Below are 57,671 nucleotides of genomic sequence, written 5' to 3' on the forward strand. Positions count from 1 at the left end.
TGTATTAGCTGCTAAGTTATTAACTAGATGACTTTCATCACTTCCTTTAATTAAAGACTTATTAAAATCTACATGTATGGTTTTATAACCTAATGTTTCTCCAACTACTGATAAATCACTACTTGCATTAATACTATTTGGAGCTTTCCTAGAAAAATCACCTAGCTTAGAATTATTGGGTAAAACTTTTGTTGGCAATAGCAACCCTGTTAATATTCCAGAGAAATTCTCTAACGCTTGTTGATCCCCTTCATAAGCTTGCTTCGCAACTGCTTTTATACCTTCCCAATATTCTCCTGTCATCAAAGCATTTAATGTATTTGATACTGCTTGGTTCTTTCCTGCTAGATCAATCTTTGCCTGATTACAATAACTATCGCCGACAGCACAAGTAGTTAACAGAGCAAATGTATCAAATACTGTATCTCCAACGAATAAAGCTGAATCAGCACCTTCCTCAACAACATCAATTACACCATTAATAAACTGTGATGCAGTATTATTGCCAATTTTTTCTCTGACTTTTAGTTTCCACTGTTCAGCATCTGCTTTTTTATTTTCTCTCAACCTATCAACTACAAGAGAATTATTCTCCACCGCCCGTTTGCCAATATCCGCTCCAACCGCTGCCGACTGTGTACTATCCCCTATCAAGCCTGAAGCCAATCCTCCCGCAAGTTGGCTTAAGAACACGACATTTTGCTTTTCAGCTTCCGTCAGTTGCTCTGTAGTTTTCCCTTTGTATAAGGTTTCGGTAATGACCTTCGCTGCCGCTTCGCTCCCTGCACCCGCCGCAGCCCCTGCCAGTACATTGTTCCCTGTCACAGCTGCTTCCACCGCACCTAGCAATGCGTGGGCAATCAAGTTAGCTTGGGTATCGCCTTCGGTGTACTTTTTGATTTCTGCATTTAAGTATGGCGAGGCTAAACCCACTGCCGCTTGTCCCACGTCTTTCGCCGCTAACCCTTGCAAGGCGGCTGTGACTGCATCCACCGCTCGTTTGGTTTTACTGCCCGTGCCGTAGGCATTGTCAAAAGTCTGCTGTTTATCATTTAAATCCTGCTTTAATGCCTTGTATTCAGGATGTTGAGCGATTTCTTCTTTCGTTTTACCCTCATTTCTCAAACGGGTTTCCACTTTGCCCAACGCCAGCTTCGCTTCCGTCACTTTTTCACGCTCACTATGCGTGTAAATCTGATAAGCCTTTTCCGCAATCTCACCTATGCCCTGATGGTGTGAGCGTTCTCGCTCATACCAAACAAGCGGTTAATTTACCGCTAAAATTTACAAAATATTCAACATGAATTAACCGCTTGTAAATTACATAAAATAGTCTTATCAGGAGGATTCCTCATCCTCCAATTCTTGATTGTTCAATACTAAATTCAGCTCATAAAGAAATTCAACCTTTTCTTCTTCCTCAAGATCTTTCACTAAATCCTCAATAGAATTTTCAGAGAGTATTTTTTTTATAAAATCTAAATTTATAATATGTGGTTTATGACACCGTCCTGCATAACAAATAATTTCAACCACAGCCAACATTAATTTTTCAATATCTAACTCATAAGAATTTTCCCAATCATAACTAGCTCCTGACCATTCTATGGTTGGTTCAATTTTTCCATTCACTTTTCCATTGTTAAACTTTCTTTTACACCAATTATAACCACTTTCTAAGTAATACAATTTGATGTTTCTATAGCTTTCTCTACACATATTATTTACCCCTCTGATTTGGATTTAATATCTTTTCATTCTCATTACTAATAACATTTATTTTAATGTTAGGATAACGTTCCTTAAATTGTGTAATTACACCAAGACAACTTTGACAAGCTCTTCGCTCTGTAAATATAGTTATCTCACCTTTGGAATCAAAATTATTACCTAAATTATCAGCCAAATTGGATAATATTTTATATTCAGAATCAGTATTTCTAGGTATTGGACGACCTCCTCCTTTAGGTTCTATATGTAAATACTCAAATTCTACTTTACCATCTCCGACAAATCCTTTCATAGTAGAACTAATGCCACTATGAGCTGCTAATTGCTTAATACCTAATCCTTCTACATCTATTTTTGCTACAGCAACATTTCCAGATCTTTTCAATGATGACGGTAATTCAGAGCGTAAATCATAAATTTTATCTTGATATTCTTTAATTCTTTCTCTATAGAAAGATTGAATTTCTCCTAATTCTTTATTAGATATTTTATCATTCAACTCCTTATTAAATTTAGCACTATTCACACCCAAATTATTTACATCAGACTTATAATCCACTTGAGGAGATTTCTTCAACAATCTCACTACTTTTTCTGCTACTCCACCGGTCAAAATCACCGTTGGAGCTTGTATTGCTTTCCCTTGAGATTGTAAATATCCCATCAATTCACCAGCCTCTGCCGGATTAGTCTCTAATGCTGAATTGATACGGGCATTTAACTCTTCGAGAGAAATCACTACTTTTTGAACAGTTTCTTTTGGATTACCCAATGCTTCGGCAATCGTTACTATTGTTTCATCAAAGTGTTGAACTGCCTCTACCGTACCTTCGATACTTTCAATTAAGGCTTTCGCTTCACCTTGTTTCAGTCCGTCATAATAAGCTTCGGCTTTTTCTTCATCACCATTAAATAGAGCTTTCGCTATCACCGATATCGTTTGTTTTCGGTCTTCAGAAGGGTGAAGGTCATCAAAGAAATTATTCTCCACTGCCCTTTTCCCAATATCCGCCCCAACGGCTGCCGATTGTGTACTATCCCCTATCAAACCTGAAGCCAGTCCGCTTGCAAGCTGGCTTAGCAACGCCACATTCTGTTTCTCGGCTTCGGTTAAGTCTTTCGTAGATTTGCCCTTGTAGAGGGTTTTAACTATAAAGTCTGCTGCCGCTTCGCTCCCTGCACCCGCCGCAGCCCCTGCGAGTACATTGTTCCCTGTCACAGCTGCTTCCACCGCACCCAGTAAGGCGTGGGCAATCAAGTTAGCTTGGGTATCGCCTTCGGTGTACTTTTTGATTTCTGCATTTAAGTATGGCGAGGCTAAACCCACTGCCGCTTGTCCCACGTCTTTCGCCGCTAACCCTTGCAAGGCGGCTGTGACTGCATCCACCGCTCGTTTGGTTTTACTGCCCGTGCCGTAGGCATTGTCAAAAGTCTGCTGTTTATCATTTAAATCCTGCTTTAATGCCTTGTATTCAGGATGTTGAGCGATTTCTTCTTTCGTTTTACCCTCATTTCTCAAACGGGTTTCCACTTTGCCCAACGCCAGCTTCGCTTCCGTCACTTTTTCACGCTCACTATGCGTGTAAATTTGGAATGCTTTGTCCGCAATCTCGCCTATGCCTTTCACTAACTCTTGCGTTTCTTTCACCTCACTGATATCGTGTTTCGTCACTTTTTGATTGGCGTTTTGCGTATCTCGGTTGAGATGATTAAGCGTAGTTTCCGCATTTGGGTCTTCGGTGAGGGTGATAGCGATATTTTCTCCAATCGCTGCCTTTGTTGTGCTTCGCTCGCTTTCGTTTTTATTGCCCAGTAAGCTCAGTGCCGACATCGGGTTCACCCCACTTGTCCCTCCGCTAATCACGACACTTCGGGTTTTCAATTCACTGTGGTTTTCAATATCACCGGTGGTCAGCGTGCCGGCTTGGAAGCGGTTTTTTTCTTTCTCCGCTTGGCTAGTCATTACCACTCCCTCAAAATGGGCGTTCTTTTTCACTTTAACGTCCATTCCACCCTTGCCTATGTCGATTGCAGTTTGGTTTTCCACCTGAGCAGTGTTCAACTTCGCTCCATTATATGCCACATGACCATTTACTCCTGTTGTCCCTACCGCCAATGTGCCATGTACGCTGCCTTCTGTGTATTCGCTTTTATATTTGCTTATATCTTGTCGACTTCTTGCCTCAAAATCTTGTACTTCGCCTTCCCAGCGATTGGCTTTGACATTGGTGGCATCCAGCAAGAGTTTGCCGTTTGCAGAATTGGTGACGAATTTACCCGCTTGTAATTGGTTATTCTGCCACGTTTGGCTTTGCAAATGTAATTCTGAATTACTAAATATATTGTCAAACAGCAACGAAAAAGACCCATCAACCTTTGCTTTTGGCAAGGTTGATGATTTTCCCGAAGATTTTGCTAACTCAGAAACCACCACAAATTGTTGTTGAGATTGACTGAAAATGACTTTGTGAAATCTGTTGTTCATTTTTAATTTTCATATATCAGGCAAATGTTTATCACCCGTCTGGAGACGGGCGCTATCGGGGGATTTTATATTTATAAATGGAAAAAATCTTTTAAATCTTTCTAAAACTTCTCTATTTGAAGCTAGTACCATAATAGCCTTATCCTTACCAATTGGACACTCATAAATAGGATTGTTTCTTAAATATGCAATTCCATATATACTATATTCTTCTGATTCAGATAAATCATTAATAATATCAAATCCAATAAGCTTTGAAATATGATATAGCTCCCCATCAAAATCAAGTAAGTCGTATATATACATTGGTATATCTTCTGATTTTAAGTTTAAAACAAGCATTTCTATCCAAGATTTAAATTCATCCATGTTTATTGCATCACAATATAAACATCCAATAGCGAAATTAAGATCTGAATGATCCTCTTTATAAATACTCCACATATTATTTTCCTTTTTGAATATAATCTCCACCAATATGACCTGTTTTAGAGTGTTGCCATTCAGGAACTAGTTGCATCCTCCCTGTATCTTGATGATGATGCCATGTAAATCCAGGTATTTTTTTGTCTCCATTCTTAATTGCGTTTATTTGCTTTTGATTGAATAGTTTTTTTAAACCATCTTCTCCAAGATCTTTATATAATTGCTTAGTTGCCATTTCCATTTGCTCAGGATAAGTAGCACTTCTAAAAGACTTAATATCCAATCTTGTATCATATTTAGCTATGTCATCAAAAATTGGATAACCTTTGCTATCAAATGGTACACCTGTCTTAGGATGCTTTTTCCCCGCTAAATTAGTATTTCTTATTCCACTGGCAGCAATGGTTGTGGAAACCACATTTTCCTTACCAAACTCTTTCTCTAATTTTTCCCTTGTTTTCTTGGAATCATAAAGCGATTGCTTAGTTTTTGGCGTGTTTATGTCCACTTCTTTCGCAAGCAATCGAGAAGCATCCATTGCTAACTCAATGCCTTTCTCTAAGCCGGTTTGTTTCTCTTTCAGTGCTTCAATAGTCTTCTGGTTTTCACTCTCAACCAGCTGATAGAATTTACCTTGTTCTTCAAAAGGCAAGCCTTGAAGCCAACTATTCAATGCACCTGATAAATCATCTGCTAAATTTACTGCCCCTAATAAGGTTTGTGGCACTGTCATTCGGCAATCAATATCACAATCAGCTAACAATTCATCACGTTGTTTTTCGCTTAACGCTTTGAAATGCTTATGTACTTCTTCAACGCTTTCTCCGTTTTCAATCGCTTTTTTAAGCGCTTTTTGATAAGCATACACATCAGGATGGAATAAGTAATTATTCTCCACCGCCCGTTTGCCAATATCCACTCCAACCGCTGCCGATTGTGTACTATCTCCGATTATCCCCGAAGCTAATCCACCTGCAAGTTGGCTTAAGAATGTGACTGTCTGTTTTTCTGATTCACTTAGGTCTTTCGTAGATTTGCCCTTGTGGAGGGTTTTAACTATAAAGTCTGCTGCCGCTTCGCTCCCTGCACCTGCCGCAGCCCCTGCCAGTACATTGTTCCCTGTCGCAGCTGCTTCCACCGCACCTAGCAATGCGTGAGCAATCAAGTTAGCTTGGGTATCGCCTTCGGTGTACTTTTTGATTTCTGCATTTAAGTATGGTGAGGCTAAACCTACTGCCGCTTGTCCCACGTCTTTCGCCGCTAAACCTTGCAAGGCTGCCGTCACCGCTTCCACCGCTCGTTTGGTTTTACTGCCCGTGCCGTAGTTTTTATCAAACTCTTTTTGCAAGCGGTCTAAATTGGCTTCTAATTTACCAATCTCTTCCTTGCTCGCTTTTTGAGCTTGTGCTTTGCCCAATTCCAGCTTCGCTTCCGTCACTTTTTCACGCTCACTATGCGTGTAAATCTGATAAGCCTTTTCTGCAATCTCACCTATGCCTTTCACTAACTCTTGCGTTTCTCTCGCTTCACTGATGTCGTGTTTAGTCACTTTTTGATTCGCATTTTGCGTATCTCGATTAAGCTGATTGAGTGTGCTTTCCGCATTGGGGTCTTGGGTGAGGGCGATAGCGATATTTTCCCCAATCGCTGCCTTTGTTGTGCTTCGCTCGCTTTCGTTTTTATTGCCCAGCAAACTCAGTGCCGACATCGGGTTCACCCCACTTGTCCCTCCGCTAATCGCGACACTTCGGGTTTTCAATTCACTGTGGTTTTCAATATCGCCGGTGGTCAGCGTGCCGGCTTGGAAGCGGTTGTTTTCTTGCTCCGCTTGGCTGGTCATTACCGCACCGTCAAAATGGGCGTTCTTTTTCACTTTAACGTCCATTCCACCCTTGCCTATGTCGATGGATGTTTGGTTTTCCACCTGAGCAGTGTTCAACTTGGCTCCATTATATGCCACATGACCATTTACTCCTGTTGTCCCTACCGCCAATGTGCCATGTACGCTGCCTTCTGTGTATTCGCTTTTATATTTGCTTATATCTTGTCGACTTCTTGCCTCAAAATCTTGTACCTCACCTTCCCAATGATTTGCTTTGACATTGGTTGCATCCAGCATGAGTTTACCATTTGCAGAATTTGTAACAATTTTACCCGCTTGCAGTTGGTTGTTCTGCCACGTTTCAGTTTCGATATTCTCCTTGCCTTTACCTCCACTCACTCCTGCCTCAAAACCAATACCAAAACTATCTCTATCTAAACCGATAAATACGCCCACACTCGCACTGTGATTCTTATTCTTAGTGTTGTTTTGATAAGTATCCGCAACACCTTTGGATTCAATACCCAGCTTACCGTCAAGCAGCAGGGTGTCTTTCACTCGGGTATCCACCCCTTCCAGCGCAACTTTGCCCGCTCCCGAAATCAAGGCAATATTGCCGCCGTTCAGGGTGCTTTTGCTGTGGGTCACGCTTTGACTACGGCTTTCTCTTTGCTGTTTTTGCGTGCCGAGACTGACTGAAATCTTCACCGCCGGATTTTCTGCCGCAGCATGGTTTTCTGTGAGTGCATTGCCAAGATTGCCCAACGTTTCTGCCACTTTCTGAGCATTTTGTGCTGCAATCACGGCATCCTCCGCCGCTTTCATCGCATACACGCCTTTGAGTTTCTCGTTTTGTGTTGCCTTCGCTTTTTGCACCGATTGCCGTGCCGATTGCACCGCATCCGTTACCGGTGTACTCAACGCTATGCTTAAGCCCGACTGGCTAAATTCAAATTTATCTGTGCGGTTGATAACATCTTTTCCAGCTTCAACACGCACACCATTTTTGCCTGAAATCACGGCGGTTTTTTCGTTGGAAATCAGCACATCTACATTGCTCACGTTCGCTTTATTCCCTGCTTGAATACGGATATTGCCGCTTTCACTCGCAAGGGTATTGCGAGCCGTGCTTTGGATTGCCCCCTCTAACGTGCTTTCTTGACGTGTTTTTTGGCTACCAATCGTAAAGCCAAGTTCGCCACCGTTAAGCAAGCCGCTACGTTTGGTTTCATTGATATGTTGTTCCGAAAGTAGGTTTGTCGCAGAATTAATCGTGACGTTATTCCCAGCAATAAAATCAATATCACCTGTGCGTGACACCGCAAGCAGGCTTTCGCCTTGAATATCTTTGCCTGCTTTCACTTCAATTGTATCGCCTGTCAGCTCTGTGCCTTTGTGGAGTGTTTCATTCACTTGGTCAAACGTCGTTTGCGTTTTCTTCGCCACCGCACTGCCACTTTTCGTCTTATGATACTCCTCATAAGCCGTTTGGCGTGTTGCACTTCCCAACACAATATCATTTTCCGCTAACGCCACTAATCTGGATTTGGCTTCTAGCTCTGCCCCTTCGCTATAAATATCTTTCGCCGAAAGCACTACATCACCCTTGCCTTGCACTCGGCTGATTTCAACCCCTTGCACGGCTTCATTACGATAGTGGTTACCACCGCCCATTTTCTCATCAAAACCGACCTGTAAAGCGGTCAGATTGAGCTGATTTTTTGCAGATAAATATGTCTGACCTTGACCGTCATTAATAATATCCGCCCCTGCAAGATTGATGTTATTCGCTTGGATTTGTAACGACCCCTTCTCACCTTTAACGTGCAGTAAGCCTTTGCGACCCACAGTCGTGTCGGTGCGTTGGTAGCCTCGCTCATTCACCGATGTCGTGTGCGTTTGACTTGTGTGCTTAAAGTTACCAGCTACGTTAAGTAATATCGCTCGGTCGGCTTCAATCGTCCCGCCAAGATTCTCCATATCTCCTTGCACATTACCCACTATCGCACCACCACTGATATTACCGCTGTTACGAATGCTATCACTGTCAAACTGCACCAATTCACGACCTGCAACCGTGCCGCTGTTGATAAACTCGCCGCCTTTGTGAATCACCTTGTTACCCGAAAGCAACGCACCATTGCCTGTAATGTCGCCTTTTTTGGCTAAGGCATACACTTTCGGCACTAGCACGTTTTCTACCTTGCCATTCGGTAAAGTCACGGTTTCTGTTTCTAACCATACAATATCGGTTGTTAGCTGTGCCACTTGGCTTGGTGAAAGGCTAATTCCAGGGCGTAAATTGAATTTTTGGGCAAATGTTACTCCTGCTTCCATTAAGCCACGGTATTGAGAGTCAAAGTCTGTGTAGTTGCCCACGAATTGTCTACCGGTTAAGCGGTTAATCTGCTCACGGATTAAACGTTGCTCGTAAAAACCATCACCTAACCGTTTTTGGGTTTGGTTTGGCTCATAGCGAAGGGCCTTAAACATATAATCAGAACTTAACCACCGTTTTTGATTAGTGAAATCAGGGTCGGTTTCCACCAACACGGTACTGTTTGGCGTGCTATTTAGGCGGTAAATACGGTTATTCGGCAGCTGTAAATTAGGCGTGATTGCCCGCACTTCTTGGTGGTCGTTTAGGTTGATAGGTTCTTTATTTCCAAATAGATTTTCAAATAACAATGAAAAAAGATCATCAATCTTTGCTTTGGGTGCCGTTGATGATTTTCCTGATGATTTGGCTAATTCAGAAACTACAACGAATTGTTGAGAATTTCTATTGAAGATAACTTTGTAGACATTATTCATATACTACTATTCTAATTCTCTATTATTGAAAACTAAATTCAAATCATAAAGAAATTCCTGCTTTTCTTCTTCTAATATAGAAATAAGATTATCAAGATCATTGTCTGATAAAATCTTATCTATATCATTCATCACTAAAGTGTGGCTATAGGTATGTCTTGCTCCATTTAATATAATATAAATGACACTTAGCATTAAATTCTCTATTGGCAAATCGAAATTCCCATCAAAGCTATCTAAAGCCCCTCCCCATTCAGAGAAATCTTTATTCCATTTTGTAATTTTTCCATTTTCAAATTTTCTCTGACACCACAGATAGGCATCTTCAAAAAACTACTGCTTTAATGTTTTATAATTCACTCGACTCATAAATGTTTCTCCTTTAAGGCTTAATCAAATTCCCATTATTATCAAAGATATTCACTTTGATATTGGGATAACCTTTATTGAATTGTTCTGCTACACCCAAGCAACTCGGACAAGCTGGTCTTTCCGTAAAAATAATTACTTGCCCTTTTGCCTGAGTGTTAGAACCTAATTGATCAGCTAAATTGCATTATCTATCATCAATTATATTAAATTCATAAAATAACTTTTCAAATTCATCTAAACTATAACCAGTTCTAGTTTCACAATCATCTATATCTAATATATTAGATATTTCTCCCAAAGCACTTGTAACTAAGTGAATATCTTTTTGGGACAATTGTATTACAGTAACATCATTATTTTTTTCTATTGCCTTCATAAAAAATCCTATTTTAATTTTTCATCGAAATACTTCCGGCCATCTTTAGGTTGAAATGCTGTTCCTCCCGATGGCGCGAGTGTCTCACTCGTGCCAAAACAAGCGGTTGATTTACTGCTAAAATTTGCAAAATGCTCAATATAATTAACCGCTTTAAGCAGATAAGTATTGGCGCTCGTCGGAGACGAGCACCATCGGGGAAAGTAACCCAAGTATTACCTGTCGCCAAGCCTTGCAGTGCTGCGGTTGCTGCACGAATGCCCATTTGCAGGTTGCTACTCAAGCCATATTGCACTTCAATCGCCTTGGCTTCGGTTTTTAGTTGCACTGCTAGGTGGGTTGGAGTTTTCAAGCTTTTCCGCTTCTTGGCGTTTCGAGCAACTTCATTAGATATTGCATCTGTTACTTTTAGAGTACATTCTAATTATCTACCTCTTATAAAGAAGTTTATAGCACTAATCAAGGCTAATTTTGGAAAAATATCTATAAAAACATCTAGAAAATCAGCTTTGAATCCTATATATATTCCAGTCATGAGATAAAACCCTATAGAGCCCAATATACAGAAGGCTGCATAAATAATGATTTTTTGCATACTATTTTTCCTTTGTATTATTGCTTTTATATTTTTCGAAAATTGCTTTTATCTCATCTGTTAATATAGAGTTAGTTAATCCAGATGCAGGTTCCTCAATATACCCTCTAAATCCAGTGAGTGACGAAACACCAGAGGAAATGATACTTTCCTTAAATGCTTCATTACCACTTTGATTTTTTAGAGTTATACCAGATACCGTATTAACCCCTAAAGCCTGTAATGTATTCATATTAGCTGTGACCCCGCCCGTTAATCCCGACTTCAAAATATTATTTGTTGTTCCAATTAAATTTGTTGGAGTTAAATCTTTTTTACCTTCTGAATAGGAGCGGCTTTCCACTGCAAGCTCTCCAGCACCACCACCTAAAACGCCTAATCCAAATTTCTTAGTGCCTGTATTTTCTATTTTATTATTTAAATTTCTAGTAATAGTAGCTCCTGTATTTAGTCCTTGCTCTGTAATATCTCTTGCTGTATTGATAGAGTGAACATACCCTGTTTGAGCTGAATTATTAATATAACCTGCTCCTACCTTCACATCCTTTCCTAACTCTCCAGCAACATATTTAACATCCCTTCCGATACGAGCGACTTCATTAGCCACTACACCTATTGATTTAGTAACACCCATTACTATCGGTTTTGCTCCAAATACTGCCGATGGAGCACCATAAATCAAATCTGCAGTGTCTTGAGATATCCCAGTAAGGTCTGCGAATGCTTGAGAGCCTATCGGAGAATGATATTTGCCTGTGTAAACGGCTTTTATACCTGAAGCAGCTAAATCACTACCATAAGCAGCACCAATAGCACCTATCGGAACTGCAACAATACACCCAGCTCCAACTGTACCTGTACAAGCTCCTATTGTGCCTAATGTTGAACCTGTCGCAATAGTTGCCCCACCCGCTGTTTGAACCGCTCCAACTACTCGAGTAGTGACTCCATATTTCGTATCAGTCTGATTTAAACTATCTATTCCTCTATTAACATACTTATCATATTGGAATAGTTTTTTACGATAACCTGATACTCCATCAGAAATATCATAATCAGCTAACTGCCTTGAAAGTAATTCTCTTTCACTTGCAAATTCAGCCTGATTTCCCAAATCTTCCAATGCCTTCGCTTGAGCGTAAACTTCTGCATACTCTGGATCATCACTTGGAATTTGAGCCGAACAATGTACCAACGCACAAGCCGCAGCAGTTAAGCGTGCTTCTTTTTCCTTATCGCCATTCGCAAGATCTTTAATTCTTTGTTTCTCGTCAGGGTGAAGCTGCCTGTTAAACTTCTCCGTCCTTAACGCCATTTGTGCCGATTGTGTAACTTCGTTTGAATCACCTCCCAAACTCGCACCAATCAAAGCCCCCAATCCTGCTGCACTCGCTTGCTGAATGGCATTGCGTTCATCCGCCGTTAAAGCGGTGTTTTCTTGCAAATAATTTGCAATTTCTGTGTTGATATATTCACTGCCCATTGCCGAAAGGGTACTAGCAGCCGTATTATCTCCACCCACTTTTGCAGCAAGATAACCAACTAAACCGTGTAAAGCGACTTTCTGAGGGCTGCCATCTTCCCAACCCATATATTGGGCAAAATCACCCACACGTTGCGCCCCAATTTCTGCGACAATTTGGGTTGCCTCTTGGCGTTCCTGAATTGCATTTAAATCCGCTTTTTCCACCGCTTGATTGGCGTTTGCGGTGTCTCGGTTCAGGCTTGCTATTGTCTCTTCGGCGGTTTTGCCTGTGAGTTGCTGTTGTTTGTTGCTATCGGTAATGCTGAGATTGATGTTACTGCTTATCGCTGCCTTGGTTTGGCTGCGTTCGCTTTCGCTCATATTCCCCAATGCACTTAATGCAGCACCCACTGCCATTGTCGCCATTTGCCCCATATCTGTGCTTGCTCCAGCACTCACACTGCTTACCTTAATATCACTGCGGTTTTCAATCGCTTCTGTCGTCAGCGTGCCGGTTGTCATTCGGTGGTTCGCTTTGTCGCCTTGGGCGTGGATAATGCCACCCTTGATATGCGTGTTTTCTTCCACGTTAATTTTGGAGCTTTCTTGAATGTTAAAGCCCGATTGTTGATGAACTTGTGCGTAATCCACATTCGCTTTCTGTTGGCTAAATTGTGCCGAAGCACTTGAACCGCTACCATAAATCGCCACCGAGCCACTCACCCCACCTTGGGTCTGTTTGCTGTTATATTTTTCTGTGTCTTGTACACTTTCAATATGCAGATTTTTGGTATCAAGTTCTAAATGGTTGATATTCGCCACCGCACCTTTGAGTGTGGTCGTCTCTTTGGTTTTAATGTTTAAGCTGTCGCTGTTGATTTCGGTCTGGTTCTGAACACGGGAATCACTGTTAGAATGCCCTTTGCCGACATTTACTGCACCTTCCACGCCAAAGCCGGTAGAGCCTTGTGATTTACCCACAAACACGCCCACACTCCAACTGCTGCTTTTGTTATCTGAGCGGTTGGTTTGGGTATCTGTTGTGCCAAGCGGTCGTTTTTCAGAAAAATTTTGTAAAATAGAAACGATATCCACCGAACTGGCAGAAACAGCTTTGGTTTTTTTGACTGATTTGGCGAGTTCAGATACAACAACAGACTGTTGTGTGGATTTGTTAAAAATAACTTGATGGATGTTATTCATATTTACGTTTCTAAAATTTGCAAAATACCTAACAAAACTAACCGCTTGTAAATATCGGGGGTTAATTCACACAACTCGCCATCTTCTTCTCATAATCTATTCTAAAAATAGTTTTTTTAGAAATTAGAAAACCGCTCTCACCTTTACAAAAAATATAAGGGGGATTATTTCCCATTCTTTTAAAGATAAATCCTAAATCTTCAATTCTACGAATAATGACAGCCTCATTGTTTTCCTCAGAAGGTTCGAAAGTAACTTCTAAAGTGAATCCTCTAATAACCTGTCCGCCAAAATGGCTATACTCTCCGTTCATCTTTACAATTTCTTTTGTTAATGTACGATAAATATGTTTTGTTTCTCCCTCTATCTCAAGGTTTTCCGTTGCTGCTCCACTAAGAAAGACATAACCATTAACCAATAATATAAATATTGGAATTAAGATTTTAAAATAGGAATATCTCATTGCTCACCACCGATGATATTTCCCACTCTATAGGTTCTTTCTTGGTTTATACTTCCACCACTAGCACCACGACCAATACCAAATTCAAAAGAATGATATTTCTTGGCTCCTTTATCAGGTATGTTTTGGCTATAGCCTGCACAGATTGTATAACAACCGCTAACACCAATAGCATTTCCTTCGATGACGCTAGATATTGTTTTAGAAGTCCTTCGGCTTCCATCTGCTGCTTTAATATCTTGGTTATCTAGGTTGACTATCCACCCTAAGTTTGCACTAGCAGACACACCAAACCTATTTGGTAATGAAACAGGGGTAAAGACCCAACCTGAAACTACATCTCCATTTCTAAGATTAACTACTGATTTAGCTCCAATTCCATATGCTACCCCATTGAAAGATATATAGTGTGGTGCATATTTATCTGCTGTATCAACAATTTCCTCAGCTGCTAGTTTATTAGCTTCAATCTCAATATTTTGTTTTATCTCTTCACCTTCAGATTTCAACGCTAAAGGTGAGACATATTCGGGATATTTTAATGCACTTCCTAGATCAAAGTAATTATTCTCCACCGCCCTCTTTCCAATCTCCGCTCCTGAGATAAAGTCTGCCGTGCTGTCCCCAGTCATTCCACCGGCTAACCCAGCCGCAATTTGGCTTAGATTAGCGATGTTTTGTTTTTGGCTGTCCGTCAGATTTTCGGCTTTGTCTGTATTGTAAAGGGCTTGCATTAAGTAAGGTGCCGCCGCCTCCGCCGTGAACGCTCCCAACGCACCTGCTGCCGCATTGTTGCCTGTGGCATATGCCTCAATTGCCCCTAATACAGCGTGCGCGATTAAATTGGCTTCGGTGTTATCACCTGTTTGTTCTTTAATCAGCTTATTCGCATAAGGGGAGAGCAATCCGACTGCCGCTTGGTTGGCATTGCCTGTTGCTAAGCCTTGTAGTGCTGCCGTTGCCGCACGAACGCCCATTTGTAGATTGCTGCCTAAGCCGTATTCCTCCTCAATCGCTTTTGCCTCAGCTTTCAGTTGAGCCGATTTCAGTGGGTCGGATTTTTCGAGCTGCTCGGCTTCTTGCCGTTTTTTATTCGCTTCCTCTAACTGCGGTTGCACTAAGCGGTTTGTCCAAGAAACCGATAATTGGCCGATAACCTGAGCTATTTCCTGCTTCTCCTGAATTGCAGATAAATCGGCTTTTTCGACCGCTTGATTCGCGTTTGCGGTGTCTCGGTTGAGGCTTTGGAGCGTTTCTTCGGCGGTTTTGCCTGTGAGTTGCTGTTGTTTGTCGCTGTCGGTAATGCTGAGATTGATGTTACTGCTTATCGCTGCCTTGGTTTGGCTGCGTTCGCTTTCACTCATATTCCCCAATGCACTTAATGCTGCGCCGATTGCAGCTGTTGCCATTTGCCCCATATCGCTGCTTGCACCTGCACTTACACTACTTACCTTGATATCACTTCGGTTTTCAATCGCTTCCGTGGTGAGTGTACCGGTTTTCATTTGGTGATTCGCTTTATCACCTTCGGCATTGATAATACCGCCTTTTAAATGGGTATTTTCAGTCACATTGATATTTGAGCTTTCTTGAATATTAAAGCCCGATTGTTGAGCAACTTGAGCATAGTCCACTTTCGCTTTGTTTTGGCTAAATTGTGCCGAAGCACTTGAACCGCTACCATAAATCGCCACCGAGCCACTCACCCCACCTTGGGTCTGTTTGCTGTCATATTTTTCTGTGTCTTGTACACTTTCAATATGCAGATTTTTGGTATCAAGTTCTAAATGGTTGATATTCGCCACCGCACCTTTGAGAGTGGTCGTCTCTTTGGTTTTAATGCTTAAGCTGTCGCTGTTGATTTCGGTCTGGTTCTGAACACGGGAATCACTGTTAGAATGCCCTTTGCCCACATTCACCGCCCCTTCCACGCCAAAGCCGGTAGAGCCTTGCGATTTACCCACAAACACACCCACACTCCAACTGCTGCTTTTGTTATCTGAGCGGTTGGTTTGGGTATCTGTTGTGCCAAGCGGTCTTTTTTCAGAAAAATTTTGCAAAATAGAAACAATATTCACCGAACCAGCAGAAACCGCTTTGGGCTTTCCGGCTGATTTAGCAAGTTCAGAAACCACAAAGAATTGTTGAGTGGATTTGTTGAAAATAACTTGATGGATGTTATTCATATTTACTTTTCTAAAATTCGCAAAATACTTAACATAATTCACCGCTTGCAATTTATATTAAGCAGCGCTGATATGGACGTTAGTGCTATCGGGATACATTTACTCAATCTTTCTATTATTTAAAATTAAATTTAAATCATACAAAAAATCTTCTCTTTCTTCTTCTCCTAAAAAAGAAATTAACTCATTCAAATTATGTTTTAACAAAAAGTCATTTATTCTATTTAAAACAATTTTATGACTTCTCTTTAGCCTACCTGCATTTGTGATGATGAAAATAACATCTATCATTAAATTTTCTATCGGTAGTTCAAAGCTTTCACTAAAGCTATCTAATGCCCCCCCACTAATTAAACTCATTCTCCCATTCCTTAATAACTCCTTTTTCAAACCTGCGCTGACACCAAATATAGGCATCATCCAAAAACCATTGTTTTAATGTTTTATAATCAACTCTACTCATCATTTACTCTCTTCTAAGGCTTAATCAAATTACCATTATTATCAAAAATATTAACTTTAATATTTGGATAACGTTTATTAAATTGCTCTGCAACACCTAAGCAGCTCCGACAAGCTGGTCTTCTGTAAACTCAGATAAAATTTAAATAGATACAAATTGATGGTCTTCATACTCCCATCTAAATAACTCTCTTAATTTTTTTAATATATCATTCCAAGTTTCTCCCTCAATAGAAGAAATAATATTTTCTATTTCTTTTTGTAGTTCATCAAAATCATCTAAAGAAGAAATTATAGATTTCGACCCTAATAATATCCTTTTCTCTCTTATATAGTTGACACTATAAATATCCACATAAAAATAATCCGAACCAACAACATCTTTTTCCCCAATCGCCAAACATAATGGTAAATAATATACTTTATTGCACATTAATAATTGAGCATCTTCTTTTGTTGCTATCAACCCATTAAAATCTATAAATTTAAGTTCTGCTTGCATAATTAATCCTTCTTAATGTTTAGATGTAAATTACTCTCAGAAATAAATTTACCAGAACTATCTGTATACCCTCTCTCAAAATTTGCTTGAACACCACTTTCTGCATATTTTGAATTCTTTTTAATGTCGGCAGGTCTATAACGCCTTGTCCCATCAGAACTAATCATTCCTCCATTGCTAGTTAGTATTGGTTTTTCACCGATCCATTCAATAGCTAAACGTTCAACTTCTTTCTTCGTTACAGTTCCTTTAACTGTTAAATTTCCTTTCCCAAAAGCAGCATGTTCAAGAATTGGAGATTTTGAAACTATATTACTTAAATTTTCCAGTTTTAATTGTTCTTTTAGCTTTGGATATAAAGCCACATTCTCAGCCCCAGTAGAAACCCTTAGATTGGTTGTTCCCTTACCATAACCTACAGTTTCAGTTACCGTTACCTGACGATCTTTAGCTGAAACCGTACTCGGTACTTCCACACTAAATATCTTATGTATTTAAATATTGGTTAGATGACCACCTAGGTAAATATTTTCATATGTTTTACTTAGAATGTTTATAATTTCTTTCTTATCATATTCATACATATCAATTTTGTCTTCAAATAGATCATTAAATCTATTTTTATGTATGTTTTTTTTACAATGAAACCTTAGCGCATAATGTCCATTTTTAACTATCAATACATAAGAAAAATCAACTGGGGTAACTAAAAAAATACCACTATAATCAGAAACCATAGAGCCAAAAATTCTATTGTAATCTTGAAGATTACTATCTACCTTGGTAATTGCACTTGGCTTAAATTCAAATAAAATACAATTAAAATCCTCATTAGAAAAAACCAAAGGTGAAGAATAAATATATTTAGATGATAATAACAACTCCGCCACATAATTATCCATATTGCTTTCATTTTCATAATCAAATTCCAAGAAATCAAAAAAATGAAAATTCTCCTTTATAAATTTATGATTGTAATCGCCTTCAAAAAGATCAACGAAATTTCTATAAAATAACAAGAAATCATTCACTTCTGTTTTAGATAACATAAAATCTCTTTCTTTTAGCTGAAATTCTGAAGGGAACATATCATACCAAGGCTTATCACTGAGCATAACGCACCTCAATAATTTTTTTGGCATCTGGTCTTTGTAGTTCAATTGTCATAGGACCTGTTTTACTTGGTCTAAATACGGCTTGTTCCCCTGATTCAAATTTTGCCACTCTTCTACCATTAGAATATTCTGTAATTTTGGCTCCTTTTGTTAAATTTAACCAATCAGATTCAATAGAAATTTCTGGTGGTTTTGTAGCATTACGAATACCTTTCCCCGTTGTTGTTTCAACTGTATTAGATAAAAAAAGATTAAATCTGTTTAATGATTCTTTATTAGCACCTTTAAAATCATTCAAAACAACGCCTTTAAATTTTACTTCAGATAACCCGTAGTTTTGAGGTTCGGAAATATTTACCTGACGATCTTTAGCTGAAATCGTACTCGGTACTTCCACACTAAAATCACTCGCTCGTTTACTCAAAGCTCTGATCTGTAATAGTGTCTGCCTTGCATTTGCAAATGTTGGAACACCCATTCCGCTTCCCGAAGGTTGTCTCCCTCCTACATTCGGACCCGCCGTTGATAACGCAATCGCTAAAGGTTCATTTTCTAATTTGTGTTGGATCTGTTCATCAGTTAAACCTTGATCTACCCATGATTTTAGTTGAGCGCTAAAACGTGCCTCTGCCAAACGCTGTTCAGATTTCGCAAAAGTTTCTAAATCGCCACTACGATAAACTACCAGAGTGGCTTCATCTTTTGTTTTAGAATCATATGCTCCTCTTGCTCTAGGCACTAAGGTAGATTGAATAAAATCAATGTCATTTTTACTTAATTCACCCGATTTCGCCAATTCATTAATAATGTCATAAGAACGAGAAATTGCCTTCATTTCAGCATCAATTACTTGTTTTTGACAGTCCGAATTATCTCCACAAGCACGATACTGTTCTGCATATTTATCAATACTTTCAACACCTGCTTTTTCTAGCTTCTCGTTGATTTTTTGTCCCTGTTCGGTGTCAGTTTTTGTGAGGCCTTTTAATTGAGAATAATCAACGAGCAAGTAGTTATTCTCCACCGCCCGTTTCCCAATCTCAGCCCCTGAGATAAAGTCTGCCGTGCTATCCCCAGTCACTCCACCAGCTAACCCAGCCGCAATTTGACTCAGGTTTGCGATGTTTTGTTTTTGGCCGTCCGTCAGATTTTCGGCTTTGTCCGTATTATAAAGGGCTTGCATTAAGTATGGTGCTGCCGCTTCTGCCGTGAACGCTCCCAACGCACCCGCTGCAGCATTGTTACCCGTGATATGGGCTTCCACTGCTCCTAACACAGCGTGTGCGATTAAATTGGCTTCGGTGTTATCACCTGTTTGCTCTTTAATCAGCTTATTCGCATAAGGGGAGAGCAGCCCGACTGCCGCTTGGTTGGCATTACCTGTTGCTAAGCCTTGTAGTGCCGCTGTCGCTGCACGAATGCCCATTTGTAGATTGCTGCCTAAGCCGTATTCTGCCTCAATCGCTTGGGCTTCTGCTTTCAGTTGAGCCGATTTCAGTGGGTCGGATTTTTCGAGCTGCTCCGCTTCTTGCCGTTTTTTATTGGCTTCTTCTAAATGCGGTTGCACTAAGCGGTTTGTCCAAGATTGAGAAAGCTCGCCAATAACTTGTGCCGTTTCCTGTTTTTCCTGAATTGCAGATAAATCCGCTTTTTCCACCGCTTGATTGGCGTTTGCGGTGTCTCGGTTCAGGCTTGCTATTGTCTCTTCGGCGGTTTTGCCGGTTTTCTGTTTTTGGGTTTCACTATCGGTAATCGTGAGATTGATGTTATCGCTTATCGCTGCTTTCGTGTGGCTGCGTTCGCTTTCACGCATATTACCTAAGGCACTTAATGCCGCACCCACCGCTGAGCTTGCCATTTTGGACATCTCTGTGCTTAGCCCTGCACTGATGGCACTTACTTTCACATCACTACGGTTTTCTAAGTTTTCAGTAGTCAGCGTGCCTGTCTTCATTTGGTGATTTGCTTTGTCACCTTGGGCGTGGATAATACCACCCTTGATATGCGTGTTTTCTTCCACGTTAATCTTAGAGCTTTCTTGAATGTTAAAGCCCGATTGTTGAGCAACTTGAGCGTAGTCCACTTTCGCTTTGTTTTGGCTAAATTGTGCTGATGCACTGCCACCGCTTCCCCAAGCAAAGGAGGCACTTACCCCACCTTGGGTCTGTTTGCTGTCATATTTTTCTGTGTCTTGTACACTTTCAATATGCAGATTTTTGGTATCAAGTTCTAAATGGTTGATATTCGCCACCGCACCTTTGAGAGTAGTCGTCTCTTTAGCTTTGATTTTTAGGCTGTCGCTGTTAATCTCAGTCAGGTTTTGCACCTTGGAATCACTGTTAGAATGCCCTTTGCCGACATTTACTGCACCTTCCACGCCAAAGCCGGTAGAGCCTTGCGATTTACCCATAAACACGCCCAAACTCCAACTGCTGCTTTTGTTGTCGCTTCGGTTGGTTTGAGTGTCTGTTGTGCTAAGCAGATTCACATTGTCACCTTCTAGCTCGGTATGGGTGGCATTGATTTTTGAACCCTCAATGGTGGTGTCGCCATCCGTTGCTCGCACAATCACTTTCGCCGCCTCCAGTTCACTGCCTTTGTGTGTGGTTTGCTGGCTGTGGCTGGTCGATACAGATTTGCTTGAGCCAATACTTGCTGAAAGTTTAGCATCGCTATTCGCCAGTTTATCTGAAAGATTGTCTGTCGAGTTCAAGGCATCAATCACTTTTGCCGCTTTTTGTGCCGTCTCATAAGCTTCATTCGCCGCTTTCACTTTCAGTAATTGGCTTAAACGCTCATCTTTTACTTCCCCTGAACGACTTAGTGCCTGTTTTGTCGCCATCACCCCGTCCGTTACCGCTGAGCTAAATCCAACTGTCAAGCCCGATTGTTTCTGTTCGTACCGTTCTGTTGAACTCAGTTCGTCTCGGCTCGACCCAATATAGGTTGATTTGCCTTCCACTAAAATCTGCTTATCTAGCTCTTTCGAAACAATTAAATCTGTACCTGAAATATGGGCGTGATTACCCGCCTTCACCGTAATATTGCCTGAAAGACTTCCTAACGTACTGCGAGCTTGGCTTTGCGTCCAACCTTCCTGTTCGCTTTCGTGGGTTTCTGATTTTTTACCAAAGGTAATGCCAATGCCTCCACCTGAGAATACGCCAGACTTCGATTTTTGCTCAAAATGCGTCTCTTTAAAGTAGTTGGTATCGGCAGAAATCGTAACGTTATTCCCCGCTTGTAGCTGTAAATCATTATCCGCTATGGCTTGCAAGTTTTGGGCGGTTAGGTCATTGCCAGCAGACACAAGAATATTTTCACCACCTAATTTGGTGCCAACTTGAGTTCTGCGTTGAGCCGTATCTAAGCTCGTTTTCTTCGAACTACCCAACGCCCCACCGCTTTTCGTATGGTGGTACTCGACATAATCACTTGAGGTACTGGCTGAACCTAACACCACATCATTTTCCGCTAACAAGGCTAAACGTTGCTTCGACTCTAACGCTGCCCCTTCGCTATAAATATCTTTCGCCGAAAGCACTACATCACCCTTGCCTTGCACTCGGCTGATTTCAACCCCTTGCACGGCTTCATTACGGTAGTGGTTGCCACCGCCCATTTTCTCATCAAAACCCACCTGTAAAGCGGTCAGATTTAACTGATTTTTTGCAGATAAATATGTCTGACCTTGACCGTCATTAATAATATCCGCCCCTGCAAGATTGATGTTATTCGCTTGGATTTGTAACGACCCGTTCTCACCTTTAACGTGCAGTAAGCCTTTGCGACCCACAGTCGTGTCGGTGCGTTGGTAGCCTCGCTCATTCACCGATGTCGTGTGCGTTTGACTTGTGTGCTTAAAGTTACCAGCTACGTTAAGTAATATCGCTCGGTCGGCTTCAATCGTCCCGCCAAGATTCTCCATATCTCCTTGCACATCACCCACTATCGCACCACCACTGATATTACCGCTGTTACGAATGCTATCACTGTCAAACTGCACCAGTTCTCTACCTGCTACTGTGCCACTATTAATAAAATCGCCGCCTTTGTGAATCACCTTGTTACCCGAAAGCAACGCACCATTGCCTATAATGTCGCCTTTTTTGGCTAAGGCATACACTTTCGGCACGAGCACATTTTCCACTTTGCCGTTCGGTAAGGTGACACTTTCACTTTCCAACCATACAATATCCGTTGTCAGCTGTGCCACTTGGCTTGGTGAAAGGCTAATTCCAGGGCGTAAATTGAATTTTTGGGCAAATGTTACTCCTGCTTCCATTAAGCCACGGTATTGAGAGTCAAAGTCTGTGTAGTTGCCCACGAATTGTCTACCGGTTAAGCGGTTAATCTGCTCACGGATTAAACGTTGCTCGTAAAAACCATCACCTAACCGTTTTTGGGTTTGGTTTGGCTCGTAACGGAGAGCATTAAACATATAATCAGAACTTAACCACCGTTTTTGATTAGTGAAATCAGGGTCGGTTTCAATGAGTACCTGACTATTCGGGCTTGCATTCACCCGATACAGCACATTCCGAGGAATCACTAAATTCGGCTGAATACTACGAACTTCTTGGTGCTTGTTGAGTGCAATACGTTCAAGCGTGCGAGGTTCTTGAGATACCCTAGATTGTGTACTCAATGAATTTAATGTGGTATCACCTAAAGCTCGGAAAGCCTCTAATTGACCATCAGCGGTTTGCAATTCAACCTGCTGCCCTTTACCCGACCATACATCTAAAGTATCAACTTGGCGAGCATTACCACTTAGCGGTGTAAAATGAGCTGAACCTTCACCATTTAATGCACCAAGCCCAACACCATCTGTTGAAGAGAGTGCCTTATTGTTCACACTCACATTACTCAGTGAAAGCTGGTGTTTAGTTTCTTCCTTGAGCTTGTCTGATGTTTGTTTATTTGCCGTATAATTCGCATTTTCTTCCACTCGGAAAATCTGCATATCAAATGGCGTTTCGATAATGCGGGTGTAGTCTCCGCTATTTTCCCACTTGCGTTGGAAGTAACGTTTAAAACCACCTCGCCATTTATCGAAAGTAAAGACTTTATCGCCCGTATCGGTAACGCGGTGTAAACCCTCTTCATCTTCATTTTTAATTTTATTTTCGAGCAACATATCTTGACCGGCAATCACCACACTGCGATTATTCACAAAAGATTGGCTATTGGCTTCTAAATTTCCGCCAGCAATAATTTGCCCAGCAACAGTCGTCAAAACTTTGCTTTCGTCTTCACGGCGATTTTTAAGGGTTATCTGCCAAAAATCACGAAAATACTGCTGCCCCAAAGCTTTACTTAAATTTTGGTTATGTTCTTCAATTTTTTTATCTACCATATCAAGAATAGCTTCATTCTCTTCCACCCAATCGTTATAAGGTTTGATACGGTTTTGGTAATAATCCCATTTTTTCTGTGCTTTGGTATAAGTCGATAAAGCTTGCTGATAGCTATCCATTCTTACTTGGAAATCTGCTTCGCTCTCATTTTCCAAACGTACCGGTTTTTCCGGTGCTACGCCTGGCTCTTCCGGTACGTTGAAAATATCTAATTCATTGGTTTTAGGAGCAAGACTAAACCAATCTTCTTCTTTGTAACCTTGTGAAGCAAGCTCATCAAAAGAGAAAGTCGGTGAAGGTCTACTTGGCGCAGAAACACCGGCATATGTCCAGATTGGGCTATCAAGCCCATAGTTTCCGGCAGGAATATAGGTGCAATTTTTTGCTCCATCAGAATAGGAATCGCAACGCATTTGGTTACGACTTGCTAATAACATATCCGGACGAATCGTCTCGCCAGCACTTAAAACTGCAGGTTCTATATTATTGAGGTTATAAACCAATTGCCCTGCACGACTCCAACCTGCCCAGCGGAGTAGCTCCATTGGGATATGTTTATATTCTGAGGAAATTTTTGAAAAATCCTCTCCTTTGTCATTCTTATAATAAGTCGGTAAATTACCTCGGCTGTCTCGGTGCATTGGAATGATATAGGTTTCATTCAGTGGGTTTTCCGAAACTTTCGTAATCTCAGTTACCTTTTCACCGTTTTTAACGTGTGCTACCGTAAAATGCGTATTATTGTTATAAACCTTATCCACCCCAAAACGAATACGGCTTTCAGATTCAATCACACTACTATTATTACGTAATACTTCGGCTTTCCCTTCTGCTTGATGATGCCCATTTAAGAGGCGACCAAAGCTCATATCGCCCACACTGAAAAGAGTTGCCCCCACTTGGTTATCCGAAAGGTAATAGCCGGTGTTATTCTCAATTTCTCGTGCGCCAATATCTAAACGTCCACGCGCAGCCACCACCGCAGAGAGAATCTCGCCGTTGCCGTAATCTTTATCGCTGTTTTCAAATTTATCTGCCTGCAGGGCAATATCATCACCATAAATTCGACCTTTGCCTGTGTTGGTTAAACGCCCGCCTACTTTAATCACGGTCTGAGCATTGTCATCAACACTCACACTGTTAATTAACCCCTCATTGGTTAAATCACCTTTTGCGGTAATCTGCGTGTTAGCACTGCTGATTCGCCCATTTTCACCATTGGCGATCTGATTTGCATTTAAACTTACACTCTCATCGGCATAAAGATGATGTTGATTCGTTAGATTTCCTACAATGCTAATCGCCAGTGAACGGTTGGCATTGATATGGCTTCCAGTCACAAAATCCTTTTTCTGAGTAATGCTAATATCACCACCTTCAATATGGCCATTAGTGGTAACTTCATCAGCCAAAATCGTCAATGCATTTTTTGCTTGTAACCGCCCTTGTTGGTTGTTTATCTGTAATGCATTACCTTTAATTGCAATATCGCCCTTGCCAGTCACCTCACCTTGTTGGTTATTTAAGCTATCTTGGATCTGCAAATTACTTTGCTGGCGACTATGTATTTTCCCTTGCTGGTTATCCACAATCTGTGCTGAAAGCGTAAGAGCTGTAGCTAAAATGCCCTGCGTCATATTTTCACTTTCAGACTTTGTATCACGGTTATTGAGTATTGCTGTATTAATATTTAATACATTGCCACTTTCAATAAACGAACCTGATTTGCTAACCTTCTGATTATTAATGTCGCGATTAACATTGAGAGTCAGTGTATCTTTGGTGCGAATCTCACCGCCACGGTTATCTATTTGATTAGCCTGAATCGCCATTTCGCCTAAACCGTGAATTTTGCCAAGGTGCCGGTTATCCAGTAATCCATTCACCTGAACATTACCTCGGTTTTCCGCATAGAGCGTCCCTTGTTGATTGGTGAGGGAGTCACTTTTAATTGACAGAGCCTCTTTGCTAATCACTCTGCCCTTGGAATTATCAAGGGCTTGCTTAATATTGAGGCGAAGCAACTCTTGCTCGTTGTACACAACACCTTGTTGATTGTTTAGAGCGTTTGCTTCAATAGTCGCTTGCTGTTTCGCAGTAATATGACCAAGAGTATTATCTAGTGTTGATAACACAGAAAGTGATAGGCTACCTTCCGTTGCACGAATATTCCCTTCTCGGTTATTGACTTCATTCGCTTTTAGACTGAGTTGATCTTTGGCTTTCACTTGCCCTTTTTCATTATTTAAGTCACCTCGCAATTGAACTGAAAGCTTTTCCGTACCTTGCAATAAACCTGCTTGGTTATCTATGTTTTGAGCTGAGATTGCTGTTGAGAGGCTACTGATTCTCCCTGCAACATTGTGGATATTCTCGTTTACCGTCACGGTTTGTGAATCAAGGGAAGCCAACACACCCGAATCATTTTGAAGAGATTGCGAGATTAAGTTTTGTGCTTGCTGACTTAATAAGTAACCCTGTTGATTGAACAGTTGCTGTGTTGTTAAAGCCAATTTGCCCAGTGAAATAATCCCTTTATTCTGTTCAGTAACTTTAGTTTGTTGGTTATTTAAGTTACCTTGATGGGTATTGATAAGCATATCTTGACGACTTTGTATCAAGCCTTGTTGATTATCCAACTCGCCGCTTTGAATCACCAAATTCGCACCCGCACTTAATTTGCCTTGTTGATTAGTAAGGCTTTGTTGGTTGGTGTTAATCTCAAGCTTGCCTTGCTCTGCGACTAATGCAGCATTATTGTTATTGAGCTGACCACTATGAATAGCGGTATGTTGTTTCGCAATGATTTCACTTTGCTGATTATCTAATTGACCTGCCGAGATCATTGTAATGTTGTTACCAGTTACTTGGCTGCGATTTTTTGAGAAAATCTGACCGCTTGCGGTGATATTCAGTAATTCATCAGCTTGAATCGTTCCTTTTTGCTGATAAAGATTGGCGAGATTTGCCGTTATATTTTTCGCATCTATAATCCCATTGTCATTATGAACCGTACCTGCTGTTAAATGTAAGTTATCACGGGAGGTTATCACGCCTTTTTGGTTAGAAAGCGTAGCAGAACGCAATTGAATATCAGCACCTTGAACTGATTGAATATGACCTTGTTCATTGTTTAGATCAGCTGAAATAATCGACAACGCCTGTTGGCTAATAATGTTACCCAAGTTGTTATGCAGGCGTTGCTCGTGAGTATTTAAGGTAAGATTCGCAATACCTTGTATTAAACCCTGCTGATTTTCTAAAGTACCACTTTCCACATACAGGTTTTTACCTGCAACGACTTTACCTTCTAAGTTATTGATCTGATGTTTTTGCGAATCAAGAATTAAATTTCCTTTTTCCGCTAATAGCACCCCTTGTTGGTTCTTTATATTTTGGCTAGCGATCGTTAGATCTTGTGTTGCTGAGATTTCACTCTTCGTATTCGCTAAATTACGTTGAACAGACAATGTAGCGTTATCGGCTGCAATAACACTTTTTTCCGTCGATAGGATCGCCCCTGCATTGATGGTTAATGTACCTGCACCAATTTGACCTGCGGTTTGTTTCAACATCTCTGTGACCGTTAAGGTGACATTTTGTGCACCTGAAATTACCCCATTACTGTTCTCAAGGTGTTGATTGGTTAGGGATAAATTTTCGTTGCTTTGTAAGCGACCTAAACGATTGATTAATTCCGAACTATTCAATTGAGCGGAGTTGACTGAAATCACGCCCTGAGTATTATCTAGTTTACCTGAATCCACCGTTAAATTGCCAAGGGCTAAAATCCCTTGATATTGACCTTGTGTTTGTCGGTTGCTTAATGTTTTTCCATCAGTATTAATCGTGATATTTTGCTCGCTATAAAGCAAACCAGCCTGATTTTGTAATCTTCCTGAATTTATCCCAAGGTTACCTTTAGATGTTATTTGCCCTTGAGTATTATTCAACTGCTGTTGCAGGGTATCAATAGTGATATGACCACTCACACTGTTGATTACCCCCAGTAGATTATTTAGCTCCTGGCTGTGAATAGTTAAATTCCCAACAGTATTTAAACGACTTTGCTGATGGTTAAAGTGTTTTGAAACTTGAATCTCAGCACTATCAGCAGAAATTAAGCTCTTATTTTCACTGTTTAAACGCCCTACATTCAAGGTAAGCTGACTTGCTCCTATTTGCCCTGCTTGTTGGGTGAAATGGTTGGCTACGCTAATATTGGCAACAGTTTTTGCCGAAATAATGCCCTTGTCATTTTTTACAGACTGGGCAGCAAGTTCTAATGCCTCATTGGATTTGATTAAACCTTGGGTATTATTTATCGCTGTCGCGTTTAGATTCAGCACATCACGGCTTGCAATATACCCTCGTTGATTCACAACGGCAGCACTATTCACGGTTAATTGACCCAGTGCAATCATTCCTTTCTCTGGCGAAAGGGTATTGCGGTTGGTCAAGGCTTGATAATGCGTATCTAGTACAATATCATCTTCACTGTGAATTGCACCTTCTGTGTTATCCAGCTCACCACTTTGGAGCGTTAATGTCGATTTTGAGCGGATCTTACCTTCGTTATTATTGAGTTTTTGTTGATGTGTATCGATATTAACAGTACTTTGATGGCTACTTATCTCACCTTTTGTATTATCTAGTTCGTGGCTCGAAACTGTTACACTCTGTTTTGCCAGTAGCTTACTCGCCTTATTTGACATACCTTGAGCTACTATATCAAGTTGATTGGCTGAAAAGAGGCTTTGGTGAGTACTTTGTAATGTCGCTGCACTCACGGAAAGATAAGCATCACTCAATATCCTGCCTGATTTTTGAGTAAGATGATGTTGTATAGCCAGTGTCGCATTATCTGTTGAGGAGATAACACCTTGATGGTTTTCAAGGTTGGAAGCCGCTAAACGGAGAGCTTGTTGGGTAGAAATAAAACCTTGTTGATTGTTGAGATCCGCTGTGTTGAGCGTCTGGCTTTTACCACTGATCACTCGCCCCTGTTGGTTAGAAAAATGAGACGATTGAATATCTAACTGCCCCAACGCGACAATGCCTTTATTTTGACTATCAGTCAGTGTTTGTTGATTAGAGAGGCTTTGTCCTTGAGTATTTATCGCCACATTTTGGCTAGACTGAATTAAACCAGCATCATTAATCAGTTTCCCTGAATTGATGAAAATATCTTTCTCCGCCGACAATATTCCCTGTGTAGCATCAATCTTACCACTGTTAGTATTTACCGTCAGCTTACCTTTCACAAGTAAACGCCCTTGTTGGTTATCCATACCTTGAGCATTAACGGTTAAATCCCCCTGGGTTTTAAAAGTACCCCCACTATTTTGTAAGGTATCTGCCACATCAAGTGTTAATTCACCTGTGCCTGTTTGCTCCCATGTTGCCCCTTTTGTATTCAATGAGCGTTGTTTGGTCGTGATTTTTTCCGCTTTTACATCACTGTATTGCGTTTCAAGAGAAGCTGGTGTGGTTAAAGTTAATTCTGTTTTGGCAATTAAGGTTGTATTGTTAGCCTGAATTTTGCCTTGTGAAGCATTGACTTTAACGGCGTCAGCAGAAGTATGACTATGGTCTAAATTAGCTTCCGCACTGCTGACATTGATATTGCCCGAAGCCACATTTTTACCTTGTAAAGTGGCTTTCTTGTTGGTGGTAACACGAATTGATCTACCTTGTGCAGATTGGTTTTCAAGCGTGCGAACTTCCCCTTGTGAGGTATCTTTAACATCCACACCAGCGGCAATCAATGACGAAGGGGTAGCAGTAACGCTTGGAGCCGTGTAGGAGACATTACCTTTTGCTACGGTTTCGCCTTGTTGGGTAATGGATTGCTTTGCTCGTTTCTCAATATTGCCGGCTCGTGCCACAATAGAGCCGTCTTGCTTAATATCAGCGGCAGTATTTAGCGTGATATCGCCCTGTTTATTTTCAATCTTGCCTTTGTTTTCAATCCCTTGACTTGCCGTTAAAGTAACTGGTTTAGCTGCATTAAGTGTGCCGCTATTGACAATTCGCCCTTGGCTATCAATTTTTAGCGTCTCTGCACTCGCCCCAATATGTCCGGCATTTCGCACTCCCACGCCATTTTCTGTACCAATTAAGTGAATTTTGCCGGAGTACATCCCGCCCAACTCGCCCACATCGATTGCCACTTGGGGTTTAGCTTCCCCTGCAAGCGGTTGTTTTGTACTGATAATTTGCAAATTTTTGTCCGTTTCTGACCGCTTGACAGTGTTTTTACCTGTGATGACTTTAGTCTCTTTTTTCGACCAAATTCCTGCATTTACCTCGGCTTCTCGGGCAATGATTTCCGTGTAATCCACGCGGCTGTTGTCTAAGCCTTTACCAGTGACTTTTACTTTACCGGCTTCAACTTTGAAATTATCGACTTGACCGTTTTTGATTTCGGGCTTACCTGTGGTAAAGGTCGCGCGATCAGAATTGATAATCCCACAACCTTCACAATGCAATCCGCTTGGGTTGGCAATAATCACATCGGCTTTTTTACCTGCAACTTCCACATAACCTTTCATCACCGAAGGCTTGTTGGAATTAACTTCGTTTAAAATGACTTTCGCTTCACCTCGGGCAAGATAGGGGTTGCCTTGCACCATACCTGCTTGCTGGGTTTGCGTATTGGTCCGGCTGTTATTGAGAATAGCCCCTTTCTCTGCAATATCAAATTGGCTGTATTTATTGTGAGAAAGCCCTTTATCATTAGGTGTTTGAATATTAACTTGCGGTAATCCATTCGCAGTTTGGAGTACAATCGGCTGCTGATTCTTCGGGGCAGATTTGTCAGCTTGAATAATTAAGGTTTCCGCAAGCACATTATCTGAAAAGGCAACAAAACCCAAAGCACAGAATAGACTAAAGACAAGCGGTCGCATTTTGCAGATTTTTTGCAAAATCTGACCGCTTGATAAAGACTCACTTGATTTACCTTCAGATTTTGCTAATTCAGAAACCACCACTAAACGCTGTAAAGTTTTACTGAAAATCACGCGAAAACATTGTTTGTTCATACTTAATCCTTAAATTTGCCAAATTTGGCTTACCCGAAAAATGAATTAAAAACTGTAGCCGATATTAAAGCCTGCAACAGCATCAGAGGTTCTAAACCCTTCTGGTTTACGCATCGGTCTGCCCATAAATACATCGTAACTAAACCCTTTTACACCACCTCGTAACCCGATTGCCGTTCCCATTAGGTGATGCCCGAGTTGATTTTCCGTAGACCAGCCGGATACTCGACCACCGTCCACTGCCCAATAAAAAGCGTGGTTTGGGCTAAATTGCCAACTTAGCTCGTTTCGCCAGTTCCAGCCACGTTCACCTGAAAGGGAAAGCTCGCCGTCAAAACCTCGCACGGTATAACGCCCACCAATCGAAAAACGGTCTTGGGCAATCAGTGGCGTTTTATTCCATTGAGCATTCACACTAGTTTGCCATTGCCACGATTGTGTTCCCCATTGAAAAGGCTTCGTTAAACTCATACTTGCCGTGATGATTTTAGGGCGAGAAGTGCCTTCGCCAAATAGCTCTTCCGGTGCAGATAACGCACCACGAGCCGCGGTTCCCCGTTTGAAATTTGCGGAAAGTTCAAATGTGGCTGTCGGGAAATATTCTTTATGATTAAATCCGGCTTCCCAACCCGCCATTCGGCGTTTTTGCACCTCAATTTCTGCACCATCAATATAGTTTTGTGATTGACGAGACCAGAGAGAGCCTGAAACAGTCGTTTTACGTTTCGCATCTCGATAGAGTAGATAAGAGAGCGTGAGTTTGTCCGTATCACTTTCACCAGCGTAGATGTAACTGTTATCAAACGCCCCAAAGACTTCTTGATGATATCGGCTTTGATTATGGGAAAAGGCTAAATTCCAGTAACCGAACGGCACGGAATAATAGAGCGTGAAATTTTTACTGGCTCGACGACCACGGTCATCGCCTTTTTGTTTAATTGAGTGTGTGAAAGAGGCATAGAAAAGATCGTTTGCCGAGAAAATATTGTCGATAGAAAGCGTGCCGCTGGCTTGCCATTTTCCTGTTGAAGTCGAGCCAGCATCATCCAGTCCTAAGTTTAGACGAAACGGGAAAGCTTGGTTATAACTGATTTTTAAATCGCTGTCTCCCACTTCCGCTTTATCACTTTCGCTCGGCAAAATTTCAATATTTGCCTCGACGGTTGGCACACGTTTTAAATTTTCAAGGGATTGCTCAATATCTCGGATGTTGAGTAAGTCACCCGAATCAAAGGTTAAAGCCGTAAGAGCATGTAAGCGCGTAAAACGAGGTACATTGCCACTATCCGCTACAATCGTATTACGTACTTTTCCAGGAATGGCAGTTAGTACGAGCTTTCCTGAACGCAAATCTTGCTCTTCCACTACCACCCGAGTAGTTACATAACCCTTGCCGATAATTTCGTTTTGCACTTGCTTCATCAAAATGCCTAAGCCCTCGCCACCGAAACAGTGCGGCAACGTCAAACGGAGCGATTTAGCCGCCTTATCGAACGCCCATTGGAATTGACTTTGTGGGGTAGAAGAACCGTAATCAGTTAGTGTGATTTGATGGATAGGATAGCAGGGTGATTCAGTATGAGAGAGTAAACGTAATTCATAGGAAGATGTATCGAGACGAATATCGGGCTGATTTTGTAATTGTTCGGCTTGTGCCTGTTGGTGCTGTTGCTGGCGCTGTTGTTGAGCAGCATCTATGCCGCTTAATCGAGTATCAAGCGTATTAGCGAAAGCGGTGGTTGCTAGCGCTGAAGAAATGAAGCTTAAAATGAAGGTTTGATGGTATCTCATAAGGTCAATAGAAGCTGTTATTCAGTTTGAAAGAGTGTATAAAATTCCTCACATTTTTGCAAATTTAAGTATAAAATATCAACAAATAAAAGTGTCAAAATAGAGTGTAAAAAACTATGCAAATTGCTGTTTATATTTACAAATTTATTTTTTAAATCTAAATATTTTTAATAACCAATTGATTTAAAAGGTGTTTTTTATTTACATTTTATAGATATATGTAAACAACCGTTTTAATCATTAATCAATTTATAAAGCAAAATCTGATTTGCACGCTAAAAGTTGGAGTAAGCCAACTGATTAAGGTGCAGATTTTATTATATAATTTATATGTCTATAAAATACTATTACAAGGAATTTTATATATAAATAATAAGGACTGTTATGACTAAATCATAACAGTCCTTGACTTAACTATACATCTTATTTTAGTGTGTAGGCTTCATATCAAATTTATAAGATACAAATCCATATAATGTCCATCCAATAAAAGTAACAATAGAGCCATATAGCATAGGTTGTTCACCTGCTGCATAAAGTGCATATAAACTATACAATGAACCTATAAAGGCAACAAAGGTTGTTATTCTTGCTTTATTTTCAGGTACATTCTCTACTTTCTGTAAAACCATTAATGCCGCCATAGATAATAGATATGGAATTACATTGGTTACTACTGCTAGATCTACTAAAATATTAAACTGCTTATTTAAAGAAGGGCTTATAGTCATTAGTGTTAAACCACTTTGAATTACTGTAATTATTACCATACCGATAACTGGAGCTTCTTTGATTGTAACTTTTTTGAAAATTGGTGGAAAATATCCCTCCTCTGCGGAACTTTTAAATACTTGTGCTATCGTAAATTGCCAACCTAATAAAGATCCAAAGCAAGACATTACCATTAATCCCATTACAACTTTACCAGCTGTCTCATTAAACATATGAGCAAATGCTAATCCAAATGGAGCTGTAGAGTTTGCTAAATCTAAATTAGGAACAATACCAGCAATCACGTTGGTTGAAACAATATAAATTACTGCAGCTCCTAATGTTCCCCCTAGCACAGCAATCGGTACGTTTTTCTCTGGATTTTCAACAACATCTGTATTAGCACAAGCAGACTCTAATCCTAAAAATGCCCACAATGTCATCGAGATGGATACACTGATTGCCTCAAATGTAGGAACATTGTGTGGATTCCAAGAACTAATATAAAGATCAGGATCAAACCACTTCCAGCCTATAACACATAGACCTACAACAGGAATAATTACCCCCCAGATAGTAAATGAACTAATATTTCCAGTAATTCTTGCCCCACCGAAATTTAGTACTGTTGCCAGCCATAAGGTAATTGCAGTCCACATAGCAATAGCCACTGGAGATAATGATGCTTCAAAAAGTTCTGAACCATAACCCACAGCCGAAATTGCTATTGCCGTATTAGCAATTAATAGTGATACACCATAAGAATAGTTAGCTAAGAAATTGCCTGCTTTACCAAAGGAGTATTCCGCATAACCGCCCATTCCCCCTGATTTTTTGCTAAACATACCACATTGTGCAAAAGCATATGCTAAAGCGGTAGAACCAACAGCTGTAACTAACCAAGAAACAATAGAAATTGTTCCAATTTCAGCTAATTTAGTTGGTAACATAATAATACCAGAGCCCATCATGTTAACCATTGTAATAATAGTGAGTTGTACAACACCTATTTTATTTGTATTTGTACTCATAATAGTTTCCTCATCGATTTTCAGAAGTGCGGTGAAATACCGCACCTCTGAAATTAATCATTATTTTTCAATTAAAACATAACCATAAGCACGTGTGCGTCCATCAGGATCTTTTTGCAAATAGACCCCTTGAATTTCTGGGGCAAAGCCTGGTAAGGCATTGATACCTTCTTCTAATGCAAGGAAGTATTGCTGAGCAGTTTCATTCCATTTTTCTCCAGGTACCACACAAATAACTCCCGGCGGATAAGGTAATGCCCCTTCGGCTGCAATACGCCCAACAATTTCAGTTAATGGAATTAATTCAACGTTATTTCGAACCAATTCAATATTGGCATCTTTAGGATTAATTACATATGAAGGTAATGTCGCTTTTCTAAATAGATTACGTTGTAATGTTTTTACATCATAAGAGACATACAAATCGTGCATTTCTTGGCATAACTGACGAATAGTATAACCATTATAACGTTCTGCATTATTAGCATAGACAGTCGGTAAAACATCTTTCAGCAATGAATCTTGCTTAATGTGTTTTTCAAAAGATGCTATTTGTGCTACTAATGTTTGCATTTTAGTTAATGTTTCAGCAGGGGTGAGCAAGAATAAAATTGAATTCAAATCGCATTTTTCAGGAATAATTCCATTTTCACGTAAATAATTAGCTAGAATCGTTGCCGGGATACCGAACTCTTCATATTCACCGGTTTGAATATTAATTCCAGGAGTGGTTAACATAAATTTGCATGGGTCAACAAAATATTGATTTTCTGTATATCCCTCAAATTTATGCCAAGAATCATCAGCATGGAATTTGAAGAATTCAAGATCTTGTGCAATTTCATCGGTAGAATACTCTTGCCATTTTTTACCTTTTACATATGGAGGAATAAAAGGCTTAATTAATTCGCAGGAATTAAGGACTAATTTACGGGCCTCAATACCATTTTTAACGCAATCTAGCCACAAACGGCGCCCTGCGGGACTTCCTTGGATTTTTGCATTCACATCTAATGTTGCGAATAATGGATAAAATGGACTTGTTGAGGCATGTAACATAAAGGAATTATTAAAACGCTTGTGATTACAATAACGCGGTTGACCTTTAATATGTTTATCTTTTTTATGGATTTGCGAAGCTTGAGAAAATCCCGCCTGTTGTTTATGAACAGATTGGGTCACAATAATCCCTGGATCATTCGAATTTAACTCTAATAATAAAGGAGAGCATTCCTTCATCATTGGAATAAATTGCTCATACCCAACCCAAGCCGAGTCAAATAGAATGTAGTCACATAAATGGCCAATTTTATCGATAACTTGGCGAGCGTTATAAATAGTACCATCATATGTTCCAAGCTGAATTACTGCCAAACGGAATGGACGTCTCTGGTTTAATTTCTCTGGCGCGACCTCTTTAACTAATGTTCTTAAATAATTTTCATCAAAACAATGGCTATCAATCCCACCGATGAAGCCAAACGGATTACGAGCAGTTTCAAGATAAATTGGTGTAGCTCCAGCTTGAATTAATGCACCATGGTGAATAGATTTATGATTATTACGATCAAATAGAACTAAATCACCAGGAGAAAGCAATGCATTAGTAACAACTTTATTTGCAGAAGAGGTCCCATTCAGAACAAAGTAAGTTTTGTCTGCATTAAACATCTGTGCTGCATGTTTTTGTGCATCACAAGCAGCTCCCTCATGGATTAATAAATCCCCTAATTTCACATCTGCGTTACAAATGTCGGAACGGAAAATATTTTCACCATAGAAATCATAAAGAAAACGACCGGCTGGGTGCTTACGAAAATATTGACCACCTTGATGTCCAGGGCAGTCAAATGCAGTATTACCCATTTCAACATACTCACTTAACATCTTGAAGAATGGAGGTAGCATTTTCTCTTCATAAAGATGTGCAGCAGTTTCAATTTGACGACTATATAGATTGATATCATAATTGTTAAGATCTTGTATATGATAAACTTTATTAAAGTATCCTGGATCTAATATTTTTCCTGATTCGATTACAACAAATATGGGGATATTAAATTCTTTTGCTAGAATTTTATCAATATATTGATGAATGTCTTCTGTGCTTAATACTATAGCACCGACATCTGTAAAATCAGTTTTCTCAATAGCAACTAACTCTCTTGTTGTATGAAAATAAGGTTGAACTAATGAACTATATGCAATTTTTAAATGTAACATAACTAACTCCATTATTTAAAATATAAGAAACCTCTCATTATTTTTTATTAATAACGAGAAACACTCTACCAATACCACTTTGACAAACATATTCAACAGAGACAATCTAAAATGCTTGTAAAATGATATGGATATAAAATCAGATATATTTATTTAAATAAATAGACACACTTCCTTTTCTAAAAAGAAAAGGAATAAGTTAAGATTTATTTACAGTAAGAATTAATAACTATCTTTTAATAGACAGATTAACCCTGTTTGTTGGATTTGTTGAATTTAGAGACTGGAAATAAGAGAAATGGAAGCAAGAACGACAAGCAGGCATCATAATATGTCTAGTTCTTCTAATATGAGCCATAAGACTTTTTCCTTTATCTGGAAAATATTCTATGTGATATTTGTGTAACATAATACACCTCTTTATTAAATACATCTTAAAATCAAACTTCATCATAGTGATGATAAAAATAGCCTATTAGCTATGTGGAAAATTTACCACTATAGATATTAGACAACAATAAAAAGATTAAAAAAAATAGACTTAAATCAAAAAACCAGATTGAATTAAATTAAATTTAACAAAAATTAAAAAAAAGAAAACAATATAAAAACAAAAAATAAAATTTAGCTGATCACTTTTAGCAAAAGTGATAAAATATATCTAAAATTTTATTTAGATTCGATTATCTTTATACATACTAAAAAGAGCAATATTATGAATTTATTTGAAGCAATTTTAATGTTGATTGTGCTTATTATCATTAGTGCAATCATTTCTTCTGCCGAGATTTCATTGGCAGGTGCAAGAAAACTGAAACTTCAGCAACTAGCAAATGAAGGAAATTTAAAAGCATCTCAGGTGCTAAAACTTCAAGAACACCCCGGACGCTTTATTACTGTTGTGCAAATCGGCTTAAATATGGTGGCAATTTTAGGCGGGGTAATTGGCGAAAGTATTGTTAGCCCGTTTGTCTATTCTGTTCTTGCTCAATATAGCCAAGTAGATTGGATTGAAAGTGCAAGCTCTTGGTTGGCATTTATTATTGTTACGGTAGCTTTTATTCTATTTGCCGATCTTATCCCTAAACGATTGGCAATGGCGAATCCTGAAAAGATCGCATTAAGAACAATCGGCATAATGACCTTTTCTATCATTGTATTTAAGCCGTTGGTATGGTTATTTGATACTATCGCTAATTTCATTTTTAAGCTATTTAAAGTGCCAACTATTCGAGAAGACAATATGACTTCTGAGGATATTTTTGCGATAGTTGATGCTGGAGCTCAAGCAGGGATTGTAAAAGAGCAAGAGCAATATTTGATTGAAAATATCTTTGAAATGCAGCAACGCACCGTTACTTCCACAATGACAACTCGTGAGAATATTGTGTTCTTGGATCAAACGTTCAATCGGGAACAAGTGCTAGCAACCGTCAAAGAAAACTCGCATTCCAAGCTATTAATTTGCGATAAATCCATCGACAAAATTTTAGGATATGTTGAAACCCATAATCTTTTAACACTCTACCTGCAAGAAAAGCAAGTAAAACTAACGGATTCAGCGGTTCTGCGTAAATCGCTGTTTATTCCGGACACGCTCTCTTTATATGAGGTGCTAGAACTCTTTAAATCTACAGGCGAAGATTTTGCAGTTATTGTGAATGAATATGCGTTAGTAGTTGGTATTGTTACGCTTAATGATGTAATGAGCATTGTAATGGGCGAATTGGTTTCTAATGAGGAGGAGCAGATTGTTCAGCGTAATGAACACTCTTGGCTGATTGATGGAGCAACACCGCTAGAAGATGTAATGCGTGCTTTAGATATTGCCGAGTTCCCTAATGCAGAAAACTATGAAACTATCGCTGGGTTTATGATGTATATTTTACGCAAAATTCCAAAGAAAACCGATTTTGTGTTATGGGATAAATATAAGTTTGAAATTATTGATACCGACAATTTCAAAATCGACCAAGTGATGGTTTCTATACGCAATGATGCGGTGTAATTAGCTATGGGCGGACACAAGCTCCGCCCAATAATAAAAGCAATTTGCAAAGTTTTAGAAAAAGACAACCGCTTGTAATGCCTTAATTTTTCTCTTCATACTGTAATGGATACAAATTCAATTTATCCATCAGCTTACGGTCATAATCTTCTTCTGGGTTTTCTGTGGTGAGCAATTTATCGCCATAGAAAATAGAGTTTGCCCCAGCCATAAAACAGAGAGCTTGCATTGCCTCTGGCATTGCCGTTCTTCCTGCCGAAAGGCGAACAAAACTCTGTGGCATTGTAATTCTTGCCACCGCAATGGTGCGAACAAACTCTGTCCAATCCAGCTCTTCAGCATTGGCAAGTGGTGTGCCTTCTACTTTAATCAGCTGATTAATCGGTACACTTTCAGGCTGAGGGTCAAGGTTGGCAAGACTTGCGATCAAGCCTGCTCGTTCAGGTCGGCTCTCATTCATACCCACAATACCGCCACAACATACTTTTAAGCCAGCATTACGCACCTTGCCTAGCGTATCCATTCTGTCTTCGTGATTACGGGTGTGGATAATTTGATTATAACGCTCAGGTTCGGTATCCAAATTGTGGTTGTAATAATCTAATCCAGCCTCTTTTAATTCTTCTGCCATTCCCTCTTCAAGCATACCAAAGGTGCCGCAAGTTTCTAGCCCTAATGCTTTTACTGCTCCCACAATTTCAGAGACTACTTTAATATCTTTTGGCTTCGGCCCTCGCCACGCCGCCCCCATACAAAAACGGCTTGCCCCTCGTTCTTTGGCTATTTTGGCTTTTTCAATGATGGTTTCAATATCCAACATCGTTTGTTTTTCTAAGCCTGTATCATAACGGGCAGATTGCGGGCAATATTCACAATCCTCAGGGCAACCGCCTGTTTTAATTGAAAGTAAAGTTGAAAGCTGAATCGCATTCGGTTCAAAATTTTCCCGATGAACTTGTGCCGCTTTGAATACTAAATCCATAAACGGCATATCAAACAGCTCTTCTACTTGGCATTTTCGCCAATATTGAGCCGTTGAGTGGGGAGTGAGTTCATCTTTGGCTTTGAGCCTGAGTTGGAATGTTGTCATTTATACTCCTTTTACACAAAAGGACTAAACCCCATAAGAGGCTTAGTCCTTGAATTAATTAACTATTTGATTTAATTATAATTTTGGACCAGATGCAATTAACGCTTTACCTTCATCATTGGTTGCATATTTTTCGAAGTTTTTCACAAATCGGCTTGCTAAGTCTTCTGCTTTTGCTTGCCATTGTGCTTTGTCTTCGTATGTATTGCGAGGATCTAAAATGTTGGTATCAACACCCGGTAATGCAGTTGGGATTGCTAAATCAAAGATTGGTAATTTACCCATTTCGGCCTTCTCAATTGAGCCATCTAAAATCGCATCAATAATACCACGAGTATCTTTAATTGAGATACGTTTACCTGTGCCATTCCAACCTGTGTTCACTAGATATGCTTCTGCACCTGCTGCTTCCATACGTTTTACCAACACTTCAGCGTATTGTGTTGGGTGAAGTGATAAGAATGCCGCACCAAAACAAGCTGAGAAGGTTGGTGTTGGCTCTGTAATACCACGTTCTGTACCTGCTAATTTTGCTGTAAAGCCAGATAAGAAGTAGTATTTGGTTTGCTCTGGAGTCAGTTTAGATACCGGCGGTAATACACCGAATGCGTCAGCGGTTAAGAAAATCACTTTTTTCGCATGACCTGCTTTTGAAGGTACTGCGATGTTATCAATATGATAAATCGGATAGCTCACACGGGTATTTTCAGTTTTTGATTTATCATCAAAATCAATAGTGCCATCTTCACGCACCACCACGTTTTCTAATAACGCATCACGGCGGATTGCACGATAGATATCTGGCTCATTCTCAATAGAAAGATTAATGGTTTTTGCATAGCAACCACCTTCGTAGTTGAATATGCCATTTTCGTCCCAACCGTGTTCATCATCACCAATTAATTTACGTTTTGGATCGGTTGATAATGTGGTTTTACCTGTACCTGATAAACCAAAGAATACCGCTACATCGCCCTTTTCTCCCACATTCGCAGAACAGTGCATTGAAGCTACACCTTTAAGTGGTAAAAAGTAGTTCATCATTGAGAATAAACCTTTTTTCATCTCACCGCCGTACCAAGTGCCGCCGATAATTTGAACACCCTCTGTGATATTAAACGCCACAAAGTTTTCAGAATTTAAGCCTTGTTCTTTCCAGTTCGGATTCGTTACTTGAGAGCCATTCATTACGACAAAATCAGGTTTAAAATCTTTTAATTCTTCTTCTGTTGGGCGAATGAACATATTTTTCACAAAATGAGCTTGCCACGCTACTTGTGTGATAATACGCACATTGATACGGTGTTCAGGGCTTGCGCCACAGAATGCATCAATAATGAATAAACGTTTATTGGAAAGCTCATCAGTAACTAAACCTTTTAAGCTTTGCCACGTTGATTGGTTCATCGGCTTATTATCATTTTTAGCTGCTTCTGATGTCCACCACACCGTATCTTTTGTTTTTTCATCTAGAACGATGTATTTGTCTTTTGGCGAACGACCTGTAAAAATACCTGTATCAACAGCTACTGCACCTAAGTTGGTTAAAACACCTTTTTCATAACCTTGAAGATCCGGTTTCATCTCTTCTCCAAACAGTTGCTCATAGCTAGGGTTACGCACAATTTCTTTAACGTTTGTAATACCTAAGTCTGCAAGTTCTTGTTCAATACGATTTAACATAATGGTTACCTCATAATAGTTAGAAAATTAAACTGAACTCATTATACATAAATGCAATAAAAAAAATGTTACATACTTCAAATTTTTGAAAATTTGTTGAGAAAAACTTCAAAAAGAAGCACAAATATTGTTTTATATCAAAACTTAGTATTGACTTAAGGCTATGATCAAAATGCCTTTGTTTGGAGTTTTTGTAAATTCAAGGTAAAATCCAACCGCTTGTATCTATTATTTAAACAAAGAGAACTAAATGCGTTTATTAATTATTTTTTTTGCACTTCTACTCTGCTTTTTCCAATATAGTTTTTGGTTTGGCAAAAATGGCTGGGCAGACTACCAAGAGCTTCAAGACGAAGTTTCAGTCTTAAAAGAAGAAAACGAAAGATTAACTGCTCGTAATAAACTTATTGAAGCCGAAATCTATGACCTAAAAAACGGCGTAGATGCCCTTGAAGAACGAGCCAGACTTGAACGTGAAATGGTAAAAGAGAACGAAATGTTCTACCGTATTGTGCCAAAAAACAAATAAAAGTATTTATGACAAGAAAAATTTTTGCTGTTATTCCTGCCTCAGGTGTGGGTAGCCGAATGCAGGCAGATAAACCCAAGCAATATTTAATATTAAAAGGGAAAACCATTTTAGAGCATACGGTTTCCCTTTTTCTTGATCACCCTCAAGTTGATAAAGTGATCGTAGCAGTCTCAAAAGATGATCCTTTCTATACGGATATTGCATTACTGAAATCGCCCAAAATCCAAATTGTATTTGGCGGAGAAACCCGTGCGGATTCTGTATTCAATGCGTTAAAAGCCGTTAGAGATGAAAATGCGTGGGCGTTGGTACACGATGCGGCTCGCCCGTGCCTCAAGCAGCCAGATTTAGATAAACTTTTGCAAATTGATGATGAACAAGGAGCAATTTTAGCCACGCCCGCCATTGATACAATGAAACGAGCCAATGGCACACAGATTTTGCATACTGAAGATCGATCAACCTTATGGCACGCTTTAACACCACAATTCTTTCCTGCTGAGAAGCTAAAAACTGCATTAGCAACTGCCTTTAGTAGAGGGCAAATGGTAACTGATGAAGCCTCTGCAATGGAGTTAAGTGGCTATCAACCACAACTTGTGGCGGGTAGAAGCGATAATATCAAAATTACCCGCCCGGAAGATTTAGCTTTGGCGGAATTTTACCTTACTCATAATGCTCATTTATAAATTGGGAGAAATAAGATGATTCGTATTGGACACGGTTTTGATGTTCACGCTTTCGGCGAAGATCGCCCACTGATTATTGCAGGGGTTGAAGTGCCTTATCACACGGGTTTTATTGCTCATAGTGATGGCGATGTTGCTCTACACGCCTTAACGGATGCGTTACTCGGTGCAGTCGCCTTAGGCGATATTGGCAAACTTTTTCCAGATACCGATATGCAATATAAAAATGCGGACAGTCGAGGTTTGTTGATTGAAGCCTATCGTCAAGTACAAGAACAAGGCTACAAGGTGGGAAATGTGGATGTAACCATTATTGCTCAAGCTCCGAAAATGCGTCCGCATATCGATAAAATGCGCCAGACTATTGCTGAGGATTTAAAATGCGATATTTCCCAAGTCAATGTAAAAGCCACCACAACGGAAAAGTTGGGATTTACAGGGCGCGGAGAAGGTATTGCTTGTGAGGCGGTGGCATTATTACTTAAAATTTAAACCCATTTCAATAATCTCCGTAGGGGCGGGTCTTATGCCCGCCCGAAATCATTGCGGACAGGCACAGGACCTGTCCCTACGTAGTAATTATATTTATTTATGTAATTTCTTGTCGAAAAATAACCGCTTGTGAAATTCCACCTTGTCTTATTTTTAAATTTATCTATAATAGAAAGCCTTACGCAATGAGCGTAATCCGATGGGGCGTTATTGGTTCCTCGCAATGGTGTTCAGCTTACTTGATCAGGTTCGGAAGAAAGCAGTCTGGGTTGAAATTTCTGTGTGCCGAGGGTCGCTGGTAACGCCCCACCCTTTTATCTAATTCCCCATCAGGAGAAAAATATGCTCCAGATCATTCCTATTCCCGCATTAAGCGATAACTACATTTGGGCAATTCGTCAGGCTCAAGATGTGATCATTGTTGATCCGTCAGAACATCAGCCTGTATTAGACTTTATTGCAAAAAATTCATTAAATTTGACCGCTATCTTGCTTACCCATAATCATCACGACCATACGGATGGTGTGGCTGGCATTGTTGAGCAATATCCTAATATTCCGATTTATGGGCCGCAAGAAGTTGCTGAATTTGCCAATATGATTGTGTCGCCCGAACAACATATTGAACTGTTTGGTTATGATGTGAGAATTATTGAAAGTGCAGGACACACCGCAGGACACATTAGCTACTTGTTTGGGTATGACTATCTCTTTTGTGGCGATGCACTATTCTCTGGTGGTTGTGGACGTGTATTCACAGGCGATTATCAAGCTCAATTTGAGGCATTACAACGCTTTAAAAACCTGCCTAACTCGGTTAAAGCCTATCCTGCCCACGAATATACTAAGAGCAATTTAAAATTTACTGAAGCTGTATTGCCACCGAGTTGTACTCTCGCAGAATACCAAGAACAAGTGGATATTTTACGCTCGCAAAATAAACCGACTTTACCAACCACCATTGGGCTTGAAATGCAGGTAAATCCGTTTATGCAAGCGGTCGATTTAAACGAATTTATTGCACTTCGCAAGCAGAAAGATAATTTCTAACGATGATGGGAGCATTATTGTGATTTCAACACAAAAGAGAAACTGCTCCCTTCGCCCTCTTTGCTGGTAATATTAAGCGTTGAGCCGTGTTGTTCTAATACGTGCTTCACAATTGCCAGCCCTAAACCACTGCCACCTGTTTTCTTACTTCGGGATTCATCAACTCGATAAAAACGTTCAGTTAAATGCGGTACGTGGACTTCAGGAATACCAATTCCATTATCTTTTACTTCAAACTTCATACCTTGCTCGCACGGTTTCCAACTGATCTCAATTAAACATTCCTGCCCCGAATGTTTAATTGAGTTATAAATTAAGTTAGACACTACGCTTTGTAGCTGATGTTCATTACCGAATATTTCTACATCTGGCTGAATATCAAAAGTAATTTGGTGCGAGTAAGTATTCAAAATTTCTGCATCTTTTTTGAGTGAAATAATCATCGCAGACATATCAAAATGTTGATGATCTTTATTTGATGAGGTTTCAATTTTCGCCAACATATTTAATTGCTGTAATAAATTCGTCATTCTCAAGCTCTGCTCTTGCATTGCCTTTATCGCTTTTTCTTGCAGTAAACTTTGTACGGGTTGATCAGATAAGATTTCCAAATAACCTTGTAAAACCGTAAGCGGCGTTCTTAATTCGTGGTTAATATTGCTTAAAAATGTTTGCCTGGAACGTAAAAGTTTTATCATTTCGGTAATATCACGCCCAATAATCAACAAGGTTTCAGGGTCATATTGATGAATGTGAATTTCAATATAACGTTCGTTATAAGTCAGTAATACAAGCGGTCGGCTTTTTTTAGGTTGAGCAAAATAATGTTTGAATTGTTTATAAAAGATAATATTGAGAATATTCTTTTGCGTTTTTTTATGCCAATAGAAATCGAACATTTTTTGGGAGGCTTGATTACACCAAACAAGTTCGCCATCAACTTGTGAAACAATAATCGCATCAGGTAAATATTGAACATTTTTATTCAATTTAGATAATAGGCGTAAATTCTCAAACTTCTCCTTTTTATTTTTATTTCGATAATAAGCAATAGTTTGCGAAAAATTTTCTAAATTAATTAGTTCTAAATCTTTCTTACTTTGTGGATTTAGAGTTTGAAGTAAGCGGTGTTCTGTGATGTGATGCCATACCAATAAGCCAAGAAAAATCACAATTAGCCAAGTGCTGAAATCTAAGCCAAATAAGCTAAAAACAAAGGCAATTGTAACGGCTAAAATCAATTCAGCTAAAAAATTAAGTAATTTTTTCATCACTCACCTTGAATATGCTGTGAAAAACGATAGCCACTTCCTCTTACTGTTTGCACATAACTATCACATTGGTAAGGCTCAAGGCTACGACGTAAGCGGCGGATATAGCTATCTACCGTTCTATCTTCTACTTCTAAATCATCGCCCCAAATACGATTTAACAACTGCTCACGGGAATAAACTTTTTCTGAGTGAGCCATAAAAAAGTGGAGTAATTTGAACTCAGTATGACTTAATTGGATTTGTTCAGACTGATAAAACACTCGTTTTGCATTTTCATCTAGGGTTAAATCATTAAATTGAATAATGTGTGAGGTTTGTTCGTAAGTTCGTCGCCAAACGGCTTCAATACGGGCTAATAATACTTTTGGAGAAAATGGCTTGATGACGTAGTCATCTGCTCCTGCATTTAAGCAGGTAATACAATCTTCTTCTGCACTCCGTGCCGTGAGCATAATTACAGGAATTTGGTCAGTTTCTTCGTTTTTTTTCATATATTCAATGAATTGCACACCAGAACGCCCAGGTAACATCCAATCTAGTAAGACTAATTGTGGCTTTTCGGCAAGTTTTTTTACTGCACTTTGGTAATCTTCTGCTTCAATAACCTCATATTGATGTTGCATTAGAAAAAGGCTAACCATCTCACGAATGCCACGCTCATCTTCTACCACTAAAATGCTTCTGCTCATTAACTATACTCCAATAGAAGAAATGCAGTGAAATAGGTATTAACACTGCATTTAACTAAATTAACTAGCCCATTTTGCCCTGAATATAATCTGCTGTACGAGGGAGTTTCGGCTGGCTAAAAATTTGAGCCGTTTCGCCAAATTCAACCAACTCGCCAAGATACATAAAAGCAGTATAATCAGAACAACGTGCTGCTTGTTGCATATTGTGCGTTACCATTGCCACAGTATAATCTTGCTTGAGTTCGGTAATCAAAGCTTCAATTTTCATCGTTGAAATTGGATCGAGTGCCGAACAAGGCTCATCTAACAATAATACATCAGGCTTGATGGCAATGGCTCTGGCAATACATAAACGTTGCTGTTGTCCGCCTGATAAACTATCGCCACTTTGGTGTAATTTATTTTTTACTTCATTCCATAAAGCGGCTTTGGTTAAAGCCCACTCTACACGCTCATTCATCTCTTGCTTTGATAATTTCTCGAACAAACGAATACCAAAGGCGATGTTATCATAAATTGACATTGGGAATGGCGTTGGTTTTTGGAATACCATACCGACTTTTGCACGAATGATGGAAATATCTGTATCGGTGGTTAATAGATTTTCGCCATCTAAATTGATCTCCCCTTCTGCTCTTTGGTTTGGATAAAGCTCAAACATACGGTTAAAGGTTCTCAATAAGGTCGATTTACCACAACCAGAAGGCCCTATAAATGCAGTTACTTTATTTTTCGCAATATTCAAATTGATATTCTTTAAAGCGTGGAAATCGCCATAATAAAAATTAAGATTTTGTACTGAAATTTTTGGTTCTACGTTCATTTCTAAACACCTTATTATTTCTGTTTTGGTTGTAAGAAAACACGGGTTAAAACATTAATACATAACACAAATAGCGTAATTAAAATCGCACCTGCCCAAGCAAGATTATTCCAATCTGTAAACGGACTTGCTACATATTGGTAAATCACAACAGGTAAGTTCGCCATTGGTACATTCATATCCCAAGACATAAATTGGTTCGACAATGCGGTAAAGAGTAATGGAGCTGTTTCACCTGCAATACGGGCAACGGCTAATAATACTCCTGTTAAAATTCCTGATTTTGCAGCACGATAACAGATCATCACAATCACTCGCCATTGCGGACAACCTAATGCGATTGCAGCTTCACGCAAGTTATTTGGAATAAGGTTAAGCATACTGTCTGTGGTTCTTACCACGATTGGAATAACCAATAATGCTAAAGCTAACGAGCCAGCCCAACCTGAGAAATGCCCTACTTTTGAAACATAAAGCGTATATACAAACAAGCCGATAATAATTGACGGAGCAGAGAGCAAAATATCATTTAGAAAACGAGTTACTTTTGCAAAACGGCTATAGTTGCCATATTCTGCTAAATAAGTGCCTGCTAAAATGCCTATTGGTGTGCCGATAAGCGTGCCTGTTCCCACAATAAGTAGTGAGCCTAAAATCGCATTGCTTAAACCACCCTGTTCATTTGGGGCTGGCGTAATTTGGGTGAAAAGCTCTAATGAAAGCCCCGGAATTCCTCGACTAATAAGCGAATATAAAATCCAACAAAGCCAAAACAAACCAAAAGCAACCGCCAAATAGGCTAAACCTAGCATTATGCTATTACAACATTTACGTCTGTAAAAACGAGCGTTCTGTAAATTTTTCATTATTTTCCTTCCTTACGCTGCATTCTTAAAATCATTAAGCGAGAAATAGACAACACAACCGTTGTAATTAAGAAAAGAACTAAACCTAATTCAATTAACGCCGATTTTTGTAAGCCTGAGGCTTCATTAAACTCATTTGCAATAGCTGAAGCAATAGATACCGAAGGCGAGAATAATGAATTGGGTATTTGGAAAGTATTACCAATCACAAAAGTGACCGCCATTGTTTCGCCCAATGCACGTCCGAACCCTAACATAATGCTGCCGATAAGCCCTGTTTTGGTATAAGGTAGTACCACTTTCCAGAGCACTTCCCAACGGGTTGAACCTAATCCGTAGGCACTTTCTTTCAACATAGGCGGCACAATAGAAAAAACATCACGCATCATTGATGCGATGAACGGAATAATCATAATGGCAAGCACTAAGCCCGCAGTAAATAAGCCAATACCAAAGGGGGCACCTGAAAATACATATTCAAGTATAGGCAAATCACCCAACCATTCGATCATCGTTGGTTGAATATGTTCTTGGAATAAAGGCACGAACACAAATAAGCCCCACATACCATAAATAATGGAGGGAATAGCAGCTAACATTTCAACGGCTGTTCCAATTGGGCGTTTTAGCCATTGTGGCGAGAGTTCGTTAATAAACACCGCAATACCAAATGAGATCGGCACTGCTATGATTAAAGCTAAACAGGAGGTAATTAATGTCCCCACTATCGGCATTAATGCTCCGTATTGATTTTGTACAGGATCCCACTCGCTATCCGATAAAAAACTCACACCAAACTTTTTGATACTTGGCCAACTTTCTATAAATAACGAAATCATAATTGCAGCAAGTAAAAGAAATACCAACCACGCAAAACAAGCGGTCATATTTCTAAAAAATATTTCAAATCGATTTTGATTTAAACATTGATTCAATTTAGGCATAATCATTTTTCTGTATGAAATCTGTGACAAAGTAACGACCGCCCACCTAATACAAGCGGTCGTTTTTTTCCTTATTTTTGCAATTCAGCGTTCCATTTAGCTTGAATGCGTTTTACAACCTCTTCAGGAATTGGCACATAATCCAATTCTTCTGCCACACGCTGCCCTTTTGCAAACGCCCAATCAAAGAATTTCACCACATTTTGCGTTGCTTCAGGCTTGCCCTCTTTTTTATGAATTAAGATGAAACTTGCTGCGGTAATCGGCCAAGAATTTTCGCCAGCTTCATTGGTAAGAATCACGCCCATACCTTCTGCTTCATTCCATTTCGCATTACTTGCTGCCGCCATAAAACTTTCCTTGTTCGGCTGAACAAATTCACCTGATTGATTTTGTAATGCTGTCCACGCAAGTTGGTTTTGTTTTGCGTAAGCATATTCCACATAACCAATTGAATATTTCATTTGGCGAACATAGGCTGCAATCCCCTCATTACCTTTACCACCGTGTCCTTTTGGCCATTTCACGGCTTTTCCTTCACCGACTGTTGATTTCCATTCACTTGATACTTTAGATAAGTAGTTAGTAAAACCAAAAGTGGTGCCAGAACCATCCGAGCGATGAATCACAAGAATATCTTTATCAGGCAGATTTAAATTGGGGTTTAATTTTTGAATAGCCGCATCATTCCATTTAGCTACTTTGCCCAGATAGATTTGAGCAACTAAATCGCCAGAAAGTGTTAATTCACCTTCTTTAATACCAGGAATATTAACCACTAGCACTGTACCACCAATAATGGCAGGGAATTGTAATAATTGATGTTGTTGTAATAACTCTGCTTTCATCGGGTCATCAGATGCCCCAAAATCAACAGTTTTTGCGATAATTTGTTGCTGACCACCGCCCGATCCAATTGATTGATAATTGACTTTATTACCCGTTTCTTTTTCATATAAAGCAGCCCATTTCGCATAAATCGGATAAGGGAATGATGCCCCAGCTCCTGTAATAGTGTGTGCGTGAGAAGCCACTACCACTGAGGCAAAAATAGAACCTAATAACATTACTTTTTTAGTCTGACGCATTAGCATAGTAATTCTCCTTACATTAAATTGCTGTTGCGTGACTAAGTGTAGAAAACAATTATGACAATTTGATGACAATCATTAAGTTTTTTCATTTTTTTATAAAAACTTGTGCAAATATCGCTTGTTAATTCCACTACGCTTTATCCTATGGTATAGTTAGTGCCATTTTTATCTTATCTCTATTATTTTAGTGAGTGGACCTGTGAACTTTGATCCTCAAAATATGCCAAAACACGTTGCAATTATTATGGATGGCAATGGTCGTTGGGCTAAGCAGAAAGGAAAATTACGCATTTTCGGGCATCAAAATGGTGTGAAAGCGGTTCGTTCTGCGGTAAGTTTTGCAGCTAAACATCAAATTAAAGTCTTAACGCTTTATGCTTTTAGTAGTGAAAACTGGAGCAGACCCGAAACTGAAGTATCTGCTTTAATGACACTTTTTATGAAGGCCTTAGATTCTGAGGTTAAAAAATTACACAAAAATAATATCCGCTTAAATATTATTGGCGATAAATCTGCTTTTAGCGAAAGTTTACAAAAACGTATCGCAGAATCAGAAAACTTAACGGCAAACAATACAGGGCTTATTTTAAATATTGCTGCTAACTACGGTGGCTATTGGGATATTGTTCAGGCTTCACAAAAATTAGCGTTACAAGTAAAAGAAAATCAACTTGATATTGCACAAATTACTCCTGAATTATTTCAGCAACATTTAGCAACAGAAACACAACCGCAGGTGGATTTACTTATTAGAACCAGTGGCGAACAACGCATTAGTAACTTTTTATTATGGCAAATTGCCTATGCAGAACTCTTTTTCAGCCCTGTGTTATGGCCTGATTTCAATGAAGAAACTTTTAGTGAAGCAATTTTAGCGTACCAACAGCGTGAACGCCGATTTGGTGGCTGTTAATACAATTACAAGGACAGACAATGCTTAAAGAACGTGTACTTTCAGCAATTATTATGATTATTGCCGTATTGGCAGCTATTTTCTGGCTTTCTCCATTGCCATTAACCATCACTTTATCTGTAATTATTGTTGCGGCAACGTGGGAATGGGCTCAATTTGCGGGCTTTAAACGCCCAGTACCTCGTGCAATTGTCGCAATGGTAACTATCTGTTTATTACTATTTGCAATCATTGCGAATACCGATTACATCCGTGCAACACGTTTTCTGACTGATGAAACCACGCCTATTCTCTTTATTGGCTGTATTTGGTGGTTAATTGGCCTTGCATTAGTGGTTACTTATCCAAATTCTGCAAAACTATGGGAAAAATCAGTTGTGGCTAAATTCTTATTTGGTTTTGCCACCTTAATTCCTTTTTTAATTGGTGTTTTAGCATTACGTTTCTATAATTACCACGTTGATCCGTATCAAGGCACTTATTTATTCCTCTATGTTTGCTTATTAGTTTGGGGGGCAGACTCAGGTGCTTATTTCGCTGGTCGAGCTTTTGGAAAACGTAAACTTGCACCAAAAGTGTCTCCGGGTAAATCGTGGGAAGGTGTTTTCGGTGGTTTATTAACCTCTGGCGTAATTGCTTTTGCTTTCTTACAGCTTACACCAGCAAATGTATTCGGCAGAGAATTAGCCACTACGCCATTTATTTTAGTTTCTATCGCAACGGTGGCAATTTCTGTACTAGGCGATTTAGCTGAAAGTATGTTCAAACGCCAAGCTGGTATTAAGGATAGCAGTAATCTCATTCCGGGACACGGCGGTATTTTAGATCGTATTGATAGCTTAACAGCGGCAATTCCATTTTTCGCAACATTCTTCTTTTTTGTGTTATAAGCTATGACTTCGACTATTGCCTTTTTTGTTTTAATCTGCGTGCTGGTATTCGTCCACGAATACGGACATTTTTGGGCTGCACGCAAATGTGGTGTAAAAGTAACTCGTTTTTCTATCGGTTTCGGTAAAGTGCTATTTAGAAAAACAGATAAGCACGGCACAGAGTTTGCCTTCTCATTAATTCCACTCGGCGGCTATGTGCAAATGTGGAATGGCGAGCAAGGTGTTGATGCAACACCAGAGCAATCATTAGCCACAAAATCTGTTTTACAACGTGCATTTATTATTTTTGCAGGCCCTGCTGCCAATTTTATTTTTGCGATCCTTGCTTATTGGGCGGTATTTGTTTCGGGTATTCCTACCATTAAACCTGTAATTGGCGAAGTGTTACCTAATACTATTGCAGCACAAGCTCAATTACCTACTGAGTTAGAAATTACTAAAATTGGTAATCAAAACATTCACGATTGGGAAAGTGCTTCCCTTGCATTAGTCGGATCAGTGGGCAATAAAAATGTGCAACTAGAAGGGCGATTAATTGATAGCCAAGCCATCCAACGCTATCAATTAGATCTTTCTAACTGGAATATTGATAGTGCCAAAGAAAACCCATTAACGGTGTTAGGTATTCGCCCTAAGAGTACAAAAGTAATGCCTGAAATTAAAGAAGTGGTAGAAAATTCTCCTGCTGAAAAAGTGGGATTATCTTCGGGTGATAGAATTCTCAAGGTGAATCAACAACCTTTTAATTGGACTACCCTTGTAGAAAATGTTCAAACAGGCAACTTAATTGAGATACAAGTTGAACAAAAAGGGCAAATAAAGACACTAAGTATTCAACCCGAACAGCGAGATAACCGCTATATTATCGGTATTGTGCCAACATACGAAAGGCTTGCAGATAAATATCGAACCGAATTAAAATATGATATTCTTACTGCATTTTATAAAAGTATGGAAAAAGTATGGTCTTTAATTCAAACCATACTGCAATTTATTGGTAATCTGATTACTGGCGATTTATCAATTAAAAATTTAGGTGGTCCTATCTCAATGGCAAAAGGAGCGGGGGCAACGGCTGAAATTGGCTGGATTTATTACTTAAGTTTTATGGCACTAATCAGTGTCAATTTAGGAGTAATGAATCTATTTCCAATTTTGCCATTAGATGGCGGACAACTGATTTTATTAGCAGTCGAAGCTATTCGAGGCAAAACATTATCAGAAAAAGTACAGATGTTATTTCAACAAATCGGCATTATATTTGTGCTGGGATTAATGTTTTTTGCTTTTATAAATGACATTATTCATTTTTAACAAGCGGTTTATTTTTCAAACATTTTTGCAATCATCTTGCAAAAGATTTATAGGATAATTTCAATGAAAAGATTATTACTTTCTTCTCTTTTAATTGCTAATGGTGTAGTTGCTGCACCTTTCGTAGTTAAAGATATTCGTGTTGAAGGCGTACAACCAACAACAGGTGCAGCTATTATTTCGTCTATCCCTGTTAAAGTCGGTCAAACCGCAACAGATACCGATGTTTCCAATGTGGTACGCCATTTATTCAGTCAGCAACGTTTTGCAGATGTACGAGCAACACGAGAAGGCCATACCCTTGTTATTAAAGTAGCAGAAAAACCAATTATCGGTAAGGTCGATATTGAGGGTAATAAAGCTATTCCAAAAGATGCTTTAGAACAAAATTTAAAGGCAAACTTAATTGCTCAAGGCGAGATTTTCAATGCAGAAAAATTAGAAGCATTCAAAGAGAGCCTTGTTGAGCATTACCACTCTACAGGTCGTTACTTAGCTAAAATTGACACTGTAGTAACTAATAATGCTGAAGGTGGTGTAAATATTAAATTAGTCATTGATGAAGGCGATGTTACCCGAGCAAAAAGTGTGAAATTTGAAGGCAATAATGCATTTTCTGATAAGAAATTATTAGAAAACTTAGATATTCAACCTGATGTTGCGTGGTGGAATATTTTTGAGAGTAGCAAATTTGAACAAACCGCTTACCAAAAAGATTTAGAAACATTAAGAGATTTCTATTTAAATCGTGGTTATGCCAAATTTGCGATTGAAGATGCTGATGTTCAGTTCAATGACGATAAAACTGAAGTAAACCTCACATACAAATTAAACGAAGGTTCACAATATAATATTAGTGAAATGCGTATTATCGGTAATACCGCTCATATGGACGATAAATTAAATCCATTATTAAAAGATTTCAAAGCAGGTCAAACTTTCCGTAAATCTGATTTAGTTAAAATTGAGGAAGACATTAAAAATATTCTAGGCGATGCTGGTTATGGCTCGGCTAAAGTCGATCTGTATCCGCAATTTAATGAAGATGACAAAACAGTCAAAATCAGTTTTGTGGTTGATGCTGGTCGCCGTCTATATGTACACCGAATTCGCTTTGAAGGCAATGATGTAACCGCAGACTCTACTCTACGCCGTGAAATGCGTCAGCAAGAAGGTGCGTGGTTATCAACCAATAAAGTGGCATTAGGTAAAACTCGTTTAGAAAGAACCGGTTTCTATGAAAGCGTTGATATGTCAATGCTAAATGTGGAAAACAAGGCAGACCAAGTTGATGTAGTGTATAAAATTAAAGAGCGCAATACAGGTAGCATCAACTTTGGTATCGGTTACGGTACGGAAAGTGGTATCAGCTACCAAGCAGGTATTAAACAAGATAACTTCTTAGGTATGGGTTCTACTATTAGCTTAAACGGTAACCGTAACGATTATGGTACAAGTATCAACTTAGGCTATACCGAGCCATACTTCACTAAAGATGGTGTAAGTTTGGGTGGTAATGTATTCTATGAAGATTACGACAACTCAAAAAATGATAATGTAGCCTCATACAAACGCCAAACCTATGGTATTAACGGTACGCTTGGCTTCCCAGTGAACGAAAACAACTCATATTACTTAGGTTTAGGCTATACGCACGATAAAATCAAAAATGCTTCTCGTGAATATACCCGTGAGAAATATGTGAAATCAATGAACTTTGAGTTTGATCCGAACTCAAGCTACTATGACAAAATCAAAGCAGACGATTTTGATTTCTCACTTGGCTGGAACTATAACAGTTTAAATAGAGGTTATTTCCCAACAGAGGGAACAACGGCGAATATCGGCGGTAAAATCACTATTCCAGGTTCTGATAACAAATATTACCGTGTAAGTGCAGACTTTAGAAACTATTTCCCATTAAACCGTGAACATAAATGGGTAATTTCTACGAAAGCAAGTGTTGCTTATACCAACGGTTTTGGTGGAAAAGAAGTGCCATTCTACCAACTCTACACCGCTGGTGGTATTGGTACATTAAGAGGCTTCTCTTACGGTGCAGTAGGCCCTCAAGCTATTTACTATAATGCTGCATCAGGCAAGTTTAATAATGTAAATAATGATATTATCGGTGGTAACGCTTTAGCCGCTGCAAGTTTAGAATTAATTACACCAACGCCTTTTGTGAGTGAAAAATATCAACACAATGTAAGGACCTCTATATTTGTTGATGCTGCTACTGCCTGGAATACTAAATGGAAACAAAATGAGTATTCAAACTTACCTAATTATGGTGATTTCAAACGTTTCCGTGCTTCCGCAGGAGTTGCATTCCAATGGATGTCACCAATTGGTCCATTGTCATTCTCTTATGCAAAACCAATTCGTACGTATGACAATGATGAAATTGAGCAATTCCAATTTAATATTGGTAGCTCATTCTAATATTTAACCTAAGGTACAAGCGGTTAATTTTTCTCAAAAATTTACAAATTAACCGCACTTAAATTTAGTTAATGATAAGGAAACAAAATGCAAAAATTATTCAAAATGGCAGGTTTGACTGTAGCTTTAGCAACTGCAACAGGTATGGTAAGCGCTGCAGATACTATCGGATTCGTTGATCCAACTTACGTATTACAAAATCACCCCGTTTTATTAGATGCTACTGCAAAATTCGATAAATTTGTAAAAGAAAGCCAAGAAAAATTTGCAGAGGAAGATAAAAAATTAGCTGAGGAAAATAAAGCATTAACAGCAGAACGCAATAAAATTAATGCTGATGCTCAAAAGTTACAAAATGAACAAAAAACAGTAGAAGCCTCTATTAAAAAGAAAGTAGCTGCATTAGAAAAAGAAGCACCACGTCTGCGTTCAAAAGATATTCAAGCTCGTCAAAACGCAATTCAAAAAGAAGCAGATGCTTTCCAGAAGAAAGTAGATGCAATTCAAAAGCGTGAAGCAGATTTTGCGAAAAAAGCAGAGGCCTTCCAAAAACGTGCTGATGAATTCCAAAAGAAAATTGAACAAGCGAATAAAGAAAATGGTGGCATTAATCCACAAGAAGCACAAAAACAGGCTATTGATGAAGTAAATGCAACAATTAAAGAAATTGCAAAATCGAAAGGTTATACGCTAGTTCTTCAACCACAAGTTGCACTTTATGCAGAAGATGAAAGTAAAGATATTACTGAAGCAGTACTGGAAGCTATTGTGAAAAAACACCCTGACATCAAAATAGAGAAACCGGCGGAAGCTCAACCTGCTACTGAAAAAGCAGCAGAGGCAAAGGCTGAAGAAACTAAACCAGAAGAAGCGAAAAAATAATGGCAAATTTCCGTTTAATTGAGTTAGCGGAGCATATCGGCGGTACTCTTAGGGGTAACGCCGATTTGGCTATTCAAAGCATTGCCGCTTTAGACAAAGCCAATAGCTCGCAAATTACCTTTATTTCAAATGCAAAATATCGTGAAAATTTAACTGTTTGCAATGCAGGGGCAATTATTGTTAGTCCTGCAGATGTAGAATTTTGCCTTGAAGACCAAAATTTAATTATTGTAGAGAATCCTTATGTTGCCTATGCTAGGCTTGCACAATATATGGATTCCACCCCTAAAGCAGCGTCAAATATTCACCCAAGTGCTGTTATTTCAACTGACGCAAAATTGGGTAAAAATGTCTCTGTTGGGGCAAATGCCGTTATTGAAAGCGGTGTAGAACTAGGCGATGATGCAATCATTGGAGCAGGCTGTTTTGTTGGAAAAAACAGTAAAATCGGGGCCAGAACTCAGCTTTGGGCGAATGTTTCGGTGTATCATAATGTACAAATCGGTTCTGATTGCTTAATTCAATCTTCTGCGGTGATTGGTAGTGATGGTTTCGGCTATGCTAATGATAAAGGGCAATGGATTAAAATTCCGCAAACAGGCGGTGTGATTATTGGTAATCGTGTAGAAATTGGCTCTTGCACTTGTATTGATCGTGGCGCATTAGATCCAACTATTATTGAAGATAATGTGATTATTGATAACCTATGCCAAATCGCCCATAATGTTCATATTGGCTTTGGTACTGCCGTTGCCGGTGGCGTAATTATGGCGGGTAGTTTAAAAGTAGGTCGTTTCTGCCAAATTGGTGGGGCAAGTGTTATTAATGGTCATATGGAAATCTGTGATGGTGCAATTATTACCGGTATGGGAATGGTGATGCGACCTATCACAGAAAAAGGGATTTACTCATCAGGTATTCCTCTACAAACCAATAAAGAATGGCGAAAAACAGCCGCATTGGTAATGAATATTGATGCAATGAATAAGCGTTTAAAATCACTCGAAAAACGTTTTAACGATTAATTTTTTATTTAGAGGTCTTAAAGTGACAGAAATTACAACTGAAAATCGTGAACCTAAAATTATTGAAGTAACCGAAATTATGGATATGTTACCTCATCGCTACCCTTTCCTGTTAGTTGATCGTGTAACCGATTATGAGGAAGGAAAATGGTTAAAAGCAATTAAAAATGTAACCTTCAATGAGCCTTGTTTTACCGGCCACTTCCCTGGCGCACCTATCTTCCCGGGAGTATTAATTCTTGAAGCAATGGCCCAAGCAACAGGTGTTCTTGCAGTTGCAACTTATGGTAAGTTAAGTGATGACGAACTCTACTACTTTGCTGCGATTGATAATGCCCGCTTTAAACGCCCTGTAGTGCCGGGCGATCAACTTCAACTTGAAGTGGAATTTTTAAAAGAAGTTCGTGGTATCACTAAATTTACGGGTAAAGCCTACGTTGATGGAAAATTAGTTTGCGAAGCAGACTTAATGTGTGCCCGTCGTAAATAATTTAACTCGCTTAAAAAGGAGCTAACTATGCGTCTCATTGACTCAACAGCTAAAATCAGCCCGCTTGCTATTATTGAAGATGGCGCACAGATTGGTGCACACGTTGAAATTGGTCCATATTCTGTTATCGGTAAAGACGTCAAAATCGGAGCGAGAACAAAAATCCATTCTCACGTTGTAATTAACGGTGTAACCGAAATTGGCGAGGATAACCAAATTTTCCAATTTGCCAGTATTGGTGAAATTAACCAAGATTTAAAATATCAAGGCGAACCAACCAAAGTAATTATTGG

At 39.4% G+C, this 57,671-nt stretch carries 42 protein-coding genes, 1 other RNA gene and 2 pseudogenes (1 of these 45 running past the window's edge); 14 read left to right on the top strand and 31 right to left on the bottom strand.

Going from position 1 to position 57,671, the window contains the following annotated elements; all coding sequences use genetic code 11:
* The 23 genes and pseudogenes from ACERCG_RS03675 to speFL form a co-directional block, all read right to left on the bottom strand.
* The coding region (locus ACERCG_RS03675) for a VENN motif pre-toxin domain-containing protein (RefSeq protein ID WP_373610728.1) at positions 1-1,167 on the bottom strand (1,167 nt) is incomplete at its 3' end.
* Positions 1,168-1,338: 171 nt separating this feature from the next.
* Positions 1,339-1,719, bottom strand: a complete 381-nt coding sequence (locus ACERCG_RS03680) for a hypothetical protein (RefSeq protein WP_373610729.1) — start codon at positions 1,717-1,719, stop codon at positions 1,339-1,341.
* Position 1,720: 1 nt separating this feature from the next.
* Positions 1,721-4,216, bottom strand: a complete 2,496-nt coding sequence (locus ACERCG_RS03685; RefSeq protein WP_373610730.1) for a deaminase domain-containing protein — start codon at positions 4,214-4,216, stop codon at positions 1,721-1,723.
* Positions 4,217-4,225: 9 nt separating this feature from the next.
* Positions 4,226-4,660: a hypothetical protein gene (locus tag ACERCG_RS03690; protein ID WP_373610731.1), complete on the bottom strand. Its 435-nt coding sequence runs from the start codon at positions 4,658-4,660 to the stop codon at positions 4,226-4,228.
* A 1-nt stretch (position 4,661) separates the two neighbouring features.
* Positions 4,662-9,278 carry a hemagglutinin repeat-containing protein gene (locus ACERCG_RS03695; protein ID WP_373610732.1) on the bottom strand — a complete coding sequence of 1,539 codons (4,617 nt, stop codon included), beginning with the start codon at positions 9,276-9,278 and terminating at the stop codon, positions 4,662-4,664.
* 6 nt (positions 9,279-9,284) lie between these two features.
* Complete coding sequence (locus ACERCG_RS03700) at positions 9,285-9,473, bottom strand: hypothetical protein (protein ID WP_373610733.1); 189 nt, start codon at positions 9,471-9,473, stop codon at positions 9,285-9,287.
* A gap of 187 nt (positions 9,474-9,660) precedes the next feature.
* A pseudogene (locus ACERCG_RS03705) lies at positions 9,661-9,819 on the bottom strand (deaminase domain-containing protein); the annotation flags it as partial.
* Positions 9,820-9,834: 15 nt separating this feature from the next.
* Complete coding sequence (locus tag ACERCG_RS03710; protein ID WP_373610734.1) at positions 9,835-10,026, bottom strand: hypothetical protein; 192 nt, start codon at positions 10,024-10,026, stop codon at positions 9,835-9,837.
* A 13-nt stretch (positions 10,027-10,039) separates the two neighbouring features.
* The gene (locus ACERCG_RS03715; protein ID WP_373610735.1) at positions 10,040-10,378 is read right to left on the bottom strand and encodes a hypothetical protein; all 339 of its coding nucleotides are present in this window, start codon (positions 10,376-10,378) and stop codon (positions 10,040-10,042) included.
* 72 nt (positions 10,379-10,450) lie between these two features.
* Positions 10,451-10,621, bottom strand: a complete 171-nt coding sequence (locus ACERCG_RS03720; RefSeq protein WP_373610736.1) for a hypothetical protein — start codon at positions 10,619-10,621, stop codon at positions 10,451-10,453.
* A gap of 1 nt (position 10,622) precedes the next feature.
* Positions 10,623-13,289 (bottom strand): hemagglutinin repeat-containing protein, encoded by a 2,667-nt coding sequence (locus ACERCG_RS03725; protein WP_373610737.1) that lies wholly within the window; start codon positions 13,287-13,289, stop codon positions 10,623-10,625.
* A 61-nt stretch (positions 13,290-13,350) separates the two neighbouring features.
* Complete coding sequence (locus ACERCG_RS03730; RefSeq protein WP_373610738.1) at positions 13,351-13,752, bottom strand: hypothetical protein; 402 nt, start codon at positions 13,750-13,752, stop codon at positions 13,351-13,353.
* A complete protein-coding gene (locus tag ACERCG_RS03735; RefSeq protein ID WP_373610739.1) occupies positions 13,749-15,938 on the bottom strand; it encodes a hemagglutinin repeat-containing protein in 2,190 nt (729 codons plus the stop codon). The genes ACERCG_RS03730 and ACERCG_RS03735 overlap by 4 nt, the downstream gene beginning before the upstream one ends.
* A 99-nt stretch (positions 15,939-16,037) precedes the next feature.
* Positions 16,038-16,298: a hypothetical protein gene (locus ACERCG_RS03740; protein WP_373610740.1), complete on the bottom strand. Its 261-nt coding sequence runs from the start codon at positions 16,296-16,298 to the stop codon at positions 16,038-16,040.
* Between the two features lie 116 nt (positions 16,299-16,414).
* Positions 16,415-16,510, bottom strand: a pseudogene (locus ACERCG_RS03745) (hypothetical protein); the annotation flags it as partial.
* A gap of 32 nt (positions 16,511-16,542) precedes the next feature.
* Positions 16,543-16,902 carry an Imm8 family immunity protein gene (locus ACERCG_RS03750; RefSeq protein WP_373610741.1) on the bottom strand — a complete coding sequence of 120 codons (360 nt, stop codon included), beginning with the start codon at positions 16,900-16,902 and terminating at the stop codon, positions 16,543-16,545.
* A 2-nt stretch (positions 16,903-16,904) separates the two neighbouring features.
* Positions 16,905-17,378: a hypothetical protein gene (locus ACERCG_RS03755; RefSeq protein WP_373610742.1), complete on the bottom strand. Its 474-nt coding sequence runs from the start codon at positions 17,376-17,378 to the stop codon at positions 16,905-16,907.
* Positions 17,379-17,396: 18 nt separating this feature from the next.
* Positions 17,397-18,017 (bottom strand): hypothetical protein, encoded by a 621-nt coding sequence (locus tag ACERCG_RS03760; RefSeq protein WP_373610743.1) that lies wholly within the window; start codon positions 18,015-18,017, stop codon positions 17,397-17,399.
* Positions 18,007-30,423 (bottom strand): hemagglutinin repeat-containing protein, encoded by a 12,417-nt coding sequence (locus tag ACERCG_RS03765; RefSeq protein WP_373610744.1) that lies wholly within the window; start codon positions 30,421-30,423, stop codon positions 18,007-18,009. The genes ACERCG_RS03760 and ACERCG_RS03765 overlap by 11 nt, the downstream gene beginning before the upstream one ends.
* Positions 30,424-30,468: 45 nt before the next feature.
* Positions 30,469-32,214, bottom strand: coding sequence for a ShlB/FhaC/HecB family hemolysin secretion/activation protein (locus tag ACERCG_RS03770; RefSeq protein ID WP_373610745.1), 1,746 nt, complete (start codon positions 32,212-32,214; stop codon positions 30,469-30,471).
* Positions 32,215-32,642: 428 nt separating this feature from the next.
* Positions 32,643-33,956: a putrescine-ornithine antiporter gene (potE, locus tag ACERCG_RS03775; RefSeq protein WP_373610746.1), complete on the bottom strand. Its 1,314-nt coding sequence runs from the start codon at positions 33,954-33,956 to the stop codon at positions 32,643-32,645.
* Between the two features lie 60 nt (positions 33,957-34,016).
* Complete coding sequence (speF, locus tag ACERCG_RS03780; RefSeq protein WP_373610747.1) at positions 34,017-36,179, bottom strand: ornithine decarboxylase SpeF; 2,163 nt, start codon at positions 36,177-36,179, stop codon at positions 34,017-34,019.
* Between the two features lie 229 nt (positions 36,180-36,408).
* Positions 36,409-36,633: a leader peptide SpeFL gene (gene speFL, locus ACERCG_RS03785; RefSeq protein ID WP_373610748.1), complete on the bottom strand. Its 225-nt coding sequence runs from the start codon at positions 36,631-36,633 to the stop codon at positions 36,409-36,411.
* A gap of 261 nt (positions 36,634-36,894) precedes the next feature.
* On the opposite strand from speFL, the gene ACERCG_RS03790 reads away from it, so the two are divergent.
* Positions 36,895-38,187 carry a hemolysin family protein gene (locus tag ACERCG_RS03790; protein ID WP_373610749.1) on the top strand — a complete coding sequence of 431 codons (1,293 nt, stop codon included), beginning with the start codon at positions 36,895-36,897 and terminating at the stop codon, positions 38,185-38,187.
* Positions 38,188-38,269: 82 nt separating this feature from the next.
* On the opposite strand, the gene bioB is transcribed toward ACERCG_RS03790, so the two are convergent.
* Together bioB and pckA are read right to left on the bottom strand one after the other, a co-directional pair.
* Positions 38,270-39,277 (bottom strand): biotin synthase BioB, encoded by a 1,008-nt coding sequence (gene bioB, locus ACERCG_RS03795; protein ID WP_373610750.1) that lies wholly within the window; start codon positions 39,275-39,277, stop codon positions 38,270-38,272.
* A gap of 75 nt (positions 39,278-39,352) precedes the next feature.
* Positions 39,353-40,960, bottom strand: a complete 1,608-nt coding sequence (pckA, locus tag ACERCG_RS03800; protein WP_373610751.1) for a phosphoenolpyruvate carboxykinase (ATP) — start codon at positions 40,958-40,960, stop codon at positions 39,353-39,355.
* 250 nt (positions 40,961-41,210) lie between these two features.
* On the opposite strand from pckA, the gene ftsB reads away from it, so the two are divergent.
* The 5 genes from ftsB to gloB all read left to right on the top strand — a co-directional run bounded on the left by ftsB (position 41,211) and on the right by gloB (position 43,723).
* Entirely contained in the window at positions 41,211-41,489 is a 279-nt protein-coding gene (gene ftsB, locus ACERCG_RS03805; protein WP_373610752.1) for a cell division protein FtsB, read from the top strand.
* Between the two features lie 8 nt (positions 41,490-41,497).
* Positions 41,498-42,181, top strand: coding sequence for a 2-C-methyl-D-erythritol 4-phosphate cytidylyltransferase (gene ispD, locus ACERCG_RS03810; RefSeq protein WP_373610753.1), 684 nt, complete (start codon positions 41,498-41,500; stop codon positions 42,179-42,181).
* 15 nt (positions 42,182-42,196) lie between these two features.
* The gene (ispF, locus tag ACERCG_RS03815) at positions 42,197-42,673 is read left to right on the top strand and encodes a 2-C-methyl-D-erythritol 2,4-cyclodiphosphate synthase (protein ID WP_373610754.1); all 477 of its coding nucleotides are present in this window, start codon (positions 42,197-42,199) and stop codon (positions 42,671-42,673) included.
* 207 nt (positions 42,674-42,880) lie between these two features.
* Positions 42,881-42,978: signal recognition particle sRNA small type (gene ffs, locus ACERCG_RS03820), an RNA gene on the top strand.
* Positions 42,979-43,015: 37 nt separating this feature from the next.
* The gene (gloB, locus tag ACERCG_RS03825; protein ID WP_373610755.1) at positions 43,016-43,723 is read left to right on the top strand and encodes a hydroxyacylglutathione hydrolase; all 708 of its coding nucleotides are present in this window, start codon (positions 43,016-43,018) and stop codon (positions 43,721-43,723) included.
* 14 nt (positions 43,724-43,737) lie between these two features.
* Here gloB and phoR read toward each other — a convergent pair whose 3' ends face one another.
* From phoR to pstS, 6 genes are all read right to left on the bottom strand, one after another.
* A complete protein-coding gene (gene phoR / locus ACERCG_RS03830; RefSeq protein WP_373610756.1) occupies positions 43,738-44,994 on the bottom strand; it encodes a phosphate regulon sensor histidine kinase PhoR in 1,257 nt (418 codons plus the stop codon).
* Complete coding sequence (gene phoB / locus ACERCG_RS03835; RefSeq protein ID WP_373610757.1) at positions 44,994-45,686, bottom strand: phosphate regulon transcriptional regulator PhoB; 693 nt, start codon at positions 45,684-45,686, stop codon at positions 44,994-44,996. The genes phoR and phoB overlap by 1 nt, the downstream gene beginning before the upstream one ends.
* Positions 45,687-45,750: 64 nt before the next feature.
* On the bottom strand, positions 45,751-46,512 hold the full coding sequence (gene pstB / locus ACERCG_RS03840; RefSeq protein ID WP_373610758.1) for a phosphate ABC transporter ATP-binding protein PstB: 762 nt from the start codon (positions 46,510-46,512) through the stop codon (positions 45,751-45,753).
* A gap of 14 nt (positions 46,513-46,526) precedes the next feature.
* Complete coding sequence (gene pstA / locus ACERCG_RS03845) at positions 46,527-47,378, bottom strand: phosphate ABC transporter permease PstA (protein ID WP_373610759.1); 852 nt, start codon at positions 47,376-47,378, stop codon at positions 46,527-46,529.
* On the bottom strand, positions 47,378-48,322 hold the full coding sequence (pstC, locus tag ACERCG_RS03850) for a phosphate ABC transporter permease subunit PstC (protein WP_373610760.1): 945 nt from the start codon (positions 48,320-48,322) through the stop codon (positions 47,378-47,380). Before pstC ends, pstA begins: the two co-directional genes overlap by 1 nt.
* A gap of 71 nt (positions 48,323-48,393) precedes the next feature.
* Positions 48,394-49,410, bottom strand: coding sequence for a phosphate ABC transporter substrate-binding protein PstS (gene pstS / locus ACERCG_RS03855; RefSeq protein WP_373610882.1), 1,017 nt, complete (start codon positions 49,408-49,410; stop codon positions 48,394-48,396).
* A gap of 205 nt (positions 49,411-49,615) precedes the next feature.
* On the opposite strand from pstS, the gene uppS reads away from it, so the two are divergent.
* The 8 genes from uppS to lpxA form a co-directional block, all read left to right on the top strand.
* The gene (uppS, locus tag ACERCG_RS03860) at positions 49,616-50,329 is read left to right on the top strand and encodes a polyprenyl diphosphate synthase (RefSeq protein WP_373610761.1); all 714 of its coding nucleotides are present in this window, start codon (positions 49,616-49,618) and stop codon (positions 50,327-50,329) included.
* 20 nt (positions 50,330-50,349) lie between these two features.
* The gene (locus tag ACERCG_RS03865; RefSeq protein WP_373610762.1) at positions 50,350-51,219 is read left to right on the top strand and encodes a phosphatidate cytidylyltransferase; all 870 of its coding nucleotides are present in this window, start codon (positions 50,350-50,352) and stop codon (positions 51,217-51,219) included.
* A 3-nt stretch (positions 51,220-51,222) separates the two neighbouring features.
* Positions 51,223-52,536 (top strand): RIP metalloprotease RseP, encoded by a 1,314-nt coding sequence (gene rseP, locus ACERCG_RS03870; RefSeq protein WP_373610763.1) that lies wholly within the window; start codon positions 51,223-51,225, stop codon positions 52,534-52,536.
* A 63-nt stretch (positions 52,537-52,599) separates the two neighbouring features.
* A complete protein-coding gene (bamA, locus tag ACERCG_RS03875) occupies positions 52,600-54,981 on the top strand; it encodes an outer membrane protein assembly factor BamA (protein ID WP_373610764.1) in 2,382 nt (793 codons plus the stop codon).
* 87 nt (positions 54,982-55,068) lie between these two features.
* Positions 55,069-55,863, top strand: a complete 795-nt coding sequence (locus tag ACERCG_RS03880; RefSeq protein ID WP_373610765.1) for an OmpH family outer membrane protein — start codon at positions 55,069-55,071, stop codon at positions 55,861-55,863.
* Positions 55,863-56,888, top strand: coding sequence for a UDP-3-O-(3-hydroxymyristoyl)glucosamine N-acyltransferase (gene lpxD / locus ACERCG_RS03885; RefSeq protein ID WP_373610766.1), 1,026 nt, complete (start codon positions 55,863-55,865; stop codon positions 56,886-56,888). The genes ACERCG_RS03880 and lpxD overlap by 1 nt, the downstream gene beginning before the upstream one ends.
* A 31-nt stretch (positions 56,889-56,919) precedes the next feature.
* On the top strand, positions 56,920-57,378 hold the full coding sequence (fabZ, locus tag ACERCG_RS03890; RefSeq protein WP_373610883.1) for a 3-hydroxyacyl-ACP dehydratase FabZ: 459 nt from the start codon (positions 56,920-56,922) through the stop codon (positions 57,376-57,378).
* A gap of 27 nt (positions 57,379-57,405) precedes the next feature.
* Positions 57,406-57,671, top strand: partial view of an acyl-ACP--UDP-N-acetylglucosamine O-acyltransferase gene (gene lpxA / locus ACERCG_RS03895; RefSeq protein WP_373610767.1) — the beginning only. Its footprint extends 529 nt past the window's final position; only the first 266 of its 795 coding nucleotides appear in the window; the start codon lies at positions 57,406-57,408; its stop codon lies off the right edge, out of view.

The sequence above is a fragment of the Mannheimia sp. E30BD genome (genome assembly GCF_041807785.1).
Classification (GTDB): domain Bacteria; phylum Pseudomonadota; class Gammaproteobacteria; order Enterobacterales; family Pasteurellaceae; genus Mannheimia.

What these genes read in the sequence shown, in the direction of transcription:
- ACERCG_RS03680 (WP_373610729.1), bottom strand. Translation starts at nt 1,719, where the DNA reads ATGTGTAGAGAAAGCTATAGAAACATCAAATTGTATTACTTAGAAAGT.
- ACERCG_RS03685 (WP_373610730.1), bottom strand. Translation starts at nt 4,216, where the DNA reads ATGAACAACAGATTTCACAAAGTCATTTTCAGTCAATCTCAACAACAA.
- ACERCG_RS03690 (WP_373610731.1), bottom strand. Translation starts at nt 4,660, where the DNA reads ATGTGGAGTATTTATAAAGAGGATCATTCAGATCTTAATTTCGCTATT.
- ACERCG_RS03695 (WP_373610732.1), bottom strand. Translation starts at nt 9,278, where the DNA reads ATGAATAATGTCTACAAAGTTATCTTCAATAGAAATTCTCAACAATTC.
- ACERCG_RS03700 (WP_373610733.1), bottom strand. Translation starts at nt 9,473, where the DNA reads ATGCTAAGTGTCATTTATATTATATTAAATGGAGCAAGACATACCTAT.
- ACERCG_RS03710 (WP_373610734.1), bottom strand. Translation starts at nt 10,026, where the DNA reads ATGAAGGCAATAGAAAAAAATAATGATGTTACTGTAATACAATTGTCC.
- ACERCG_RS03720 (WP_373610736.1), bottom strand. Translation starts at nt 10,621, where the DNA reads ATGCAAAAAATCATTATTTATGCAGCCTTCTGTATATTGGGCTCTATA.
- ACERCG_RS03725 (WP_373610737.1), bottom strand. Translation starts at nt 13,289, where the DNA reads ATGAATAACATCCATCAAGTTATTTTTAACAAATCCACACAACAGTCT.
- ACERCG_RS03730 (WP_373610738.1), bottom strand. Translation starts at nt 13,752, where the DNA reads ATGAGATATTCCTATTTTAAAATCTTAATTCCAATATTTATATTATTG.
- ACERCG_RS03735 (WP_373610739.1), bottom strand. Translation starts at nt 15,938, where the DNA reads ATGAATAACATCCATCAAGTTATTTTCAACAAATCCACTCAACAATTC.
- ACERCG_RS03740 (WP_373610740.1), bottom strand. Translation starts at nt 16,298, where the DNA reads ATGAGTTTAATTAGTGGGGGGGCATTAGATAGCTTTAGTGAAAGCTTT.
- ACERCG_RS03750 (WP_373610741.1), bottom strand. Translation starts at nt 16,902, where the DNA reads ATGCAAGCAGAACTTAAATTTATAGATTTTAATGGGTTGATAGCAACA.
- ACERCG_RS03760 (WP_373610743.1), bottom strand. Translation starts at nt 18,017, where the DNA reads ATGCTCAGTGATAAGCCTTGGTATGATATGTTCCCTTCAGAATTTCAG.
- ACERCG_RS03765 (WP_373610744.1), bottom strand. Translation starts at nt 30,423, where the DNA reads ATGAACAAACAATGTTTTCGCGTGATTTTCAGTAAAACTTTACAGCGT.
- ACERCG_RS03770 (WP_373610745.1), bottom strand. Translation starts at nt 32,214, where the DNA reads ATGAGATACCATCAAACCTTCATTTTAAGCTTCATTTCTTCAGCGCTA.
- potE (WP_373610746.1), bottom strand. Translation starts at nt 33,956, where the DNA reads ATGAGTACAAATACAAATAAAATAGGTGTTGTACAACTCACTATTATT.
- speF (WP_373610747.1), bottom strand. Translation starts at nt 36,179, where the DNA reads ATGTTACATTTAAAAATTGCATATAGTTCATTAGTTCAACCTTATTTT.
- speFL (WP_373610748.1), bottom strand. Translation starts at nt 36,633, where the DNA reads ATGATGAAGTTTGATTTTAAGATGTATTTAATAAAGAGGTGTATTATG.
- ACERCG_RS03790 (WP_373610749.1), top strand. Translation starts at nt 36,895, where the DNA reads ATGAATTTATTTGAAGCAATTTTAATGTTGATTGTGCTTATTATCATT.
- bioB (WP_373610750.1), bottom strand. Translation starts at nt 39,277, where the DNA reads ATGACAACATTCCAACTCAGGCTCAAAGCCAAAGATGAACTCACTCCC.
- pckA (WP_373610751.1), bottom strand. Translation starts at nt 40,960, where the DNA reads ATGTTAAATCGTATTGAACAAGAACTTGCAGACTTAGGTATTACAAAC.
- ftsB (WP_373610752.1), top strand. Translation starts at nt 41,211, where the DNA reads ATGCGTTTATTAATTATTTTTTTTGCACTTCTACTCTGCTTTTTCCAA.
- ispD (WP_373610753.1), top strand. Translation starts at nt 41,498, where the DNA reads ATGACAAGAAAAATTTTTGCTGTTATTCCTGCCTCAGGTGTGGGTAGC.
- ispF (WP_373610754.1), top strand. Translation starts at nt 42,197, where the DNA reads ATGATTCGTATTGGACACGGTTTTGATGTTCACGCTTTCGGCGAAGAT.
- gloB (WP_373610755.1), top strand. Translation starts at nt 43,016, where the DNA reads ATGCTCCAGATCATTCCTATTCCCGCATTAAGCGATAACTACATTTGG.
- phoR (WP_373610756.1), bottom strand. Translation starts at nt 44,994, where the DNA reads ATGAAAAAATTACTTAATTTTTTAGCTGAATTGATTTTAGCCGTTACA.
- phoB (WP_373610757.1), bottom strand. Translation starts at nt 45,686, where the DNA reads ATGAGCAGAAGCATTTTAGTGGTAGAAGATGAGCGTGGCATTCGTGAG.
- pstB (WP_373610758.1), bottom strand. Translation starts at nt 46,512, where the DNA reads ATGAACGTAGAACCAAAAATTTCAGTACAAAATCTTAATTTTTATTAT.
- pstA (WP_373610759.1), bottom strand. Translation starts at nt 47,378, where the DNA reads ATGAAAAATTTACAGAACGCTCGTTTTTACAGACGTAAATGTTGTAAT.
- pstC (WP_373610760.1), bottom strand. Translation starts at nt 48,322, where the DNA reads ATGCCTAAATTGAATCAATGTTTAAATCAAAATCGATTTGAAATATTT.
- pstS (WP_373610882.1), bottom strand. Translation starts at nt 49,410, where the DNA reads ATGCGTCAGACTAAAAAAGTAATGTTATTAGGTTCTATTTTTGCCTCA.
- ACERCG_RS03865 (WP_373610762.1), top strand. Translation starts at nt 50,350, where the DNA reads ATGCTTAAAGAACGTGTACTTTCAGCAATTATTATGATTATTGCCGTA.
- rseP (WP_373610763.1), top strand. Translation starts at nt 51,223, where the DNA reads ATGACTTCGACTATTGCCTTTTTTGTTTTAATCTGCGTGCTGGTATTC.
- bamA (WP_373610764.1), top strand. Translation starts at nt 52,600, where the DNA reads ATGAAAAGATTATTACTTTCTTCTCTTTTAATTGCTAATGGTGTAGTT.
- ACERCG_RS03880 (WP_373610765.1), top strand. Translation starts at nt 55,069, where the DNA reads ATGCAAAAATTATTCAAAATGGCAGGTTTGACTGTAGCTTTAGCAACT.
- lpxD (WP_373610766.1), top strand. Translation starts at nt 55,863, where the DNA reads ATGGCAAATTTCCGTTTAATTGAGTTAGCGGAGCATATCGGCGGTACT.